General features: G+C 56.9%; 39 protein-coding genes and 1 tRNA gene (1 of these 40 running past the window's edge). 26 read left to right on the plus strand and 14 right to left on the minus strand.

What is annotated here, in order from left to right:
• The 3 genes from B30_RS03305 to B30_RS03315 all read left to right on the plus strand — a co-directional run.
• On the plus strand, nt 1-179 hold the final stretch of the coding sequence (locus B30_RS03305) for an RluA family pseudouridine synthase (protein ID WP_009570593.1). The gene continues 469 nt to the left of window position 1, outside the view; only the last 179 of its 648 coding nucleotides appear in the window; the start codon falls outside the window, past its left edge; it ends in the stop codon at nt 177-179.
• 105 nt (nt 180-284) lie between these two features.
• The gene (locus B30_RS03310) at nt 285-938 is read left to right on the plus strand and encodes a peroxiredoxin (protein ID WP_009570594.1); all 654 of its coding nucleotides are present in this window, start codon (nt 285-287) and stop codon (nt 936-938) included.
• A 77-nt stretch (nt 939-1015) separates the two neighbouring features.
• Nucleotides 1016-1912, plus strand: a complete 897-nt coding sequence (locus B30_RS03315) for a glycosyltransferase family 92 protein (RefSeq protein WP_009570595.1) — start codon at nt 1016-1018, stop codon at nt 1910-1912.
• 77 nt (nt 1913-1989) lie between these two features.
• Here the strand turns inward: B30_RS03315 and pnp are convergent, their stop codons facing one another.
• A complete protein-coding gene (gene pnp / locus B30_RS03320; protein WP_009570596.1) occupies nt 1990-4122 on the minus strand; it encodes a polyribonucleotide nucleotidyltransferase in 2133 nt (710 codons plus the stop codon).
• 240 nt (nt 4123-4362) lie between these two features.
• Here pnp and B30_RS03325 point away from each other — a divergent pair, with 240 nt between their 5' ends.
• A complete protein-coding gene (locus tag B30_RS03325) occupies nt 4363-5100 on the plus strand; it encodes an SGNH/GDSL hydrolase family protein (protein WP_009570597.1) in 738 nt (245 codons plus the stop codon).
• A gap of 132 nt (nt 5101-5232) precedes the next feature.
• Here B30_RS03325 and rpsO read toward each other — a convergent pair whose 3' ends face one another.
• Both rpsO and B30_RS03335 read right to left on the minus strand, forming a co-directional pair.
• A complete protein-coding gene (rpsO, locus tag B30_RS03330; RefSeq protein WP_009570598.1) occupies nt 5233-5502 on the minus strand; it encodes a 30S ribosomal protein S15 in 270 nt (89 codons plus the stop codon).
• A gap of 150 nt (nt 5503-5652) precedes the next feature.
• Nucleotides 5653-5949 (minus strand): DUF5665 domain-containing protein, encoded by a 297-nt coding sequence (locus B30_RS03335; protein ID WP_009570599.1) that lies wholly within the window; start codon nt 5947-5949, stop codon nt 5653-5655.
• A gap of 174 nt (nt 5950-6123) precedes the next feature.
• Here B30_RS03335 and B30_RS21240 point away from each other — a divergent pair, with 174 nt between their 5' ends.
• Complete coding sequence (locus tag B30_RS21240) at nt 6124-7530, plus strand: calcium-binding protein (protein WP_009570600.1); 1407 nt, start codon at nt 6124-6126, stop codon at nt 7528-7530.
• Between the two features lie 12 nt (nt 7531-7542).
• Here the strand turns inward: B30_RS21240 and B30_RS03345 are convergent, their stop codons facing one another.
• From B30_RS03345 to rbfA, 3 genes are read right to left on the minus strand one after another with little or no spacing between them, the layout of a single operon-like run.
• Nucleotides 7543-8055, minus strand: a complete 513-nt coding sequence (locus B30_RS03345) for a DUF1643 domain-containing protein (protein WP_009570601.1) — start codon at nt 8053-8055, stop codon at nt 7543-7545.
• Nucleotides 8056-8094: 39 nt separating this feature from the next.
• Nucleotides 8095-9003 carry a tRNA pseudouridine(55) synthase TruB gene (gene truB / locus B30_RS03350; protein WP_009570602.1) on the minus strand — a complete coding sequence of 303 codons (909 nt, stop codon included), beginning with the start codon at nt 9001-9003 and terminating at the stop codon, nt 8095-8097.
• Complete coding sequence (rbfA, locus tag B30_RS03355) at nt 9003-9440, minus strand: 30S ribosome-binding factor RbfA (RefSeq protein ID WP_009570603.1); 438 nt, start codon at nt 9438-9440, stop codon at nt 9003-9005. Before rbfA ends, truB begins: the two co-directional genes overlap by 1 nt.
• A gap of 102 nt (nt 9441-9542) precedes the next feature.
• Between rbfA and dapB the strand changes: the two genes are divergently transcribed.
• On the plus strand, nt 9543-10364 hold the full coding sequence (gene dapB, locus B30_RS03360; RefSeq protein ID WP_009570604.1) for a 4-hydroxy-tetrahydrodipicolinate reductase: 822 nt from the start codon (nt 9543-9545) through the stop codon (nt 10362-10364).
• A 75-nt stretch (nt 10365-10439) separates the two neighbouring features.
• Here the strand turns inward: dapB and B30_RS03365 are convergent, their stop codons facing one another.
• On the minus strand, nt 10440-10646 hold the full coding sequence (locus tag B30_RS03365) for a DUF1674 domain-containing protein (protein WP_009570605.1): 207 nt from the start codon (nt 10644-10646) through the stop codon (nt 10440-10442).
• Between the two features lie 47 nt (nt 10647-10693).
• Between B30_RS03365 and B30_RS03370 the strand changes: the two genes are divergently transcribed.
• The 10 genes from B30_RS03370 (at nt 10694) to B30_RS03415 (ending at nt 23033) form a co-directional block, all read left to right on the plus strand.
• Entirely contained in the window at nt 10694-11986 is a 1293-nt protein-coding gene (locus tag B30_RS03370) for an RsmB/NOP family class I SAM-dependent RNA methyltransferase (RefSeq protein WP_009570606.1), read from the plus strand.
• Between the two features lie 135 nt (nt 11987-12121).
• Entirely contained in the window at nt 12122-13825 is a 1704-nt protein-coding gene (locus B30_RS03375; RefSeq protein ID WP_100220041.1) for a heparinase II/III family protein, read from the plus strand.
• A gap of 48 nt (nt 13826-13873) precedes the next feature.
• Nucleotides 13874-15463 carry a bifunctional phosphoribosylaminoimidazolecarboxamide formyltransferase/IMP cyclohydrolase gene (gene purH / locus B30_RS03380; protein WP_009570608.1) on the plus strand — a complete coding sequence of 530 codons (1590 nt, stop codon included), beginning with the start codon at nt 13874-13876 and terminating at the stop codon, nt 15461-15463.
• A 9-nt stretch (nt 15464-15472) separates the two neighbouring features.
• Complete coding sequence (gene lspA / locus B30_RS03385; RefSeq protein ID WP_009570609.1) at nt 15473-15946, plus strand: signal peptidase II; 474 nt, start codon at nt 15473-15475, stop codon at nt 15944-15946.
• Nucleotides 15947-16004: 58 nt separating this feature from the next.
• Entirely contained in the window at nt 16005-16496 is a 492-nt protein-coding gene (locus tag B30_RS03390; protein WP_009570610.1) for a DUF3035 domain-containing protein, read from the plus strand.
• A 224-nt stretch (nt 16497-16720) separates the two neighbouring features.
• Nucleotides 16721-18067 carry a M16 family metallopeptidase gene (locus tag B30_RS03395; protein WP_009570611.1) on the plus strand — a complete coding sequence of 449 codons (1347 nt, stop codon included), beginning with the start codon at nt 16721-16723 and terminating at the stop codon, nt 18065-18067.
• Entirely contained in the window at nt 18064-19371 is a 1308-nt protein-coding gene (locus B30_RS03400; protein ID WP_009570612.1) for a M16 family metallopeptidase, read from the plus strand. The genes B30_RS03395 and B30_RS03400 overlap by 4 nt, the downstream gene beginning before the upstream one ends.
• A 69-nt stretch (nt 19372-19440) precedes the next feature.
• Nucleotides 19441-21345 (plus strand): DNA mismatch repair endonuclease MutL, encoded by a 1905-nt coding sequence (mutL, locus tag B30_RS03405; protein WP_009570613.1) that lies wholly within the window; start codon nt 19441-19443, stop codon nt 21343-21345.
• Nucleotides 21345-22526 carry a DNA recombination protein RmuC gene (locus tag B30_RS03410; RefSeq protein ID WP_009570614.1) on the plus strand — a complete coding sequence of 394 codons (1182 nt, stop codon included), beginning with the start codon at nt 21345-21347 and terminating at the stop codon, nt 22524-22526. The genes mutL and B30_RS03410 overlap by 1 nt, the downstream gene beginning before the upstream one ends.
• 114 nt (nt 22527-22640) lie before the next feature.
• Nucleotides 22641-23033, plus strand: a complete 393-nt coding sequence (locus B30_RS03415; RefSeq protein ID WP_009570615.1) for a DUF3775 domain-containing protein — start codon at nt 22641-22643, stop codon at nt 23031-23033.
• 54 nt (nt 23034-23087) lie between these two features.
• Here the strand turns inward: B30_RS03415 and B30_RS03420 are convergent, their stop codons facing one another.
• On the minus strand, nt 23088-24401 hold the full coding sequence (locus tag B30_RS03420) for a hypothetical protein (RefSeq protein ID WP_009570616.1): 1314 nt from the start codon (nt 24399-24401) through the stop codon (nt 23088-23090).
• 71 nt (nt 24402-24472) lie between these two features.
• Between B30_RS03420 and B30_RS03425 the strand changes: the two genes are divergently transcribed.
• Together B30_RS03425 and B30_RS03430 are read left to right on the plus strand one after the other, a co-directional pair.
• Nucleotides 24473-25474 carry a hypothetical protein gene (locus tag B30_RS03425; protein ID WP_009570617.1) on the plus strand — a complete coding sequence of 334 codons (1002 nt, stop codon included), beginning with the start codon at nt 24473-24475 and terminating at the stop codon, nt 25472-25474.
• Between the two features lie 33 nt (nt 25475-25507).
• Nucleotides 25508-26506 (plus strand): hypothetical protein, encoded by a 999-nt coding sequence (locus B30_RS03430; RefSeq protein WP_009570618.1) that lies wholly within the window; start codon nt 25508-25510, stop codon nt 26504-26506.
• 40 nt (nt 26507-26546) lie between these two features.
• Here B30_RS03430 and B30_RS03435 read toward each other — a convergent pair whose 3' ends face one another.
• The 3 genes from B30_RS03435 to B30_RS03445 form a co-directional block, all read right to left on the minus strand.
• Nucleotides 26547-28454, minus strand: coding sequence for a rhamnosyltransferase WsaF family glycosyltransferase (locus B30_RS03435; RefSeq protein WP_009570619.1), 1908 nt, complete (start codon nt 28452-28454; stop codon nt 26547-26549).
• A 440-nt stretch (nt 28455-28894) separates the two neighbouring features.
• Nucleotides 28895-29020: a type B 50S ribosomal protein L36 gene (gene ykgO / locus B30_RS03440; RefSeq protein ID WP_005850168.1), complete on the minus strand. Its 126-nt coding sequence runs from the start codon at nt 29018-29020 to the stop codon at nt 28895-28897.
• 61 nt (nt 29021-29081) lie between these two features.
• A tRNA-Val gene (locus tag B30_RS03445) sits at nt 29082-29156 on the minus strand.
• Nucleotides 29157-29439: 283 nt separating this feature from the next.
• Between B30_RS03445 and B30_RS03450 the strand changes: the two genes are divergently transcribed.
• Complete coding sequence (locus tag B30_RS03450; protein WP_040401752.1) at nt 29440-30300, plus strand: N-formylglutamate amidohydrolase; 861 nt, start codon at nt 29440-29442, stop codon at nt 30298-30300.
• 7 nt (nt 30301-30307) lie between these two features.
• Here the strand turns inward: B30_RS03450 and B30_RS03455 are convergent, their stop codons facing one another.
• Nucleotides 30308-31561, minus strand: a complete 1254-nt coding sequence (locus tag B30_RS03455; protein WP_009570622.1) for a DNA polymerase IV — start codon at nt 31559-31561, stop codon at nt 30308-30310.
• 93 nt (nt 31562-31654) lie between these two features.
• On the opposite strand from B30_RS03455, the gene B30_RS03460 reads away from it, so the two are divergent.
• From B30_RS03460 to B30_RS03470, 3 genes are read left to right on the plus strand one after another with little or no spacing between them, the layout of a single operon-like run.
• On the plus strand, nt 31655-32548 hold the full coding sequence (locus B30_RS03460) for an SPFH domain-containing protein (RefSeq protein ID WP_009570625.1): 894 nt from the start codon (nt 31655-31657) through the stop codon (nt 32546-32548).
• Nucleotides 32548-32835, plus strand: a complete 288-nt coding sequence (locus B30_RS03465) for an NfeD family protein (RefSeq protein ID WP_009570626.1) — start codon at nt 32548-32550, stop codon at nt 32833-32835. Before B30_RS03460 ends, B30_RS03465 begins: the two co-directional genes overlap by 1 nt.
• Nucleotides 32822-33259, plus strand: coding sequence for an NUDIX hydrolase (locus B30_RS03470; protein ID WP_009570627.1), 438 nt, complete (start codon nt 32822-32824; stop codon nt 33257-33259). The genes B30_RS03465 and B30_RS03470 overlap by 14 nt, the downstream gene beginning before the upstream one ends.
• A gap of 14 nt (nt 33260-33273) precedes the next feature.
• Here B30_RS03470 and pyrF read toward each other — a convergent pair whose 3' ends face one another.
• Nucleotides 33274-33987: an orotidine-5'-phosphate decarboxylase gene (pyrF, locus tag B30_RS03475; protein ID WP_009570628.1), complete on the minus strand. Its 714-nt coding sequence runs from the start codon at nt 33985-33987 to the stop codon at nt 33274-33276.
• A 238-nt stretch (nt 33988-34225) separates the two neighbouring features.
• Here pyrF and clpB point away from each other — a divergent pair, with 238 nt between their 5' ends.
• On the plus strand, nt 34226-36844 hold the full coding sequence (gene clpB, locus B30_RS03480; RefSeq protein WP_009570629.1) for an ATP-dependent chaperone ClpB: 2619 nt from the start codon (nt 34226-34228) through the stop codon (nt 36842-36844).
• Between the two features lie 62 nt (nt 36845-36906).
• Here the strand turns inward: clpB and B30_RS03485 are convergent, their stop codons facing one another.
• On the minus strand, nt 36907-37341 hold the full coding sequence (locus B30_RS03485) for a DsrE family protein (protein ID WP_009570630.1): 435 nt from the start codon (nt 37339-37341) through the stop codon (nt 36907-36909).
• A 187-nt stretch (nt 37342-37528) separates the two neighbouring features.
• On the opposite strand from B30_RS03485, the gene B30_RS03490 reads away from it, so the two are divergent.
• From B30_RS03490 to msrQ, 3 genes are all read left to right on the plus strand, one after another.
• Nucleotides 37529-39046 carry an FMN-binding glutamate synthase family protein gene (locus B30_RS03490; protein ID WP_009570631.1) on the plus strand — a complete coding sequence of 506 codons (1518 nt, stop codon included), beginning with the start codon at nt 37529-37531 and terminating at the stop codon, nt 39044-39046.
• 65 nt (nt 39047-39111) lie between these two features.
• Nucleotides 39112-40038 carry a protein-methionine-sulfoxide reductase catalytic subunit MsrP gene (gene msrP / locus B30_RS03495; RefSeq protein WP_009570632.1) on the plus strand — a complete coding sequence of 309 codons (927 nt, stop codon included), beginning with the start codon at nt 39112-39114 and terminating at the stop codon, nt 40036-40038.
• A gap of 2 nt (nt 40039-40040) precedes the next feature.
• Nucleotides 40041-40652 (plus strand): protein-methionine-sulfoxide reductase heme-binding subunit MsrQ, encoded by a 612-nt coding sequence (msrQ, locus tag B30_RS03500; protein WP_040401753.1) that lies wholly within the window; start codon nt 40041-40043, stop codon nt 40650-40652.
• Nucleotides 40653-40931: the final 279 nt, after the last annotated feature.

The following is a 40931-nucleotide window of genomic DNA, read 5'->3' on the forward strand; positions in this document are numbered from 1 at the left end:
GTTCGCATCAGTTGCGTGTGCATATGTTGGCGTTGGGGCACCCAATCATGGGTGATCCGTTTTACGCCACCGGAGTCGCACGCGTGGCTCCGCGTTTGATGCTGCATGCCGAGCAATTACGCTTGCGTCACCCTGACGGCGGGGCGGGGCTGTCCTTTACCGCTAAATGCCCGTTTTGACAAAGCCCGAGTAATTTTGTCGCGGGGCGGATCAGAAGGGTGTAAAACCCATTTTTAGAACCTATCTAAACTTACGAACCACGCATTTACTCAAAGGAGAAAACCATGGGCCTTCGCATCAATGACATTGTTCCCAATCTGACCGTGACCACCGACCAAGGTGAGATCACTTTGCACGACTGGATCGGCGACAGCTGGGCGGTGATTTTCTCCCACCCGAAAGATTTTACCCCCGTCTGCACCACCGAATTTGGCGCTGTGGCACAGCTTGCCGACGAATGGGCGGCGCGCAACACCAAGGTGCTTGGCGTGTCTGTGGATGGCGTTGAAGAGCACAAGGGCTGGAAAGCCGACATCGAATCCTTTGCGAGCGCCAAAGCGGGTTTCCCGATTGTGGCGGACACCGACCTGGCCCTGTCCAAAGCCTTCGACATGCTCCCGGCTGAGGCCTATCTTCCGGATGGCCGTACCCCCGCAGACACCGCCACTGTGCGTTCCGTCTTTATCATTTCGCCGGATAAGAAAGTTCAGTTGATGATGACCTATCCGATGTCCGTGGGCCGGAACTTTGCCGAAATCCTGCGCGCTTTGGACGGTCTTCAAAAGACGTTTGGCGTGCCTTTGGCGACCCCTGCGAACTGGACCATCGGCCAAGACGTGATTGTCGCGACCTCTTTGGATGACGCGGCTGCGACCGAAAAATACGGCACGCTGGACAAAAAACTGCCCTACTTGCGGTTTGCCAAAGACCCAAAGTAAGGGTCTAACACAGCTTAAATTCGCCCCTGTTCGCCTGTGCCATTCTTTCTTATGGTGCTCGCGAATAGGGGTTTTTTATGCTGTCATTTCTGCGCCGGACCAAATCCATCTCCCGCATCGCGCTTGATCCGCCGGTGCCTTTGCCGGATCGCTCAGGTCTCGCCCTTGTCGTGATCGTCAAAAACGAAGCGGCCCATATCGGCGAATGGGCGCGGTTTCACCTGCGCGCCGGGGTGTCGCATGTCTATGTCTATGACAATGGCTCGACGGACACGACATTGGTCGAAATGGTCGCTGCCATCGGGGTGCAGCATGTCACCGTGATCCCATGGGATCAAAAGCTGCGTGATGGCATCACAGGTGCGGAAATCCACAACCAAGTGCTGGCCTACGCCCATGCGGTGCGCAATTTTGGTGCGGCCTATCGGTGGATGTCCTTCATCGACGTGGATGAATTCCTCGTTCCAAAATCCGGCGATACTTTGCCCGATTGCCTTGCGCATCTGGAGGGAGAAACCAACATCTCGCTGCCATGGCATATGTTCGGTCGCAACGGCTTTGAGGCCGCGCCTAAGGGCGGGATAATCGCCAATTACACCCGCCGTCACCCGGACCCGATGAGCCCGTTGAAAGGCATGTGCAATTTCAAAATGATCGTCGATCCTTGCCATGTGACTGCGATCAAAGTGCATTCGGTCGAGACGGACGGATCAACCGCAAGCGTCAACGACACAGGCATGCGCGCCGCCGCCGGGGATCGTAAAAAACCGAGTTTCTATTCCGCCGATCACATCCAACTGAACCACTATTACACCCGCTCCAATGCCGAACTTCAGGCTAAAATCAATCGCGGCTCCAACATGACCCAAGACGAGGCCGACCATAAACGCCGCGTCATGCGCAAGGTCGATCAGATCGAGGCGGAGAGTGTCGAGGATCTGGCGGCGAAGCGGTGGTTTGGCGCGCGCCCCTAGCTTTATTGCAGCGTAAATACTCAAACAAAAAGCCCCGCCAAAAGCGGGGCTTCTCTTATGTCTAACCAAAGAGCTGATTACTCAGCGACTTCCTCGGTCACGCCTTCTTCGCCAGTCGTTTGATCGACCATTTTCATGCCGAGGCGCACTTTGCCGCGGTCATCAAAGCCCAGAAGTTTCACGTAAACGTCCTGACCTTCTTTGAGAACGTCGGACGGGTGATTCAGGCGGCGGTTTTCGATCTGGGAGACGTGCACAAGGCCGTCACGCTTGCCAAAGAAGTTCACGAACGCGCCGAAATCGACGAGTTTCACAACCTTGCCTTTGTAGACCTTGCCTTCTTCCGGCTCTGCGACGATCGAATAGATCATGTCGTAGGCTTTCTGGATGGCTTCACCGTTGGCGGAGGCGATTTTGATGATGCCGTCGTCGTTGATGTCGACTTTTGCGCCGGACATTTCAACGATTTCGCGGATCACTTTACCGCCGGAGCCGATCACTTCGCGGATTTTATCAACCGGGATCTGCATGGTTTCGATGCGCGGAGCGTGGGCGGAGAATGCGCCAGCGCCGGACAGCGATTTGTTCATCTCGCCGAGGATGTGCAAACGACCTGCTTTCGCCTGAGCGAGCGCTTGTTTCATGATCTCAGGCGTGATGCCCGCGACCTTGATGTCCATTTGCAAGGAGGTGATGCCGGCTTCGGTGCCAGCGACTTTAAAGTCCATGTCACCCAAGTGATCTTCGTCACCCAAGATGTCGGTCAGGATGGCGAATTCGCCATCGTCTTCCAACACCAGACCCATGGCCACACCAGCCACAGCGGCTTTGAGCGGCACACCAGCGTCCATCATCGACAAGGAGCCACCGCACACAGACGCCATGGAGGACGAGCCGTTGGATTCGGTGATCTCAGACACGATGCGGATCGTGTAGGGGAAATCGGTGGCAGCGGGCAGAACGGCCTGAAGGGCGCGCCATGCGAGTTTGCCGTGGCCGATTTCGCGACGACCCGGAGAGCCAACACGACCCACTTCGCCCACAGAGTACGGAGGGAAGTTGTAGTGCAGCAGGAAGTTGGATTTGAAGTTGCCATGCAGCGCGTCGATGAACTGTTCGTCATCGCCGGTGCCCAGCGTGGTCACAACCAAGCCCTGCGTTTCACCACGGGTGAACAAGGCAGAGCCGTGGGTGCGCGGCAAAAGACCGGTTTCGCAAACGATCGGGCGGACCTGATCCAATGCACGACCGTCGATGCGCTTGCCCTCTTTCACCACAGTGCCGCGAAGCACGGAGGATTCGAGCTTTTTCAATGCAGAGCCGAGGTTTTCATCGGCCAGCTGGTCCTCAGTGAGGGTGGCTTTGATGTCGTCCTTGGCGGCAGACACCGCAGCAACGCGTTCTTGCTTGTCGGTGATCGCATAAGCGGCGCGCATTTTGTCTTCGCCTGCCGCTTTCACGGCGGCGAACAGCTCGGCATAATTCGGCACAGCGAATTCAAACGGCTCTTTCGCGCAATCTTCGGCCAGATCAATGATCAGGTCGATGACCGGCTGGATTTGCTCATGGGCAAAGGTCACAGCGCCGAGCATTTCATCCTCGGACAGCTCATAGGCTTCCGATTCCACCATCATCACGGCGTCTTTGGTGCCCGCAACAACAAGGTCCAAACGCTGCTCAGGGTTCGAGCGCAGGTTCTGCATGTCGTCGACTTCGGGGTTGAGGATGTATTCGCCATCCACAAAACCAACGCGACACCCGGCAATCGGGCCACGGAACGGCGCGCCGGAAATGGTCAGAGCGGCGGAGGCGGCGATCATTGCAACGACGTCCGGGTCATTGACCAGATCGTGCGACAGAACCGTACACATCACGAGGACTTCGTTTTTGAAGCCTGGCACAAACAGCGGGCGGATCGGACGGTCGATCAGACGCGCCGTCAGCGTCTCTTTTTCCGTCGGACGTGCTTCGCGTTTGAAAAAGCCACCCGGAACTTTACCGGCGGCATAGTATTTCTCTTGGTAGTGAACCGTCAGCGGAAAGAAATCCTGCCCCGGTTTTTGTGCCTTTGCAAAGGTCACGTTGGCCATGACCGAGGTTTCGCCAAGGGTGGCGATCACGGTGCCATCGGCCTGACGGGCAATCTTGCCCGTTTCCAGTGTCAGCGTCTCTTCGCCCCACTGGATCGATTTTTTCACTTCGTTGAACATCAAGTGTATCCTACTTGGGAGCTCTCCCGCCCCTGCGGGTCTCCCGATTGATTGGCGGCCCCATTGCCGCCGACCCCTCTATCCTAATCTCACAACGCCGGGGTCATTGCGTCACGTCTCAGATGAATCCGCCCATACAGCAATTCCTTGGTTTTGTAAAAGACTTCGTTCTGGCTGACGCATCCCAAAATTGACATAAACGCGTGCAAAACATAGTTAGAATCCCCCACGAGGTTTTAAGTGCAATTGAAATCCGGTTTTTATGGCCTGCTGGCCGCCCTTTTGTGTGCGCTATCTCTAGTCGGCGCGCCTCGCGATGCATGGGCCCAATCCACGCAAGAGACCGCGGCAGAGGATGAGGCCGCGCGCATTCTCGCCATAGGCGACTCCATGATGGCGTGGCATATGATTTCCGGCAATTCGATCGCGGATGCTCTGTCTGACGCGTTGGGTGAGCCCGTGGTCAACCGCTCTGTTGCGGGGGCGCGGATCATTTATGGCCTGCCGATCACTGGTGCGCTTGGGCTTAAAATCGCCAAACAATACCATGGCAAACCGTGGGATTGGGTGGTGATCAACGGTGGTGGAAATGATCTTTGGCTGGGCTGTGGCTGTGGCAAATGTGAGCGTAAGATCAACCGTATGGTGACGAAAAGTGGCACCAGTGGCGACATCCCGCAGTTGATCTCCCGCATCCGCAAAACCGGCGCGCGTGTGGTCTTTGTCGGCTATCTGCGCAGTCCCGGTGTTGATTCCGTCATTGACGCTTGCCGTCCAGCCGGTGATGCGCTTGAGGCGCGCCTGATACAGATGGCGGAGCAGATGGACGGGGTCTATTTTCTCTCCATCGCCGATCTCGTGCCTGATGGGGACCGCTCCTTTCACGGGGCAGACATGATCCACCCATCGAAGAAAGGGTCAAAAGCCATCGGGCGTATGGTGGCCGATCTCATTCGACAGGTCGATGAAAGTCGCTAGAGGCCGCTGAACCCCATAAAAAATCCCCCGGTTTCCCGGAGGATTTGTAAAATGCAAAGCGAAACCGCCCACACAACGCCTGAACGGTATCCCATAGGGAGGCGTAAGGCGCGGGGGCGATCTGCTTTTGGCTTAGCGACGCAGGCCCAGACGTTCGATGAGGGACTGGTAACGGGACTCGTCTTTGCCTTTGACGTAGTCGAGCAACTTGCGGCGCTGTGCGACCATCATCAAAAGACCACGACGGCCGTGGTTGTCTTTTTTGTGGATTTTGAAGTGCTCGGTGAGCGTGGCAATGCGCGAGGACAGAATGGCAACCTGAACTTCAGGCGAACCGGTGTCGCCCTCTTTGGTTGCGAATTCTTTCATCAGCCGCGCTTTTTCTTCAGCAGTAATCGACATCGGGGTCTCCTTTAAGATCAAAGGGTTATGGCACAGGCCGGGATGTCGTCCAGCAAGGCCCTTGGAGGGTGTTCTCAATCCGATCAACTGAGAATAGGCGCACTTAGTCGGATTCTGTCAAAAAGGAAAGGGGTTTGTGAGTCAGTTCTATTATTGGCCTGCACCCGCCTTTGCTGTTTCGTTCATGATCTCTGTTGCCATTTGCTTGGCCCATTCCCCGACAATCGGCACGACTTCCATTTGATTGAGAACATATCCCACAATCGACACAAGAATGGTGGCCCCTGCCACAGAGCCAAAGCCAAAGGCCAAGCCGCGCAGAAACTGAAACCACATCAATTTCCAATAAGAATCATGAATACGCACAAATTTATGCCGGTTAAAACGCGCCACCTCTTCGCGCAGCCCCTTGATATTGCTCGATAAGGTTTCGGTGTCGTCCGTCATGCTCTCCGCCTCACTTAGGGTATATTCGCACGCCCTTATTAGCGCCTTTTTTGCAAAATGAAAATTAACCTGCATTAACAGACATTTAGATTAACTTGTTCGGAGTTTCTCCCTTTCATTTTTAGGCGAATGGCGTAAGTTGGAACAGGGTGAATATGTGTGAGGAATGGGTGGATGCTTTGGGCATTGGCGTTGTTAGGGCTGCTTCCTGCGGCATTCGCGGTCAGCGACATGGCGATGGCGTCTGATGAGGCTGATCCATCAGACGATGCCACTGACGAGACTGTCGAGGATAGTACAGAGACCACCACGGACACGGTTGATCTTGTCGATCCCGTGGATGAGGCCGATCTTTCGGAAGGGGTTGATCCAGCATCCGTGGACACCACCGCCGATGACCCTGGCGAAGATTACATCGTGTCTCTCGGTTCCGGCGAAACCCAATTTGAAAATTTTATCAGCGGCGAAGACCAGGTGACCCTTGATCTCAGCGATGGCGGAACGGGTGAATTTGTCATTGAGCCAATGCTCGATGACAACGGTGCAGAAATAGGCACAAGCCTGTCCTATCTTGAGGGCCAAGGCGAAACCACTTTGTCCTTCCTCGGTCTCAAGGAGCTGCCGGTCGATGATATTTCCGTGCTGATCACTGACCCGGACACATTGGACACACACCTCTTTTCGCTCAGCGAGCTTGGTGATTTTGGGGCGATTGATCCAAATGATCCCGATGCCCCTGATGTGGCTGGCCCGTCGGGGAGCGCCGAGGACAACGTGCTGACAACCAATGATCCCGATGTGCCCGATGTCGCAGGGCCTGTGGGAACCGCCGATGATGACGTGCTCAGCCCAAACACGGATGGCACCCCTGTCGGTGGTGCGCCAACGGGCTCACTGACTGGCGAGACGGTCGAGTATACCTTGGGCGATAATGGCGAAACTTTCATTCTGGCTGATGATGCGATGCAGGGTGGCACGGATGCCACGCTCGCATTGGATGACAATGACATGCCGACCATCGACACCGAAGGGACGCTCAATATCGTCACGGGTGGGGCGGGTGATGACACGATCGCAGCGGGTGATGATGCGGCCATCATTGATGGCGGCGCGGGCAATGACACGATCTATGGCGGGGATGGCACGGCCATCCTGTCGGGTGGCGCGGGCGATGACGCGATCTATGCGGGCAATGATACGGGTTCCGCTTATGTGCTGTCCGGGGATGACGGTGCAGACCATCTCTATGGCGGCGATGGTGACGACACGATTTTGATGGATGCCAATGATGTGGCTGAGGGGGGTGCGGGGGCGGATAGTTTCTGGCTCTACTATGACGCCAGCGCCGGGGTCGGCCATGCAGAAATCACCGATTTTGATCAGGGCGAAGACATGTTGCGCGTGACCCTCAACCCCGATGACACCTATTCCGGCACGCTCGATGTCGAGGTCAGTCAGACCGAAGACGGCCTGTCGAGCCAAGTGATTGTGAATGGCGATGTGGTCGCGGTGCTGTACGGCTCCCCCAATGTCACGGCGGCTGATGTCGTGGTCGAACTCAGCCCCTCGGCCCTGTCCTAAACGCGCCTTGCCTTATGTCTGCGGCCAAAGCTCCGGCTTTTGGGTGTAGGCAATATAGAGCGGGTGTTTGGGATGCCCGGCCTTGGACAGGCCAAGATGAAACAAATCCCGCCCCGTGTTTCGCAAAAGCCGCTCCATATCGGCACCGCGATTCAAATGCGCGCCATGGGTGCCCCAGGCACAGACAATCTGATCGGCCCAAAGCGCAAATTCCGCAATCGTCGCGTCATTTTCCGGGCCAACAGGATCCGCCGCCTGCCGCATCTTTTTCGGATCTGTGTCGCGCCACGCGAAAATATTGGTGACGCAAAACGATCCAAACCCCAAAGTCCGCGCCCGCCGTTCACAGCGTTCCACAGTCGGATCGTTCTGAACTTCTGTGGCAGTCGATGGGTTCAGCATGACAAAAAGCGCCTTGCGCCCCTCTGGTTCCCATGTGCGGACCAACGAGTAACGATAGCGTTCGCAATCGGAATAGACGGCGGTCGAGGGCGCATCGCCTTTGATATGGGTGCGGGTGATCATCGGCGTTGAATGGCGTGTTCTGCGGATCAGATCAAGCCTTCAGAGGTTGAAAACCCGCGAGGGGTGCAATTCACCGCCCATATAGCGGCCAACGGCCAAGGGTTTGCCTTCAAATGACGCCCAAACCTCGTCGCCATATTCCACCCCATCTGCGGGATAGACCATGCCGGGATTGCCGTTCTTAAGCCGCACCGCGCCTTCGGGGGTGCAGCGCACCTCTTCGAGATCAGACAGCCCCTCTTCGACGGGCCGGATGTAGGCGTCGAGCGCTTCGGTCTTGGCCAATTTATCAATGGTGTCCACGGTGATGCCGTCTTCGGCGTCCCATGGCCCGGACCAGTTTCGGCGCAGCCATTGCACATGACCGAAACAGCCCAAAACCTCACCCAAATCGCGGGCAATCGCGCGGACATAGCCGCCCTTGCCGCAGACCATTTCAAGGATCACATGATCTGCGTCCACACGCTCGATCAGGGTCAGTTCATCGACAAATAGAGGTCGGGAGGCGATCTCGAACGCTTCGTCGGCGCGGGCCAGTTTATAGGCGCGCTCTCCGTCAATTTTCACCGCCGAAAACTTTGGCGGCACCTGCATGATGTCGCCGACAAACTGCGGCAAAGCGGCTTCGATTTCTGCGTCTGTTGGGCGGCTGTCGCTTTCAGACAGCACCTCGCCTTCGGCGTCATCGGTGTTGGTCGATTGGCCCAAACGCACGGAAAAACGGTATGATTTCAATGCATCCGTGATGTAAGGCACGGTTTTTGTCGCCTCGCCTAGGGCCACGGCTAAAACACCGGTTGCCTCTGGATCAAGCGTGCCGGCGTGTCCGGCCTTTTGCGCGTTCAACGCCCAGCGCACTTTGTTGACAACCGAGGTCGAGGTGATGCCAGCAGGTTTGTCCACGACCAACCAGCCGTGAACCTCGCGGCCCTTTTTACGACGCGCCATTACTCTTCTTCATCCCCATCAGGGGTGTCATCGGGCGTGTCGCCTTTTTGAATGTCGCGCTGAACCCGTTCGTCGGAAAAAATCCGGCGGGTCTCGTCCATCCGGTCAAACGTATCGTCCAAGGCAAAGCGCATTTCGGGCGTGTGTTTGATGCCCAAAGCCTTGCCGACCTGATGGCGAATTTCGCCTTTGTTGCGGCGCAAGGCCTCAAGGGCGGCGTCGGCATCTTTGCCACCCAGTGGCAGGATATAGGCGGTTGCGACCCGAAGGTCCGATCCCACACGCACCTCGCCCACCGTGATCGACATCATGGTGAGATCTGGATCGTGAATTTCACCGCGCGCAAGCATTTCAGAGAGACGACGCCGAATGGCCTCGCCAATGCGCAGGGTACGATGCGAACCGCTGGGTCCGCCGGAATGAGAACGTTTTGCCATGGCCGCGAGATAATCCCGATTGACCTTTCATGCAAGCGGGCTTTGCCAAACTCTTCGCCGCACGCTAAACCACGCCAACACATTCGTCAGGAGACCAAAGACATGAGTGACATCCCCGGCACCCTCCCCGGTATCGTGATCACCGGCGCATCCGGCCGTATGGGCCAGATGTTGATCAAGACCATTGTGGCCTCTGATAAATGTAAACTCGCGGGCGCGATTGAGCGCACGGGGCATGATTGGGTTGGCCGCGATGTCGGCGAGGCCATGGGGGGCACGGCGCTGGGCGTGACGGTCACCGATGATGCGTTGGAGGCGTTTTCTCAGGCGCAAGCGGTGATTGATTTCACCGCCCCCGCCGCCACGGTGGAATTCGCAGCCCTTGCGGCGCAGGCGCGGTGCGTGCTTGTGATCGGGACCACAGGGCTGAGTGAGGATGACTTGAATAAACTGTCGCTTGCGGCGCATCACGCCACGATCATTCGGGCGGGCAATATGTCGCTTGGGGTGAACCTTTTGACCAAGCTAACAAAAATGGTCTCTGCCGCCTTGGATGCCGATTACGACATCGAAATCATCGAGGCCCATCACAACAAAAAAGTCGATGCACCATCTGGCACGGCTTTGATGCTGGGCGAGGCCGCCGCCGAAGGGCGTGGGGTGTCGTTGAACGATGTGCGCGAGTCTGGACGGGACGGCATTACGGGCGCGCGCAAACGTGGGGATATTGGGTTTTCGGCCATCCGTGGCGGCGACATTATTGGCGAACATGACGTGATGTTCGCGGGCGAGGGGGAGCGGATCATCCTGCGCCATGTGGCGTCTGATCGGTCGCTTTTTGCCAAAGGCGCGCTGAAGGCCGCGATTTGGGGACAGGGGCAAAAGCCCGGCGAATATGATATGCTCGACGTGCTTGGGCTTTGATCCCGTCTTTACCGTGATCTCAATACTCAAAAGAAAGCCCGCAGATTTCTGCGGGTTTTCTTTTAGCGCTGAGGATCAAAAGTCAATCGCGAGGCCCTTTTTTTCCCAATCGCCATAGCGCACGGGTTCTGGGCCCTCACGACCGCCCAACTCAATTGGCATCTGTGCCAACGCCGCTTCGCGGGCTTTGCGACGCTCTTCGGCTTCGGCCAAAGCGCGCTGAGCGGCGGCGGGCAAATCCGTCTTTGTATCTAGGGCGGGCTTTTGTGTATCGTCGCTCATCGAGAAATCCTTGTCCGGCTTGCCCTTCTGATATACTCGCCAATGCCATGAAAACAAGATCAACCAACACCCCATCCGCAGTTGCGGGGCTTGAAGCCCGGCGTGCCGCTCTGGCGCTGCTTGACGCCATTTTGGTGGAAAAGCGGCTTTTGTCCGAAGTGCTGTTGCTGCGCACCAAAGATTTGACGCCCGAAGACCGGGCCCGCGCGCAGCGATTGGTGAGCGAATGTTTGCGGGTGATGGACCGTTGTGATCGGATGCTTGGCCCGCATTTGACCAAACGCCCCGCGCCGCATGTGATGAATGCGCTGCGCCTTGGGGTGTATGAAATCTGTGCCGTGGGGGAGGCGGCGCATGGGGTTGTAAATGCCTATGTCGCTTTGATGCAAGAACGCGCCAAGGCCAGCCATTTCAAAGGCTTGGTCAACGCGGTTTTGCGCAAAATCGACGCCAGCAAAGACAAATGGGACGTGCTGCCCGCACCGATGATGCCGAAATGGCTGCGCAAACCGTTGATCGCGGATTTCGGCAAAGAGACTGTGGCTCTGATGGAGGCGGCCCACGCGAAGGGTGCGCCGCTGGATTTGAGCATAAAGGGCGACATGGCCGGATGGGCCAAGACGCTGGGCGGCACGGTGCTCCCCACGGGCTCTCTGCGACTTGATCCGTCGGTTCAGGTCACCAAACTTGAGGGATTCGCCGAAGGCGCATGGTGGGTGCAAGACGCCGCCGCCGCTTTGCCTGCGCGCATCCTCGCGCCGCGCTCAGGTGAGCGTGTGTTGGATATGTGTGCCGCACCGGGCGGCAAAACCATGCAGCTTTCTGCGGCTGGGGCCATTGTGACGGCGCTCGATATTTCCGAATCCCGGATGAAGCGCGTGCAAGAAAACCTGACGCGCTGTGGCTTGAGTGCCGAGATCGTCGTCAGTGATGCACTTGAATATGAGGGTGGGCCGTTCGATGCGATCCTGCTCGACGCGCCCTGTACGGCGACGGGCACCATCCGGCGTCACCCGGACCTGCCGCAGGTCAAGGATGGCTCCGATTTTCCCGGCCTGTTCGAGTTGCAAGAGCATCTGATTGACCGGGCTTTGGGCCTACTCAAACCCGGTGGACGGCTGATTTATTGCACCTGTAGCTTGCTCATTGATGAGGGCGAAGAACAGGTGCGCGATGCCAAGTTGCGCCACCCTGATTTGGTTGTTGATCTTGATGCGCTCAAGATCGAGGGCGTTGATCCCGACTGGATCGGTGACGAAGGGCTACGAACACGGCCTGACTATTGGGCGGATTTTGGCGGATTGGACGGATTCTTTATCACGGTTCTGCGCCGGGGCTAAAATCGCAGCCATTTCCCAATGACATCCCGGCCCCCGCCCGCTATCTTTGTAGCTAAACGAAAATGGCCCGAAAACAGGGTGAGGCAGGCCCGAATGTCAGACAGCGAGGATTGGCGCGCAAAGACCGTTCGCCGCATGAATCAGTTTCATGCGTGGCGTGCCGCGCGTTCAAAGCCCGCGACCGGATTTGTTTCACAGCCTGAACCCAAATCCATCGGCTCTTTTGCGCGGGGACGGCAACTCATCGCCGGAAATTTTCTGTTTTCAGGTTTTTTGATTGAGGCGCCGAACACGTCGATTTGGGATTTGGACGCGCCGAGTTCCGCCTTTGTCGAAGAGTTGCATGGCTTTGCCTGGATGGATGATCTGGCTGCCGTTGGCGACATCAATGCGCGCACACGGGTTCAGGACTGGATCGAGGTCTGGATGGACCGCTATGCGCGCGGATCGGGGCCGGGATGGACGCCGGATCTGACCGGGCGTCGCCTGATCCGTTGGATCAATCACGCGCTGTTTTTTCTGTCGGGTCGGGAGGCGGAGGTCTCCAATGCCTTTTATCAAACCCTTGCCCAGCAAACGATTTTTCTGTCACGCCGTTGGCAAACGGCCAGTCCGGGCCTGCCACGGTTTGAGGCGTTGACCGGGTTGATTTACGCCGGGTTGTCGCTTGAGGGCATGGAGGAACATGTGTCCCCCGCCGTCACTGCGCTGGCGCATGAATGCGAGACTCAGATTGATGCAGAAGGCGGTCTGCCGACCCGTAACCCCGAAGAGTTGTTGGAAGTGTTCACACTTTTGACCTGGGCCGCGAGCGCTTTGTCCGAGGCCGGGAAAATCGCCGAAGAGGCGCATTTGGCCGCGATAGACCGCATTGCCCCGACTCTGCGTGCGTTGCGCCATTCCGATGGCGGATTGGCGCGGTTTCATGGCGGGGGACGTGGCACTGAGGGCCGGTTGGATCACGCTTTGGCCTCGTCGGGCAACAAGGTCGCGCCGGGCGAAGAGCTGCATATGGGCTATCTCAGGCTCTCGGCTGGACGCACGTCGATCATCGTCGATGTGGCCCCGCCTCCGGCGCTTGAAAGCTCGTTCAATGCCCATGCCTCGACCCTTGCTTTTGAGCTGACATCTGGGCGGCGTCCGTTGATTGTCAATTGCGGGGCAGGGGCAAGTTTTGGCCCGGAATGGCGGCGCGCCGGGCGGGCGACGCCGTCGCATTCGACGCTTGGCATCGAGGGGTTTTCCTCGTCGAGGCTTGGTCCGAAAAAGATCATCGGCGGGCATTTGCGCGAATATCTGGTCGATGTGCCGACCGATGTGCGCCTTGAACGCCGGGTCTCGGAGGATGGCGGCGGGTTCGTCGCCGGACACAATGGCTATATGCGCACCCATGGCTTGACCCATGTGCGTCAGATCGAATTGTCACGCGATGGCCGCGGGATTGCGGGCGAAGACACCTTGGCCACGATCACCGCCGCCGATGAGGCGCAATTTGACCGGATGATGGACCGGTTGAAGCTTCAGGGCATCCCGTTTCAGGTCCGGTTTCACCTTCATCCCGACGTGGATGCGGAACTGGATATGGGGGGCGCGGCGGTGTCGATGGCGCTCAAATCCGGAGAGGTTTGGGTGTTTCGCCACGATGGGCGGGCGAAATTAAGCCTGGAGCGGTCGGTTTATCTCGAAAAAACGCGATTAAAGCCGCGTGCGGCGAAACAAGTGGTTCTATCTGCGACCGCAATGGATTATGCGACGCGCGTCCGTTGGACTCTCGCGAAAGCGCAGGAAACGCCCACGACGCTCCGCGATCTTGAGATGGACGACGAGACTTTGAGTTGATCAGCGCTCTGATCTGACCTGCATTCGAGCTACCTTGGGGACTGCCACATGACCGACCTTTACCCTGTGCGTCGCGCACTTCTTTCCGTTTCTGACAAAACCGGCCTTATCGAGCTGGGCCGCGCCTTGGCCGGAAAGGGTGTCGAGCTTTTGTCCACGGGCGGCTCCGCCAAAACGCTGCGCGATGCGGGTTTGGAGGTGAAAGACGTCTCTGAGGTGACGGGGTTCCCGGAAATGATGGACGGCCGGGTCAAAACGCTGCACCCGAAAGTGCATGGCGGTCTTTTGGCGCTGCGTGACAATGCCGAACATGTCAAAGCGATGGACGAGCACGGGATTGGCGGTATCGACCTTTTGGTGGTGAACCTCTACCCGTTTGAGGCCGCTTTGGCGCGGGGTGCCGACTATGATGAGATGATCGAGAACATCGACATTGGCGGGCCCGCGATGATCCGTGCCTCGGCCAAGAACCACGGGTTTGTCGCCACTGTGGTCGATGTCGAAGATTACGATGCGCTGATTGCCGAGCTTGAGGCAAATGACGGTCAGACCACCTATGCGTTCCGTCAAAAGCTGGCGCAAATCGCCTATGCCCGCACCGGTGCTTATGACGCCGCAGTGTCCAATTGGATGGCGGATGCGATTGGCGAGACCGCGCCGCGCCGCCGCGTGGTGGCTGGTCAGATCAAACAGACCCTACGCTATGGTGAAAACCCGCACCAATCTGCGGCGTTTTACACCGATGGGTCGGATCGTCCCGGCGTGGCGACGTTCACCCAGCATCAGGGCAAAGAATTGTCCTACAACAACATCAACGACACTGATGCGGCGTTTGAATTGGTGGCCGAATTCGACCCGGAGGAAAGCCCCGCTGTGGCGGTGATCAAACACGCCAACCCATGCGGCGTGGCCAAGGGCGCGACGCTTTTGGAAGCCTATCAAAATGCATTCGATTGTGACCGGACCTCGGCGTTCGGCGGCATTGTTGCGCTGAACCAAGCCTTGGACGCAGAAACCGCCAAAGCCATCACCGAGATTTTCACCGAAGTGGTGATTGCCCCCGGCGCGTCAGATGAGGCGAAAGCGATTTTTGCCACCAAAAAGAACCTGCGCTTGTTGACCACCGAAGGCCTGCCGCAGGTGTTGGCCAAGCTGAACACCATTCGTCAGGTCGCGGGCGGCTACCTGTTCCAAGACAAGGATGCGGGTTTTGTCGGCATGGATGATTTGAAAGTCGTCACCGAGAAAGCGCCGACACCCGAGCAGATGAAAGACCTGTTGTTCGCGTGGAAAGTGGCCAAACACGTTAAATCCAACGCCATCGTTTACGTCAAAAACCAAGCCACCGTGGGCGTCGGTGCGGGGCAAATGTCGCGTCTCGACTCCGCATTGATCGCGGCGAAAAAGGCCGAACGTATGGCCGAGGCCATGGGCCTGCCGCAGCCGTTGACCATTGGCTCCGCTGTGGCGTCTGATGCGTTCTTCCCCTTCCCTGACGGGTTGTTGGAAGCGGCGGCCGCGGGCGCGACCTGCGTCATCCAACCGGGTGGCTCGATGCGCGACAACGACGTGATTGATGCCGCAAACGAGGCCGGGCTTGCCATGGTCTTTACCGGCATGCGTCACTTCCGTCACTGAGGGCACAGAATGCGGCTCACAACTTATGCAGCGCTGATCACCTTTGTGATCGACCAGCTCAGCAAATGGGTCGTGGTTCATGCGCTCAATCTGAGATCGGTGGGGGAGATCGAGGTCTTCCCCCCCTATATTGTGTTTCGGATGGCATGGAATCGCGGGGCGAATTTCGGGCTTTTCGCGGAACATGGCGCGCTTTTGCGCTGGGGTTGGGTGATCCTGGCGGTGGTGATTTCGGCTTGGGTTCTGAGCTGGGTCAAACGCGAAAACTTCACGCGCCTTGGTCAAATCAGTGCCGGGCTTTTGATTGGTGGTGCGTTGGGCAATGCCTTGGATCGCATCCTTTATGGCGCTGTGGCGGATTTTCTCAACACCTCCTGTTGCGGTTTCAGAAACCCCTATGCGTTCAATGTCGCCGATATTGCCATTTTTGCCGGCGCCTTTGGTCTCATCCTTTTCACCGGCGAGCGCAAAAACCGCGCGTGACCTTGGTCGCGCCTTGGTCTAAACATAGCTCTGACGCGATGGTGCGGAGGAAAGTCATATGGTTTCAAAATCGGTTCGTATGGGCATGTGCCTTTTGGCTTTGACAGTGCTTGTGGCCTGTGGTCAGAGCCGCGCATTGACCCCGAATGCGGTTAAAACCGGACCGGATGAGTTTGGCCTCGTTCCGAACAAAACGCTTCAGCAGCCCGCAAGTTTTTCCTCTCTGCCGGTGCCAACGCCGGGAGGGACCAATCTGACGGATGCGACGCCGAAAGCGGATGCGATTTTGGCGCTTGGGGGGCGTGTGCCGCCCGCAACCGGGATTGATGGCGGCATCGTCAGCTACGCCTCTCGCTACGGCGTGGACCCTTTGATTCGCACGGACTTGGCGACATCGGACGCCCGCCGCAGTAAAGCCCGCTCTGGCTTCCTTGGACTTGGTGGCAAATCCTATGAACGGGCCTACCGCGGTCTTGCTCTGGATGCTGTCGCCGAATGGGAACGCTTGCGTGCTTTGGGCATTGTGGTGCCCTCCGCGCCACAGGATTAAAGCGTTCCGCCATAAACCTGAATCACGGGTTTACGGCGGAACGTCCACTCCATTGATATGTCTGGCAGCGTCACGCCTTTCCCCTATCTCAGATGAAAGGCGTGACGCTTTAAACCCGCCTCCCGATTGATCAAATCCCCGTCACCCCACCTTGCCCTTCACGCGCTTTGCGCGCAACTATGGGCCTGTCGTCCGCGAATGGACCCGACAAAGAAGGTGACCGGATGAAACATGGCCTGATCGCAGCCTTGATTGCGTTTTCTACCCCCGTTTTTGCGGCAGATGTCAGCACATATACGCTCGACAACGGTATGCAGGTTGTGGTGCTCGAAGATCACCGCGCCCCCGTTGTGGCCCACACTGTGTGGTACAAAGTGGGAGCCGCCGATGAACCCATGGGCAAAAGCGGCATCGCGCATTTTCTTGAGCATTTGATGTTCAAAGGCACCGATAAAATGGCCGCAGGCGAGTTGTCCGAGACAGTGACGCGCAATGGCGGATCGGACAATGCCTTCACCTCATGGGATTACACCGCCTATTATCAACGCATTGCCGCGGATCGGCTGGGCCTGATGATGGAGATGGAAGCGGACCGGATGCGTCATCTTCAAATGACCGAAGAGGATGTCGCGACCGAGCGTCAGGTGGTTTTGGAAGAGCGCAACCAGCGCACGGACAATGACCCCGGCGCCCTGTTTCGCGAACAAACCCGTGCCGCGCAATATATGAACCATCCTTATGGCGTCCCGGTGATCGGTTGGCGGCATGAGATGGAACAGCTCAATCGTGAGGACGCCTTCGCCTTTTATCATCGTTATTATGCCCCCAATAATGCGATCTTGGTTGTGGCCGGGGATGTCGATCCCGATGCGGTTTATGAGCTGGCCAAAACCTATTACGGCCCGATTGAGCCAACGCCAAATTTAGGTCCGCGTGTGCGCCCCTCTGAGCCGCCGCAATTGGCCGAACGACGTTTGACGATGTCGGACGCGCGCGTGGCCCAGCCCTCTGTGGCGCGGACCTATCTGGCCCCGGAACGCAATCCCGGCGATCAAAAAACAGCCGCCGCCCTGAGCATTCTGGCGGAGCTTTTGGGAGGCAATTCAACGACCTCCTTTCTGGCGCGCACGCTCACGTTTGAAAATCCCAAGGCGATTTATGCGGGCGCCTATTATGATGGCTCTTCCATTGATGAGGGTACTTTCAGTCTGGTGATGGTGCCAAAGCCGGGGGTGTCTCTGCAGGAAGGCGAGGAGGCGCTGGATGCAGCGCTTGCCAAATTTATGGCAGAGGGGATTGATCTGGACGAATTGACACGGCTTAAAACCCAACTGCGCGCCGGACGTATTTATGCCGAAGACAATATCGAAGGGCTCGCGCGCCAATATGGCGAAGAACTCGCGGTTGGCTTGTCGATTGAGGATATAGAGGCTTGGCCGGATCGTCTTCAGGCGGTGACGCCGGAAGATGTGATGGCGGCCGCCGCAGAGGTGTTTGACCGTCGTCATGCGGTGACGGGGTGGTTGATGCCGGAGCAACAACCCGAGACACAACAAGGGGCAGACGGATGAAACATTTCGCAGTCGCGCTGATGGCGCTGGTTTGGTTCGTATTCCCCGTGCAAGCCGCCGTTGAGATCCAAGACATCACCACGCCGGGCGGGATCAATGCCTGGCTCGTCGAGGAACATTCGATCCCCTTCACCGCCCTTGAAATCAGCTTTCGCGGTGGCACGGTCTTGGACCGTCCCGGCAAACGCGGGGAGGTCAATTTGATGATGGCGACCTTGGAAGAGGGGGCGGGTGACATGGATGCACAGGGCTTTGCCAAAGCCCGCGACGCCTTGGCCGCAAGTTTTGATTTCGGCGCTTATAGCGATTCGGTTACCATTTCCGCCCGATTTTTGACGGAGAACCGCGATGAAGCGATGCAGCTTTTGCGTCAGGCCCTGATGGAGCCGCGCTTTGACCAAGATGCGGTGGATCGGGTACGCGGGCAGGTGATGTCGATCTTGCGAAATGCTGAAACCGATCCCGGCGACATGGCCTCTAAGGCGTTCAATGCGATGGGTTTTGGCGACCACCCCTATGGCAGCGACGACAATGGCACATTTGACAGCGTCGCAGGTCTGACCCGCGACGATATGTTTGCTGCAAAGTCCCGTGTGATGACCCGCGATCGGATTTATGTTGGAGCGGTGGGGGATATTTCGGCTCAGGAACTGTCCACACTTTTGGATGATCTGCTTGGCGATCTTCCCGCCACTGGGCCAAAGTTGCCGAACCGCGTTGACCCTGCTCTGGCGGGTGGCATCACGGTTGTGCCGTTTGAAACACCGCAATCCGTTGTGATTTTTGGTCAAAAGGGCATTCGGCGCGATGATCCCGATTTCATCCCGGCCTATATCGCCAATGAGATCCTGGGTGGCGGGGCGGATTCCCGGCTGATGCGTGAGGTGCGTGAAAAGCGCGGGCTGACCTATGGGATTGGGGCTTATCTTGTCGCTTTTGACCATTCCGAGCTGATCATGGGGCAGTTTTCATCGGGCAATGGTTCGGTCTCCGAGGCGGTGGATGTGGTCAAACAGGAATGGGCCAAAATCGCCGCCGATGGCATCACTGAGGAAGAGCTCGACATAGCTAAAACCTATCTGACCGGCGCCTACGCACTGCGGTTTGATGGCAATGGCCCGATTGCGCGCATTCTTGTCGGCATGCAAATGGATGGGCTGTCCAAGGACTATATTGCCACGCGCAATGATTTGGTGAATGCGGTCACGCTTGATCAAATCAACCAGGTGATCAAACGGATTTATGATCCTGAAACGCTGACATTTGTCGTCGTTGGTCAGCCGGATGGACTTCAAACCAACTGAGCTGGCGGATGAAACGGCACGTCGAAATGTCGTGGTCGAATCGGAGAGGATTATGCTACCTCTAGTGGCATGAATTTACCTCACCGCAACATAAGCCAAGATGAACCGCGCTCCCAATCGCGTCCTGTGATCCGTCAACTCGACGAGGGCGCGATCAACCGCATTGCAGCGGGCGAGGTGGTCGAACGGCCTGCCTCCGCTGTCAAAGAGCTGGTGGAAAACGCCATTGATGCGGGGGCGCGCCGGGTTGAGATCGACTATGCCGATGGCGGGAAAACCCTCATTCGGGTGAGTGATGACGGCTGTGGCATGACGGGTGACGACTTGCCCTTGGCCCTGTCGCGTCATGCCACGTCAAAAATCGACGGTTCCGACCTGTTGGACATTCACACCTTTGGCTTTCGCGGTGAGGCTTTGCCCTCTTTGGGTGCTGTCGGACGGCTCAAAATCACCTCTCGGGTCGAGGGTGGCGAGGGCGTCACCCTGTCCGTCTCTGGCGGGCATATGGACCCGGTGAAGCCCGCCGCCTTGACGCGCGGCACCGTGGTTGAGCTGAGTGATTTGTTTTACGCCACGCCGGCGCGGTTGAAATTCCTGCGCACGGACCGGGCTGAGGCACAGGCGATTTCGGACGTGATCAAACGTCTGGCGATGGCCGAACCCTATGTCGGCTTTACCCTACGCGATGTATCGGGTGGCGGCGAGGGTCGGGTGGTGTTCCGGGTTGATCCTGAAAACGGCGATATGTTCGACGCGCTGCACGGGCGTCTGGCCAAGGTTTTGGGCAAAGAGTTTGCCGAAAATGCTTTGGCGATTGATGCCGAGCGCGAGGGTTTGACGCTGACCGGCTATGCTGCGCTGCCGACCTATTCACGCGGCTCCGCGGTCTCGCAGTTTCTCTTCGTCAATGGCCGTCCGGTGCGCGACAAACTTTTGGTCGGGGCACTGCGCGGGGCCTATTTTGATTTTCTCTCGCGCGATCGCCATCCGGCGGCCTGTTTGTTCCTTGAATGCGATCCGCATTTGGTCGATGTGAACGTGCATCCGGCAAAATCCGAGGTGCGGTTTCGTGATCCTGGGATCGCGCGCGGCTTGATCGTTTCTGCCTTGCGTCATGCTTTGGCTGGGGCGGGACATCGGGCATCGACCACGGTGGCGCATGCCACATTGGGGGCGATGCGGCCGGAGGTGACGGACCCGCGAGTCTATCAAATGGACCGGCCTTCGATGGGCGGATACGCTGCGCCTTATCGCCCGTCATCCGAGGCGACGGCGCAAAGCTATGCCTGGCAAGCGCCCGAGCACCCCGTGCGCAATGAGACGCCGGGGTTTGCCGAAATGTCTGTGCCCTCTGCGCGGATGGAACGGGTTGCGCAGCAGCCCGAAACCGAGGCCTTGCCTTTGGGGGCGGCGCGCGCGCAGGTACATGAAAACTACATTATCGCCCAGACGGAACGGGGCATCGTGATCGTCGACCAACATGCGGCACATGAGCGGCTGGTCTATGAGAAACTGAAACACCAGATGGCGGAACATGGTGTCAGATCACAGGCGCTTTTGATCCCCGAAGTGGTGGATCTTTCTGCCAATGATGCGCAGATGCTTTTGGATCTGGCCGAGGATCTGGCCCGGCTTGGGCTGGTGATCGAACCCTTTGGCGGTGGCGCGATTGCGGTGCGTGAAACGCCTGCGGTGCTGGGCCGCGTCGATGCCAAGGCGATGATCAACGACATTTTGGATGAGCTGGCGGATCTGGGTGACAGCTTTACGATTCAGGCGCGGATCGAGGCGGTGTTGTCGCGCGTGGCGTGCCATGGGTCGATCCGCTCTGGTCGTCGGATGCATGCCGAGGAAATGAACGCCTTGCTGCGCGAGATGGAGGCCACGCCGCATTCCGGTCAGTGCAACCATGGCCGACCGACCTATGTCGAACTGAAGCTGTCCGACATTGAACGCCTGTTTGGACGGACCTGATGGATAAGATAACGGAGGCCGGGTTGGCGTTGGATCAGATGATGATCTTGATTTTTGGCGGCATCGCGGCGCTGGTTTTGATCATGGTGATTTTGCTGTTTGTGTCGGTGCGCCGCTCTGGCGCTGCGATGCGGATGAGCGGACCAATGATGCATCAAATGGGACAATTGGGCCAAACGGTGCAACACCTCTCTGATGGCCAACACCAACTCGCCGGCGGGCTTCAACACGTCTCTGAGGCGCAAGCCGCCGCGCAAAGCCATATGATCCAGATGATGGAAAAGCGGTTGTCGGATGTGTCTTTGGCGATGTCTGAGAACCTTCAGGGGTCGGCGCGGCGCACGGCGCACTCATTAGGCGAGCTTCAGCAACGGCTGGAGACGATTGATAAGGCGCAGGCGAATATCGAAAAGCTGTCGGGCAATGTCTTGTCGCTGCAAGACATCTTGTCGAACAAGCAAACCCGTGGTGCCTTTGGGGAAATTCAGCTCAATGACATCGTCAGCAAGGCGCTGCCGAAAGACAGCTATACGTTGCAGGCGACGCTGTCGAATGGGCGGCGCGCCGATTGTTTGATCCACCTGCCAAACCCGCCGGGCCCGATTGTGGTCGATAGCAAATTCCCGCTTGAGGCCTATGAGGCGCTGCGGCGCGCGGACACGCAATGGGAGCTGAACGAGGCGGCGAAAATGATGCGGACCTCGGTGAAAAAGCACATTTCAGACATTTCCGACAAATACATCCTTGAAGGCGAAACTGCCGATGGGGCGTTGATGTTTTTGCCCTCTGAGGCGGTCTATGCCGAGCTTCACGCCAATTTCCCGGAGCTGGTGCGCGAAGGGTTTGATAAAAAGGTCTGGATCGTGTCGCCCACCACCTGCATGGCGACGCTTCACACGATGCGGGCGATTCTCAAAGACGCCCGGATGCGCGAACAGGCGGGGGCCATTCGCAAGGAATTGTCGCTTTTGTCCGGGGATGTGGAACGGTTGGGGCAGCGGGTTGGCAATCTGGACCGGCATTTTGGCCAGGCCTCGAAAGACCTTGAAGAGATCAAAATCTCAGCAGAAAAAGCCGGAAAGCGGGCCAATCGACTTGATAATTTCGACTTTGAGGAGCTTGCACCTGATGCGGAAGTGGTGCGTGTGCCGAGCGTCGGAGCGATTGCGCCAAAGCTCTGAGCAGGGTAGGCTTTTCGTGTGTTGACCTGTGTCATGTCAGTCTGATGCCGGATGTTGCACAGTGATTTACCACAGACGGACCAGATATTTACGCACAGTCGGAGGACGCGAAAGATGGATATCAGCCCAAACAAAGTTGCCTTTGTGATCGTCCGCGCCCGCGAACTTGGCGCGAAGGTGGGGCGCTGGGATACGCCGTCCGATGATGCCGATGCGGATACGATCCTTGAATCCCGGTCCTCCGATGGCACAGAGCGCGAATTGGCCAGCTTTATCCGGGGCCTGAACGATGATGAGAAATCCGCTTTGGTGGCGATCATGTGGATCGGGCGCGAGACCTTTGATGATTATGACGAGGCGTTTGAAACCGCGAAGACGGAGGCCACAGCCCCGACGGATCGCTACCTTTTGGGCATCCCGCTTTTGTCGGATTATCTTGAAAGCGGGCTTGAAACGCTTGGAATTGATCCTTCTGAGTTTGAGGATGAAATTTATCGCAAGCTGTGAGGCGTGCCACGTCGATGGTCCCTTGGGACCTGTGCAACGCCTGACACATCCGGGCTAGGCTAAACGCCGCAAGAGCGTGGCGTAATAGTCGGCTTCGACGCCCGTGCCGAACTGCGCAAACAGATGTTCAAGACGTTCCGCTGCACGGATGTTGAGCCCGGCACGGATCAAAATGCGGATTTGGGTCAAAAGCCCCGCCTCGCTGTTGGGAACAAGGGCAAGTTTCCCAATATCCAAGAGACCGTCATCGACAAATTTTGACACTTGGGCCACAAGACCTCGGTTGTAAAACTGTCCCGAAAGCAAGAGCCGCAGGGCAGTCTTTTGCATTGGCTCCCCAAGGAAGGGCGCAAGAAGCGCCACGCGTTCGGCAAGATCGGGCATCTCTTGCTCAAGCTGGCGCATGAATTGAAGGGCAGGGTGACCCATCGCGCGGGCATTCACACCGGCAAAAAACGCACCAAGCTCAGCCACATGATTGGGCACCGAGGTTTGTGCCGTAATTTGGGCGGTGGATTTGTCTTTATGATCATGCAGACCCAAAATCAGGCTGATCAATGTGCTGCCTTCGACGGAATAGCTGGGGAAATGTAAAAACCGTTCGGGCAGTTCGCTGATCACGCAATCGGGTTTGACAAGCCGCACCATCGCCGGATCGACAGTGGTGCCATAGCAAAACACCACTTCTTCGAAATCAGAGGCATAGGCCGGAACGAGGCGCGTTGAAAACGAGGTGCCAAAGGCCAGACAGCGCCCTTTTCCTTTGGGATTATAAAGCACCAGGACGTTACCGTGGTTCAAAATCAGGCTGGCAAAAACGTTGAAATACGAGGTTTCCTGTCCAAACATGCGCCGCCGTTCGGCGTTGACCACATCGTGGTATGAGCCAATCGACAGATCGCCGGTTTCACTGTCGAGTGACGGTTGATAGGCCAGATCCAAATCGCGGGTTCGACCGATCCGACCACGCAGCGTCTTGTAACATTCAAGCGCAGCGGGTTGGGTCCAATGTGAATCGCGCCCAGTGTAAACCGTGCCCCCCTGAGCCTTATAATCGCGCAATTCCTCAAGCGGGTAGTGATAGCCGGGGGCCATTTGGCCCAACACCTCACGCACCGGGCGGGCTGCGCTGATCTCAATCCCGTCGGGTAGGTTTTCGGGATAAACACAATGCGCTTCGGGGACAATGATGCCGAGGAACGGCACGCTCAAACGTTCAATCACCGTACGATTGTGACGGTGGACCGAGAGGGCTGAGCTGAGCAAAGGGACTTCGCCCGCCAAATGGCCGAGCAAGTTGTTTGAGTCTTTGCCGTTCAAAAAAAGAAAGCCATTGCGACCCATCATAGCTTTTTCGGAAATCGTCATATTGTCGTCCTGTGCGAATTAATGCCATTGTCGCCAGAGACCCGTGGCGCCTATCGTTGACGGGTTTGATAATGGAGAAAGCGTTGATCCGCACCAAGAAACTAATCCTGCATATCGGCTCGTGGAAGACTGGCACGACATCCATTCAAAGCTATCTCAGCGGCAAATATCAGCAGTTGAAAGCGGATAAAGTTCTCTACCCCATGACCAGTCGGCGCCGCGCCGATGGCGGTGTCGATACGGCGCATCACCGGCTTCGCATGCTGTTGGATGGCGCAGATGGGGCGATGACGCTACAGGTGGCGGGTGTGTTGGACCGTATGGCTGTGGAGCTGAAGCAAGCCCAATGCGAGACGCTGTTGTTGTCGTCTGAAACCTTTATGGATTTTCGTCGTCCCGAAACGCTACGTCGCTACATTGAGGCCGATGAGGTTCAGATTGTGGCCGTGTTTCGAAATCAGGCCGAGTTCATCTCTTCCATGTATTATACAGAGGTGTGCCATCGGAAGGTGATCGACCTGCCAATGGACTATCTGGATGGGTTTAACGGCAATCTTCTGGATTATGCGAGTTGTCTGGTGCCTTGGCGCAGGGCTTGGCCAGAGGCACAGTCCTCCGTGTCCTTGTTTGAGCGCGGGACGCCCGCCCGCGATTTTCCTGCGGCTCATATGATGGCGCAGATCGGGTTGAACTGGCCTGTGGTTGCCGAAGACAATCATGTCGAACACAAGTCTTTGCCCGCGCAGGCCACGCTGTTTTTGCGGCAACTGGCGGCGTCGGGGTGGGATGACATGTCGTTTTTCGATGTTTTCAAGATGTGCCATCGCAACGCAGACTGGTTCGCCCCGGTGAAAGAGCATTATTCGCCTGATGTCTTACAGCAAATCTTTGCGGATTATGCCCCGCAAAATAAGGCTTTGGCAGAGGAGTTCGTCTCCAACGGTCCGCGCGAATTTGCTCCACTGGTATTGACGGAGCGCGACACATGGGAGCGCGCAATGGGCGATACATCCGCCGTCTTTCCCACGATTTTAAAACGGATTTCGCGCAGCGCCGCGAATGCTTGCACATGATTATTTCGATTGCCCAAAAGACACGAGGCGCGCATGACACCGATCCAGTTTGACCGCCTGATCCTGCATCCGGGATCGCCCAAAACTGGCACTTCTGGCTTACAGAACTTTCTGTTTCGCAAGCGAGATACGTTGCGCGACCTGGGGTATCTTTACCCGATGAGTGGGATAGATGTGGAGAGTGGCACGGCAAAGGGGCATCATGCCATAGCGCTTGCGATTGACCCCAACGCAAGCGAGCCATCTGAGCATTTGCGTGCCATGCTTGAGGCGCTGCGTGCCGAAATAGCGGCGGCCCCCGACAAGACCGTCATCCTGTCCTCAGAAGAGTTTTTTCATGCCCAGCGCATGGAGATCTTCAAGCATTATCTTCAACCAGCCTCTTGTCAGATTTACGTCAGTTTGCGCCCACAATATGAGGTGATGAACGCCAATTATTATACGCAGGTCACCCATAATCGCATCAAAAACCCACCTGAAGCCTATTTCGATTCAATGAAGCTGGGGCTTAAATTCCCAGAGATCATGACCGTCTTTGCGCAGTTCACCCACAACACGGACGTCAAATTGCGGGTGTTTGAGCGCGGGTCTCCCGTGCGCAAAAGTCCGATCGAGGATTTTCTGACGGTGATGGGGATTGATCTGAACTATGATCCCGAGGACAATATCGTTGAGCATCCAACCTTGCCTGCGGTTGCGACGCTGTTTTTGCGCTGGCTGAATGATGTGGGGCTGTCGCAGACCGATTTCTTTGAGGTGTTTCAAGACCTGCACAAGATGCGCCCGAGTTTATCGAAACAGACCTACACCATGTCGCCTGACTATATGCGCACGGTCGTCGAGCGGTTTGAAAGCGACAATATATGGTTGCGACAGAATTTTGGCGACGGCGCATCTAAGCCGCTGTTTCAAGCACCTGAGTATCCCGATGCAGAGCTTTGGGAGCAGGAGGTGGGTCACGATCTTGCCGCTGTGCAACACAAGTTTCTAAAGCAGCTTTGCACCATGGCCGAAAGCGGCAAAAGTCGCTGAACCGGCGGGATCGGACCGGGCTTGCCCGGCCAGACCCTGATCATTTCGTCACAATAGCTGCCAGATCAGCCAAAGCGTCGCGCAGACAGCTTTCCTCATCCATGACGGGCGAGGCGATGGCATTGTCATACCGGGTGTTGAGATCTTTCGCGCGTTTCACCGCAACGCGGAACCCCTCGACAAGCGTTTCGGGCGACATTTCAACGGGGATGAGGTTGCGGTTTTGTTTGGCCAGCCAAGCGTCATTGCGCAGATCGGTCTTATTGGTCACGGTCGGCAGACCATAGGCTGCCATCTGAAAATGCACGATCCCTGGGTGTGGGGTGGTAATCACCGACAGGCCGATGTCGCCGGTCAGCAAAAACTCCTCGTAGTCCTCTTTCGGCATTTTCGGCACCATCCGTAGCTTTTCAGAGCCGCCCAGATCAATATCGTCGATTTTACCCAAGGTGCCGAGGGCATAAAACTCCCAATCCTCCCCGGCAAAAACACCCTGTCTGATCGCCTCGCGCAGCGCATAGACCAACATGCCGAAATGGTTGCGCGCAGCATGACCTTCGGGGCGGCCATACATGATGAAACGGCGCGTTTCGCGACCGCTGTTCATTTCGACAAAGCGATCCTTGCCGACATTCAGCCGGACAAGCTGATTTTCGATAGCGGTATACCGATAGTCTTTTCCGGCGCGCTCAAACACCGGGGTCTTTTTCTGAAAGAACTCGATCAGCTTGTGTGAATTATAGACTGCGTCATGCGGTAGGAAAAATGCAGATTCATTGAAACTGCGCATGTCGGTATTGGCGTGAAAGTCTGGTTCGTATTCCTGAATGAAAAAGATCGGTTTTTGGTTGGCCGATGCGGCAATCTTTTGGGCAATCCGGTGTAATTCCGCACAGTAGGAAATGACATGATAATTGGCCGGAATTTCAACAGCGCGAGTCTGGGCGTCGAACTTCTGAAACCCATGAAACATATTGTAGATTTTGGGCATCTTGATGCGCATACGCAAAAGATTGCCTTCGTGCTTTTCCATGCTGGAGTGGTTGATGACCATCAGGCGCAGGCCAATCCCGGTCTGTTCGGACAGCTTGCGCAGGAAGCCATAAAACGCCAAATAGCCGCCAAACAAGATTTCGGGCAGGAAATCGGGCACCAGCACCAAAAGCCCTCCCGGTCCCTGCGCCTCAGTGCGGCGAACCTTCACCTTCCCACCATAAAATTCCATGGCATTGAGCATGTCGAGGGCTGCGAGGGCGGTCACGCCGGGCAGGTTATCTTCCAAGGCTAGGCGGGTTTCGGCCTCTTGTTCGGCACTCTTTTTCTCTGCCAATGACTTTAGATATTGGTCATGCGAGATGACATGCCGAACCTCTTTGGTCTGAACCAGCAAGAAATGTTGAAAACCTGAGGCGATCAGGTTTTCCCCGATGGCTATTGTGACATCCTCGTATAGATCGCGGTATCCCGACTCCGAAAACTCTGCGGATGGGGAAAGCTCTTCTTGTGTGACCTGGCTGAAATAGTAATCCACCACGGTCGGGTAGCCAGCCATTCGTGCGCCGTAGGTCTTTTCAAGAAAGCGGCGATCCAGAGCGAGATAGGTCTGGCGGGCCAAGTTGATCTGGGACTTGGTAAAGGGGTGCCGACCGGTTTCGTTCACCCCAAATTCCAGCCAGTGACGAAAGCCCGTCTCACCGGAGGCCTGTGTCAGGTTCTTACGGACATCCGTGTTTTTCTTGCGATAGAGAATTTCGGAGAACCCATCATGGGGATCATGGCCCAGAAACCCACCGAGACGCCGATAAAAGTCGAGAGGGCTTTCGCCTTCCAGGCCATGTCGCGCAATTTCGTCACGATAGGTTGTCTCATACCAAGCAGCGTCAAATCCCTCTGCCACGAGGAGATCAATGACATTTTGGGTGTCTGCGATGGTATCTTGGGTGTCCATGGACCGATCTCACTTTGCTTTAAAACGAATGCCTCTGGTTCCCCCAGATGCGTTTGGTTGTGTTTGGTGAAAGTCTTGCCAATTTGAAATGCAACAATGGTTGGGCTTTGACTGGGCTGTGGTTTAAATAATCGGAGGACAACGTGACCCGTGTTGTACCGCCTGTTCGGCATCCCCGCGCGGGCGAATTTTCTTAAGAAAATACATACTTGAAATCTTCACCCCTTAAATCCTACCCACGCTTTGGTCCCGCGCAGGGCGTCTTTTTACCATGTTCCATGTGGATACCACGCCGCGACAGATGGGCGCAAGAATGCCGTATCCTTCGCCGGAGCGTCTGAAAAGGCGCGTAGATGTGATGCGTTTGGGGGGGCAGTTCAGAGAGAACACAAAAAAACCGCCCGTGAAACACGAGCGGCTTTTTTTGATCGCTGCTGATCTCAGCCCTGACGGGCTTTGAAACGGCGCTGCGTCTTGTTGATCACGTACACGCGGCCTTTACGGCGCACGACGCGGCAGTCGCGGTGCCGGTTTTTCAGCGAGCGGAGCGAGTTACGAACTTTCATAGTCTTTCTCCTTTTCGCGGCGCCTGCGTGCGCCTGTTAAAACCAATATAACGGCGGAGGATGGTGGGCGTAACAAGGTTCGAACTTGTGACCCCTTCGATGTCAACGAAGTGCTCTACCACTGAGCTATACACCCATTCCTCCATGGGAAACTCGCGCCTTGATCTCGTTTCGCCTCGCAGCGCAAAGAACAAGACGCGGGGCATTCCCGCGTCAGTGCGGGTGCGTATAAAAGGAGTCGAATGATTGTTCAAGGCCTTTTGGCATTGAATTTCAATGTCCAAAGTCTTTTGTAATTTATCCGGGTTACGGATTGGATGCAAAACACCCACAGGAGTGACCCGGCGGACGCCTTTTGCACTTTCGTGATTCAGAAAAAACACAAAAGCCTTTATAGTTTGCGGTGAAAGGGAGTGTCGATGAGCAAAGTGCCATATCTGTTAAGAAGACCGGAGAGCAGAACCTCTTGCGTGGTCTTTGCTTCGCCGCACAGTGGGCGCGATTATCCCGCAGAGATGGTACAACAGTCGGTTTTAAGCCCTCTTCAACTCCGCTCTTCTGAAGATGCGCATGTAGACCGGCTTTACGCCGATGTGCCACGATTCGGTGCGGTGATGATCTCGGCCACCTATCCGCGCGCTTGGGTGGATCTCAACCGACATGCCGATGAAATGGACCCGGCCTTGGTGGCGGGGGTGTCTCGCGTCGGATTGAACCCGCGCATCGCCTCCGGGCTTGGGGTGATTCCGCGTGTGGTGGCCGGTGGCCGGTCGATTTATCGTGGGAAAATAAGCCGAGAAGAGGCGCAAGAGCGGATCAGGACCGTGTGGCAACCTTATCATCGCTTGCTTCAGGCGGTGATCGACGAATCTCTGGCTTTATTTGGCCAATCCATTTTGATTGATTGCCATTCGATGCCGCGCGAGGCTCTGTCCGCAGTGCGCAGTGGCAAAGGGCGGCGGCCCGAAGTGGTGATCGGCGATCGCTACGGCGCATCGGCCAATCCGAGCATTGTGATCGAGGTGGAGCGCGCGTTTCGGCAGCAGGGCTTTGAAGTGGCGCGCAATGTGCCCTTTGCGGGGGCCTTTGTGACACAGCATTACGGCCATCCGGCGCGGCGCTGCCATGCGATTCAAGTCGAGATTGATCGCTCTGTTTATATGAATGAACTGACGCTTGTGCCGCATTCCGATTTCAACGAGATTTGTGCGCGTGTTGGGGCTGCGGCGGAAGTGATTGCCAAAATCGGGGCGGAGCGGGTGCCAATGGCCGCAGAATAGTCTCTGGCTACCGAAGTGCGCGACCTTTGCGAATCGCGTCTTTGCCAAATTTGCGGCGGATCTCATCGCTGGCGCGCTCGGCACGGGCACGTTTGATCGCATCCGGGTCCAGTAAATCCGCCGAGATATCGGCCTGGTCGGCGGGTACCAAATCCGAGAGACCGACACCGATCAATCGAAACGGACCTTTGTCGATCGCCCCATCCAAAAGCCCGCGCGCGGTGCGATACATTTTATCGGCCATATTGCTGGGTTCGTGTAGGGTCACACGTCGCGTCAGCGTGCTGTGATTGGTGCATTTGAGTTTGAGTGTGACCACGCGCCCCGCAATGTCTTTCGCCTTGGCGCGGTCGGAGACCTGTTCGGCCAGCCGCCAGATATGCCCGTCCAAAATGTCGAGCGAGGCGGTGTCTTCGGGGAAGGTGGTTTCTTTGGAGATGGATTTGACCGGACGTTTGGCGGAAATGCTACGGCTGTCTTGGCCGCGCGCCAGATGCCAAAGCCGGTCCCCCATCGACCCAAACCGCAGGTGCAAATCGGCTTTCTCCCAGCGCCTCAAATCGGAAAACGTCCGTATCCCGGCCTTTTCCAAAGAGGTGCGGGTGGCTTGGCCGACGCCCCAAATCAGGCTCACAGGTTTTGGCGCGAGAAACGCCATCGTCTCTGCCGCGCCAATCACCGAAAACCCGCGCGGCTTGTCCAAATCGGAGGCGACTTTGGCGAGGAATTTGTTGTGGCTGAGCCCGATGGACCCGGTCAGCCCCAATTCCGTGTGCATCCGTTTGACCAGCCGCGCCAACATTGCCGCAGGCGGGCGACCATGCAGTCGCGCCGTGCCGCGCAGGTCCATAAACGCCTCATCCAAAGAGAGCGGTTCCACATCCGGGGTGAGTTCGTTCATCATGTCACGGATGGCGCGAGAGGCCTCGGCATAGGCCGCCATGCGAGGTTTGACCACCACCGCTTCGGGGCACAGGGCGAGGGCTTTGAACATCGGCATGGCCGAGCGCACACCTTTGATCCGGGCGATGTAACAGGCGGTGGAAACAACGCCGCGTGTGCCGCCGCCGATGATCACCGGTTTGTCGCGCAGATCGGGATTGTCGCGTTTCTCCACAGAGGCATAGAACGCATCGCAATCCATATGTGCGATGGCCAGATCATACAGCTCAGGATGCGCAATCACCTTCGGCCGCCCACAGGAGGGGCAGCGGGCACCAGTTTCAAACATTGTAAGGCAATCACGGCAAAGCGCGGGCATATGGGTGTTCCTTGACCTCCCTCCAGTCTATACCCAACTCAAGGGAGGGGCTATCCTTCGCCTCGTATATCCGTGTTCATCGGGGGAGTTTTCATGAACCAGTTCGATCCGTACCAGTTTCTCAGCGGCGGCAATATTGTCACCTTGGCCTTGGCGCTTTTCATTGTTTTACTTGTTCTCAAAGGCGTGCGGATTGTCCCGCAGTCTGAGAAGTTTGTGGTCGAACGATTCGGTCGTTTGCGCACCGTGCTTGGCCCGGGGATCAACTTTGTCATCCCGTTGATTGACATTGTGGCCCATAAAATTTCCATTCTTGAACGCCAACTTCCCAATGCGATGCAGGACGCGATCACCTCGGACAACGTGTTGGTCAAGGTCGAAACCTCGGTGTTTTACCGCATCACCGAACCTGAGCGGACCGTGTACCGGATTCGCGATGTCGACGCCGCTATTGCCACGACCGTGGCCGGGATCGTGCGCTCAGAGATCGGGAAAATGGAATTGGATGAGGTTCAATCAAACCGATCCTCATTGATCACCACGATCAAAGCTTCGGTAGAAGAGGCGGTGAATGATTGGGGCATCGAGGTGACGCGGGCCGAAATCCTTGACGTGAACTTGGATGAGGCCACCCGCGCCGCGATGATGCAACAGCTCAACGCCGAGCGCGCCCGCCGTGCGACGGTGATGGAAGCCGAAGGTCAAAAACGCTCTGTCGAACTGGCCGCCGATGCGGCGCTCTATTCCGCCGAGCAAACTGCCAAAGCCCGCCGGGTTCAGGCCGATGCCGAAGCCTATGCCACGGGTGTTGTCGCCGAAGCGATTGCCAAGAACGGTCTGGAGGCCGCGCAATATCAAGTGGCTTTGAAACAGGTCGAAGCGCTGGTTTCCTTGGGCGAAGGCTCGGGCAAACAAACCATCGTGGTTCCGGCGGCGGCTTTGGAGGCCTTTGGCGACGCGTTCAAACTGTTCAAAGGCAAAGCGTGATGGAACAGGTCATTCTGTTTTTGGAATGGTGGGCCTGGGGCTTGGCTGCGATCATCCTGTTTGCGCTTGAGGTCATGGTTGCGGGCTTTGTGTTTTTAGGCTTTGCCGTGGGCGCGGCGATTGTGGCGCTGTTGCTGTTTCTGGGCTGGTTCGGATCGAACCTTGCCGTCTTGGTGCTGATCTTTGCAGTGGTGTCGCTTTTGGCCTGGTTTGCCATGCGTCAAGTATTTGGCATTCGCAAAGGTCAGGTCAAAGTCTGGGACAAAGACATCAATGACGACGTCTGACGTCGTGCGGCCCTTTGACGGTGCGAAAATCGCGATTCTGCGTGGGGATGATGTCCTGACGCTGTTGCGCGATGATCGTCCCGACATTGCCTATCCCAATCAATGGGACCTTCCGGGCGGCGGACGCGAAGGGGCGGAGTCGCCTTTTGCGACAGCCGCCCGAGAGCTGTTTGAGGAACTTTCGATCAAAATCGATCCGTCCTGCGTGATCTATCATGTCGAAGAGAACGGTCACGCCAACCCGGCGACAAAGGTGCATTTTTTTGTCGCCCGGTGGGAGGCGCTTTTGGACACAGATGTGCGTTTGGGGGATGAAGGCCAGTGTTGGACGTGGATGCCCGCACGCGATTTCACCACCCGCTCTGACGCTGTGATCTCTTTGCGTCACAGATTGACCCGGGCGCTTGATGCGCTCGGGCTTTGATCTTTACAGTGCGCTCACTGGTTCCAAGTGGGGGCGTTGGCAATTTCGTGTTGAATGCGCAGCGCCGCTTCGCGCGGATCGGCATCTTGCCAAACCGGACGCCCGACCACGATATGATCGACGCCATCGCGAATGGCCTGCGCCGGGGTGGCCACACGTTTTTGATCACCAAGCGCGGCCCCCATCGGGCGCACGCCGGGGGTGACGATCAGCTTGCCTTCTGCTTCGGGCAGGGCGCGGATCAGAGCGGCCTCTTGCGGTGAGGCAATCACGCCATCGGCGCCGGCAAGAAAAGCGTTGCCCGCACGCTCTTGGACAAGATCGCGGATATCACCGGGCTTGATCAACGCCCCGTCCAAGTCTTCCCGATCCAATGAGGTCAGCACAGTGACGGCGAGGATTTTCATGTCCGAGCCGGACGCGCCCTCTTTGGCGGCTTTGACCACATAAGGGTCGCCGTGGACGGTGAGAAAATCCATGTCGTGCTGCGCCACGCCGCGCACCGCGTTTTCAACAGTCGCGCCGATGTCGAAGAATTTCATGTCCAAAAAGATGCGTTTGCCACGCTCTTGTTTGAGCTCATTGGCCAGGGCAAAGCCGCCACTCGTCAACATGCCAAGACCGATTTTGTAAAACGATACGGCATCGCCGATCTTGTCGGCCAAGGCGAGGCCTTGCACGACATTTGGGACATCAAGGGCAACGATCAGGCGGTCATCAGCGGTCATGGAAGCATCCTCTTTCACAGGTTTCCCCTTCCTGCGCAGAACGCCCGTGTGGGTCAAGAGCCGGATGTGCCGAATGCGGTTTAGGGGCGGCGAGGTGGGGTGTGAAAATGTTTCAATTTGGCAACAGTCCCTCTTGCGGAGCCTGCAATCTGACCCCATCTAAAGGTCAAGGTCCCACCCAAAGATGTGCCGTATTCGGGCATCGCGATTGAGGGGCGCTTACTGAAGGAGAGACAGTATGAACATGGAGAAATTCACCGAACGTGCCCGCGGGTTTATTCAGGCGGCACAGACCATTGCGATGCGCGAAAACCACCAACGTCTGGTGCCGGAGCATCTTTTGAAAGCCCTCATGGATGACGAAGAGGGCTTTGCCACCAACCTGATTTCAAATGCTGGCGGTGACCCGAAATTGGTCCTGTCTGCTGTCGACGCAGCCGTGGCTAAAAACGCCAAGGTCACCGGCGACGCGGGTCAGATTTATTTGGACCGCAGTATTGCCGAAGTTCTTGATGAGGCCGAGAAGCTTGCGAAAAAGGCAGGCGATAGTTTTGTGCCCGTCGAGCGGCTTTTGACTGCGCTCGCGATTGTCAAATCCAAAGCCAAGGATGCTTTGGAAGCTGGCGGCATTGACGCCAAGAAACTGAACGCCGCGATCAATGACATCCGCAAAGGCCGCACTGCTGACAGTGCCTCGGCCGAAGAGGGCTATGACGCTCTGAACAAATATGCCCGTGATCTCACCGAAGCGGCGCGTGAAGGCAAGATTGATCCAATCATTGGTCGCGACGAAGAAATTCGCCGCTCGATGCAGGTGTTGTCTCGCCGGACCAAAAACAACCCGGTTTTGATCGGGGAGCCGGGCGTGGGTAAAACCGCGATTGCCGAAGGGCTTGCGCTGCGGATCGTCAACGGCGACGTGCCGGAGAGCCTGAAAAACAAACGGCTTTTGGCGCTGGATATGGGGTCGCTCATTGCCGGGGCAAAATATCGCGGAGAATTTGAGGAGCGGTTGAAATCCATTCTCAAAGAGATTGAGGCCGCTGCGGGCGAGGTCATCCTCTTTATTGATGAGATGCACACGCTTGTGGGCGCGGGCAAATCGGATGGGGCGATGGATGCCGCGAACCTGATCAAACCGGCGCTGGCGCGGGGGGAATTGCATTGTATCGGTGCGACGACCTTGGACGAGTACCGCAAATATGTGGAAAAAGACGCGGCCTTGGCGCGGCGGTTCCAACCCGTTGTGGTTGAAGAACCGACAGTCGAGGACACGATCTCCATCCTGCGTGGGATCAAAGAGAAATACGAACTTCACCATGGGGTGCGGATTTCAGACTCCGCGCTGGTTGCTGCGGCGACGCTCAGCCACCGTTATATCACGGATCGGTTCTTGCCGGACAAAGCCATCGACTTGGTCGATGAGGCTGCGTCGCGTCTGCGGATGGAAGTGGACAGCAAGCCCGAAGAATTGGACGCGCTGGATCGCTCTATCCTTCAGCTTCAGATCGAAGCTGAGGCTTTGAAAAAAGAAGACGATGCGGCCTCCAAACGGCGGCTTGAGAAGCTCGAAGAAGAGCTGTCGGACTTGTTGGAGAAATCTGACTCGATGACGGCGAAATGGGAAGCCGAGCGGCAGAAACTCGAAGGCGCGCGCGATCTGAAAGAGAAACTCGACCGGGCACGGGCCGATTTGGAGATTGCCAAACGCGAAGGCAATCTGGCCAAGGCCGGTGAGCTGTCCTACGGCGTGATCCCGCAGCTTGAGAAAAAGCTGGTGGAGGCCGAAGCCGCAGAAGATCAGGATCTCATGGTCGAAGAGGCCGTGGGACCAGAGCAGATCGCAGGCGTGGTGGAGCGCTGGACCGGGATTCCGACGTCCAAGATGTTGGAAGGCGAACGCGATAAGTTGTTGCGGATGGAAGATGGCCTGCACAAACGGGTCATCGGTCAGGAAACAGCCGTTCACGCCGTTGCCAATGCGGTGCGGCGCGCGCGGGCGGGTCTCAATGATGAAAACCGTCCGTTGGGATCGTTCCTCTTCCTCGGGCCAACGGGGGTCGGGAAAACCGAACTGACGAAAGCGGTGGCTGAGTTCCTGTTTGACGATGACAATGCGATGGTGCGCATCGACATGTCGGAGTTCATGGAGAAACACAGCGTCTCTCGCCTGATCGGTGCGCCTCCGGGTTATGTCGGTTACGACGAGGGTGGTGTTTTGACCGAGGCCGTGCGGCGCAGACCCTATCAGGTTGTGTTGTTCGATGAGGTCGAAAAGGCCCACCCGGATGTGTTCAACGTGCTGTTGCAGGTCTTGGATGATGGCATTCTGACCGATGGTCAGGGCCGGACTGTGGACTTTAAACAGACGCTGATCATTCTGACCTCGAACCTTGGGGCGCAGGCGCTGAGCCAGTTGCCCGATGGGGCAGACAATGCGCAGGCCAAGCGCGATGTGATGGACGCGGTGCGGGCGCATTTCCGGCCAGAGTTCCTCAACCGGCTGGACGAGACGATCATCTTTGATCGGCTTGGGCGCGAGGACATGGGCGGGATCGTCGAGATTCAGCTTGCTCTGCTCGAAAAGCGTCTGGCGAAACGCAACATTGGTCTGGCGGTGGATGCCGATGCCAAAGCATGGTTGGCCAACGAAGGCTATGACCCGGTATTTGGTGCGCGGCCTTTGAAACGGGTGATCCAACGCGCGTTGCAGGACCCGCTGGCGGAACTGTTGCTGTCGGGCGATGTTGTGGATGGTGATACGCTTCCGGTCTCTGCCGGCTCTGGTGGGCTTTTGATTGGGGAAAAAACCGGGGCGACCCATCAGTCCAAACCGGATGATGCCGTGGTCCACTGATCCGGTGTTTCAGTGAAATCAAGAAAGGCGGCCTCTGCGGGCCGCCTTTTTTATGGCATCTGCTATGGTTTGATGTAGCTGTAGCCCGCTTCTTGCAACTCGACCAAACGTGCGACTCCGGAGGGCACGACGACCGCCTCGTCCAGTACCTCAAGCGGCTTATCCATTTTCTGGCGCATCACGCGCAGGGTGTTTTCGCAGGCCGAAAACTGTACGTCGTGAAACTCAAGCGCCATGGTTTCGATCCGGTCCGCCACCGGGCTTTGATCCTTGAGAAACATCTGTAACCCCGGACCATAGGCGACGATTTCAAGAATGACGGTATCGCCGATGGAGTTGAAATAAGCACGCGCATTGCTGGCGTTGTTCAGCGCCATGTTCATCACGCGCATATCACTGTCGTCGACATGGATTGCGATTTTATGGGTGATCCCTTCGGCCATGGCGCCCCCAGCGCAAAACGTGATGGTCAGACAGATGATGAGTGCTTTCCACATATAGGTCTCCCTTTTATCTGTCGATCCTAGTCACATCCGATGTCCCCTGTCACGCTGCAGTGCAGGATGTTTGGTCCGTGTGCTGACGCGGGAAAGTTTACGCTAACATCCGCGGAAAGGCGGTTGCGTTTCCGTGTCACTGTGGCAGGGTCCGGCCTACGCACAGCATCAGCTCACGAGGTTTTCTATGACGGTTTGGCATTGGACAATGGGGGCCCTTCAGGTGCTCGCGCTTATCTTTGTTCTGGCAATTGGGTTTATGGCGCTGGCGGCGCTGGCGCTTTATGTCCTCGACAAGCGCCAGACACGGGACGCGATCCTGCGCAACTATCCGGTCATCGGCCACTTCCGGCATTTGTTTTCCTCTTTGGGCGAGTTCTTTCGGCAATATTTCTTTGCCATGGACCGTGAAGAGATGCCGTTCAACCGCGCCCAGCGGGATTGGATTTACCGCGCCTCCGATGGCAAGGGCAACACCGTGGCCTTTGGCTCAACCCGCAGCCTGTCGATCCCGGGCACACCGATTTTCATGAACGCGCCGTTTCCACCGCTTGATGATCAATTCACCTCCACCGACCCGATGGTGATCGGCCCGCATTGCCGCGTGCCTTACACTGCCAAATCTATCTTTAACATTTCCGGCATGTCCTATGGCGCGATTTCCAAACCGGCTGTCCTGGCTCTTTCAAAAGGCGCAAAGGAAGCGGGCATTTGGTTGAACACCGGTGAGGGCGGTTTGTCGCCGTTTCACCTCGAAGGCGGGGCGGATCTTGTCTATCAAATCGGTACGGCGAAATACGGCATCCGTGATGATGCGGGCAATCTGGATGATGACAAGCTGCGCGCGATGGCGGCGCATGAAACCGTGCGGATGTTTGAGATCAAGCTGTCGCAGGGGGCAAAGCCGGGCAAGGGTGGAATTTTGCCCGCCGCCAAGATCACGCCCGAGATTGCGCAAATCCGCGGGTTGAAACCGGGCGAAGACGGCATTTCCCCGAACCGCCACCGTGAAGTGGATGATTTTGGCGATTTGCTTGATTTCATCGACCACATCCGTGAGGTCACCGGCAAGCCGGTTGGGTTTAAATTCGTCGTCGGCTCCTCGCGGCCTTGGGCGGAGTTCTTTGAGATGATCGTCGAGCGCGGGCCAGAGAGCGCACCGGATTTCATTACCATTGACGGTGGCGAAGGCGGTACAGGCGCGGCGCCGATGCCGCTGATCGACCTTGTGGGGATGCCAATCAAAGAAGCGCTGATCCGCATTGTCGATTTGCGCGACAAATACGGGCTGCATGATCGCATTCGGATTGTGGCGGCGGGCAAGCTTGTGAATCCGGCGGATATTGCATGGGCGATTTGTGCGGGCGCGGATTTTGTCGCCTCTGCACGCGGCTTTATGTTCTCACTGGGCTGTATTCAGGCGCTCAAATGCAACAAGAATACCTGTCCCACCGGTATCACCACCCATGATCCGCATCTTCAGGGCGGGCTTGTGGTCAATGACAAGTATAAGAAAGTCGCAGCCTACGCCAAGGCCTCGACCTATGAGCTTGAGATGATCGCGCATTCGGTCGGGGTGTTGGAGCCACGTCAAATGCGGCGGCGTCATGTGCGGATTGTTCAGGCCGATGGGACGTCCATTCCGCTGGACCGTATCGTGCCAAGTTTTGATGCGGAACGTTACAATACCCCAACGCAGTTGTGACATGAGTTTGTTTGGCGGTTGATGCGGTCCGGGCTACTCTTTCCTTGAGCCTATGGGAGAGACACATGTCCAAGATGCACAGCCTGCCTTATTCAACTGTTACACCGGAACAGACCTACCTCAACCGTCGCGCCCTTTTGGGCGGGATCGCCGGGGCGGGTCTGTTGGCCGCCACGGGCGCGCGGGCACAGGAGGTGCCGGAGTTTCAGATCAAAGGCTTCGACACCACAGAAACACCGAACAGCTTTAAAGAGATCACCACTTACAACAATTTCTATGAGTTCGGCACGGGTAAAGAAGACCCCGCGCGTTATGCCGGATCTCTGACCACCGATCCCTGGTCTGTCGAGATCGACGGGCTGGTGTCGCGTCCGGGCTCTTATGGTCTCGGGGATATCCTCGCCAAGATGGATATCGACGAGCGCATTTATCGGTTCCGCTGTGTCGAGGCCTGGTCGATGGTGATCCCGTGGAACGGGTTTGAGCTGCGCCAGCTTCTTGAACTCGCGGGTGTCGAGCCCTCCGCCAAATATGTCCGCTTTGAAACGCTCTATCGCCCGGAAGAAATGCCGGGGCAAAAACGCGCCATTTTGGATTGGCCTTATGTCGAGGGTCTGCGGCTTGATGAGGCGATGCATCCGCTGACCATTATGGCCACCGGGCTTTATGGTAAAACCCTGCCCAATCAGAATGGCGCACCGCTGCGTTTGGTGGTGCCGTGGAAATACGGGTTCAAGTCGATCAAGTCGGTGGTGAAGATCACCTTGATGGAGACCCAGCCGGTCAACACATGGAAAGCGATCAATCATCGCGAATATGGATTCTATTCCAACGTCAACCCAGAGGTGGATCACCCGCGTTGGACCCAAGCCAGCGAGCGCCGCATTGGTGGTGGCGTGTTTGCCCCCAGGATCGCGACGATCAAATTCAACGGTTATGAAGACCAAGTTGCCAGCCTGTATAAAGGCATGAACCTGAGCAAAGAGTATTAAGCGTGAGAGACCAGATCAATCGCCTTGCCCGTAAGATCCCGACCTGGCCTCTTTATATAGGGTCGTTGATCCCACCGGCGTGGTATTTCTATGCCGGGGTCACGGGTCGGATGGGCGTTGAACCGATCAAAGCGATGGAACATGCGATTGGCATTTTGGGCCTTCAGGTTCTGATCGCCTCTCTTTGTGTGACGCCCCTGCGCACATATGCGCGCATCAACCTGTTCAAATTCCGTCGTGCGCTCGGCCTGATCGCCTTCTTTTATATCGTACTGCATCTCTTGGTGTGGCTGCTTTTGGATGTGCGCATCCCGAGCCAGATCATCGCTGACCTCTATAAGCGCCCCTATATCACCATCGGCATGGCCGGTTTGCTGTTGCTGATCCCGCTGGCGATCACGTCCAACCGCTATTCCATCCGCAAGCTCGGCGCGAACTGGCGACGGCTGCATTGGCTGGTTTATCCGGCGGTGGCTTTGGGTGGCATCCATTTTGTCATTCTGCGTAAGGGATGGCAGCTTGAGCCGCTGCTGTATTTGACCGTGATCGGAGTTTTGCTTTTGATCCGGGTTCCGATGGCGCGGGTGATCCCATCGCGCGCGCGACACACCTGATTCTAGGATTTGAGGGGGCGAGTCGTGAGACTCGCCCTTTTCTGGTGTGATTCACCTCCGATTCCAGAGGTGATTTGTGCTGATTTGCGCCTCGAATACCAAATGTTGCGCGAGGCTCTGTGGATAACCCTATTCTGTTACGTTGTCGCCGGATGCGAACCGCCTCGGATGCCAGGCCCAAGTGGGAAACGACAGGAAATGATATAAAAAATACCATTATTAACAATAGCTTATAACGTTTTTTGGGAAATCTGTCATAAAACTGAAAAAAGGGGTTGC

This window comes from Celeribacter baekdonensis B30 (assembly GCF_000299875.1).
Classification (GTDB): domain Bacteria; phylum Pseudomonadota; class Alphaproteobacteria; order Rhodobacterales; family Rhodobacteraceae; genus Celeribacter; species Celeribacter baekdonensis_A.

Bases quoted from the DNA above. Each gene is read 5' to 3' on its own strand.
- B30_RS03310 (WP_009570594.1), top strand. From the start codon at position 285: ATGGGCCTTCGCATCAATGACATTGTTCCCAATCTGACCGTGACCACC.
- B30_RS03315 (WP_009570595.1), top strand. From the start codon at position 1,016: ATGCTGTCATTTCTGCGCCGGACCAAATCCATCTCCCGCATCGCGCTT.
- pnp (WP_009570596.1), bottom strand. From the start codon at position 4,122: ATGTTCAACGAAGTGAAAAAATCGATCCAGTGGGGCGAAGAGACGCTG.
- rpsO (WP_009570598.1), bottom strand. From the start codon at position 5,502: ATGTCGATTACTGCTGAAGAAAAAGCGCGGCTGATGAAAGAATTCGCA.
- B30_RS03335 (WP_009570599.1), bottom strand. From the start codon at position 5,949: ATGACGGACGACACCGAAACCTTATCGAGCAATATCAAGGGGCTGCGC.
- B30_RS21240 (WP_009570600.1), top strand. From the start codon at position 6,124: ATGCTTTGGGCATTGGCGTTGTTAGGGCTGCTTCCTGCGGCATTCGCG.
- B30_RS03345 (WP_009570601.1), bottom strand. From the start codon at position 8,055: ATGATCACCCGCACCCATATCAAAGGCGATGCGCCCTCGACCGCCGTC.
- truB (WP_009570602.1), bottom strand. From the start codon at position 9,003: ATGGCGCGTCGTAAAAAGGGCCGCGAGGTTCACGGCTGGTTGGTCGTG.
- rbfA (WP_009570603.1), bottom strand. From the start codon at position 9,440: ATGGCAAAACGTTCTCATTCCGGCGGACCCAGCGGTTCGCATCGTACC.
- dapB (WP_009570604.1), top strand. From the start codon at position 9,543: ATGAGTGACATCCCCGGCACCCTCCCCGGTATCGTGATCACCGGCGCA.
- B30_RS03365 (WP_009570605.1), bottom strand. From the start codon at position 10,646: ATGAGCGACGATACACAAAAGCCCGCCCTAGATACAAAGACGGATTTG.
- B30_RS03370 (WP_009570606.1), top strand. From the start codon at position 10,694: ATGAAAACAAGATCAACCAACACCCCATCCGCAGTTGCGGGGCTTGAA.
- B30_RS03375 (WP_100220041.1), top strand. From the start codon at position 12,122: ATGAATCAGTTTCATGCGTGGCGTGCCGCGCGTTCAAAGCCCGCGACC.
- purH (WP_009570608.1), top strand. From the start codon at position 13,874: ATGACCGACCTTTACCCTGTGCGTCGCGCACTTCTTTCCGTTTCTGAC.
- lspA (WP_009570609.1), top strand. From the start codon at position 15,473: ATGCGGCTCACAACTTATGCAGCGCTGATCACCTTTGTGATCGACCAG.
- B30_RS03390 (WP_009570610.1), top strand. From the start codon at position 16,005: ATGGTTTCAAAATCGGTTCGTATGGGCATGTGCCTTTTGGCTTTGACA.
- B30_RS03395 (WP_009570611.1), top strand. From the start codon at position 16,721: ATGAAACATGGCCTGATCGCAGCCTTGATTGCGTTTTCTACCCCCGTT.
- B30_RS03400 (WP_009570612.1), top strand. From the start codon at position 18,064: ATGAAACATTTCGCAGTCGCGCTGATGGCGCTGGTTTGGTTCGTATTC.
- mutL (WP_009570613.1), top strand. From the start codon at position 19,441: ATGAATTTACCTCACCGCAACATAAGCCAAGATGAACCGCGCTCCCAA.
- B30_RS03410 (WP_009570614.1), top strand. From the start codon at position 21,345: ATGGATAAGATAACGGAGGCCGGGTTGGCGTTGGATCAGATGATGATC.
- B30_RS03415 (WP_009570615.1), top strand. From the start codon at position 22,641: ATGGATATCAGCCCAAACAAAGTTGCCTTTGTGATCGTCCGCGCCCGC.
- B30_RS03420 (WP_009570616.1), bottom strand. From the start codon at position 24,401: ATGACGATTTCCGAAAAAGCTATGATGGGTCGCAATGGCTTTCTTTTT.
- B30_RS03425 (WP_009570617.1), top strand. From the start codon at position 24,473: ATGGAGAAAGCGTTGATCCGCACCAAGAAACTAATCCTGCATATCGGC.
- B30_RS03430 (WP_009570618.1), top strand. From the start codon at position 25,508: ATGACACCGATCCAGTTTGACCGCCTGATCCTGCATCCGGGATCGCCC.
- B30_RS03435 (WP_009570619.1), bottom strand. From the start codon at position 28,454: ATGGACACCCAAGATACCATCGCAGACACCCAAAATGTCATTGATCTC.
- ykgO (WP_005850168.1), bottom strand. From the start codon at position 29,020: ATGAAAGTTCGTAACTCGCTCCGCTCGCTGAAAAACCGGCACCGCGAC.
- B30_RS03450 (WP_040401752.1), top strand. From the start codon at position 29,440: ATGAGCAAAGTGCCATATCTGTTAAGAAGACCGGAGAGCAGAACCTCT.
- B30_RS03455 (WP_009570622.1), bottom strand. From the start codon at position 31,561: ATGCCCGCGCTTTGCCGTGATTGCCTTACAATGTTTGAAACTGGTGCC.
- B30_RS03460 (WP_009570625.1), top strand. From the start codon at position 31,655: ATGAACCAGTTCGATCCGTACCAGTTTCTCAGCGGCGGCAATATTGTC.
- B30_RS03465 (WP_009570626.1), top strand. From the start codon at position 32,548: ATGGAACAGGTCATTCTGTTTTTGGAATGGTGGGCCTGGGGCTTGGCT.
- B30_RS03470 (WP_009570627.1), top strand. From the start codon at position 32,822: ATGACGACGTCTGACGTCGTGCGGCCCTTTGACGGTGCGAAAATCGCG.
- pyrF (WP_009570628.1), bottom strand. From the start codon at position 33,987: ATGACCGCTGATGACCGCCTGATCGTTGCCCTTGATGTCCCAAATGTC.
- clpB (WP_009570629.1), top strand. From the start codon at position 34,226: ATGAACATGGAGAAATTCACCGAACGTGCCCGCGGGTTTATTCAGGCG.
- B30_RS03485 (WP_009570630.1), bottom strand. From the start codon at position 37,341: ATGTGGAAAGCACTCATCATCTGTCTGACCATCACGTTTTGCGCTGGG.
- B30_RS03490 (WP_009570631.1), top strand. From the start codon at position 37,529: ATGACGGTTTGGCATTGGACAATGGGGGCCCTTCAGGTGCTCGCGCTT.
- msrP (WP_009570632.1), top strand. From the start codon at position 39,112: ATGTCCAAGATGCACAGCCTGCCTTATTCAACTGTTACACCGGAACAG.